General features: G+C 63.4%; 51 protein-coding genes, 4 tRNA genes and 1 riboswitch (1 of these 56 only partly in view). Of the genes, 35 read left to right on the top strand and 20 right to left on the bottom strand.

From position 1 onward, the window contains the following. Window positions 1–1,575 carry the 3' portion of a sigma-70 family RNA polymerase sigma factor gene (locus tag ABD283_RS02085; RefSeq protein ID WP_344223414.1) on the top strand. It extends 768 nt beyond the left edge of the window, so 1,575 of the gene's 2,343 nt are visible here — the last part of the coding sequence; its start codon lies beyond the left edge, outside the window; it ends in the stop codon at window positions 1,573–1,575. A 46-nt stretch (window positions 1,576–1,621) separates the two neighbouring features. Then, window positions 1,622–2,521 (top strand): zinc metalloprotease HtpX, encoded by a 900-nt coding sequence (gene htpX / locus ABD283_RS02090; RefSeq protein WP_344223415.1) that lies wholly within the window; start codon window positions 1,622–1,624, stop codon window positions 2,519–2,521. 80 nt (window positions 2,522–2,601) lie between these two features. Here htpX and ABD283_RS02095 read toward each other — a convergent pair whose 3' ends face one another. Then, entirely contained in the window at window positions 2,602–3,093 is a 492-nt protein-coding gene (locus tag ABD283_RS02095) for a YajQ family cyclic di-GMP-binding protein (protein ID WP_095796527.1), read from the bottom strand. Between the two features lie 207 nt (window positions 3,094–3,300). Between ABD283_RS02095 and ABD283_RS02100 the strand changes: the two genes are divergently transcribed. The 3 genes from ABD283_RS02100 (at window position 3,301) to trxA (ending at window position 4,298) form a co-directional block, all read left to right on the top strand. Next, on the top strand, window positions 3,301–3,621 hold the full coding sequence (locus ABD283_RS02100) for a hypothetical protein (protein WP_344223416.1): 321 nt from the start codon (window positions 3,301–3,303) through the stop codon (window positions 3,619–3,621). A 96-nt stretch (window positions 3,622–3,717) separates the two neighbouring features. Then, window positions 3,718–3,799, top strand: a tRNA-Tyr gene (locus ABD283_RS02105). Between the two features lie 118 nt (window positions 3,800–3,917). Continuing rightward, window positions 3,918–4,298, top strand: a complete 381-nt coding sequence (trxA, locus tag ABD283_RS02110; protein WP_344223417.1) for a thioredoxin — start codon at window positions 3,918–3,920, stop codon at window positions 4,296–4,298. A 123-nt stretch (window positions 4,299–4,421) separates the two neighbouring features. Here the strand turns inward: trxA and ABD283_RS02115 are convergent, their stop codons facing one another. Further along, the gene (locus ABD283_RS02115; protein ID WP_344223419.1) at window positions 4,422–5,135 is read right to left on the bottom strand and encodes a VIT1/CCC1 transporter family protein; all 714 of its coding nucleotides are present in this window, start codon (window positions 5,133–5,135) and stop codon (window positions 4,422–4,424) included. A 90-nt stretch (window positions 5,136–5,225) separates the two neighbouring features. Then, on the bottom strand, window positions 5,226–6,224 hold the full coding sequence (locus tag ABD283_RS02120; protein WP_344223420.1) for a DNA-3-methyladenine glycosylase family protein: 999 nt from the start codon (window positions 6,222–6,224) through the stop codon (window positions 5,226–5,228). A gap of 275 nt (window positions 6,225–6,499) precedes the next feature. On the opposite strand from ABD283_RS02120, the gene ABD283_RS02125 reads away from it, so the two are divergent. The 8 genes from ABD283_RS02125 (at window position 6,500) to ABD283_RS02160 (ending at window position 13,075) form a co-directional block, all read left to right on the top strand. Then, entirely contained in the window at window positions 6,500–7,978 is a 1,479-nt protein-coding gene (locus tag ABD283_RS02125) for a DUF2079 domain-containing protein (protein ID WP_344223421.1), read from the top strand. Between the two features lie 156 nt (window positions 7,979–8,134). After that, the gene (locus ABD283_RS02130; protein ID WP_344223422.1) at window positions 8,135–10,138 is read left to right on the top strand and encodes a DEAD/DEAH box helicase; all 2,004 of its coding nucleotides are present in this window, start codon (window positions 8,135–8,137) and stop codon (window positions 10,136–10,138) included. 116 nt (window positions 10,139–10,254) lie between these two features. Further along, window positions 10,255–10,326: transfer RNA gene (locus ABD283_RS02135), tRNA-Thr, on the top strand. Between the two features lie 55 nt (window positions 10,327–10,381). Then, a tRNA-Met gene (locus ABD283_RS02140) sits at window positions 10,382–10,455 on the top strand. Window positions 10,456–10,555: 100 nt separating this feature from the next. After that, window positions 10,556–11,005, top strand: a complete 450-nt coding sequence (locus tag ABD283_RS02145; protein ID WP_344223423.1) for an FAS1-like dehydratase domain-containing protein — start codon at window positions 10,556–10,558, stop codon at window positions 11,003–11,005. Next, window positions 11,005–11,481: a MaoC family dehydratase gene (locus ABD283_RS02150; RefSeq protein WP_344223424.1), complete on the top strand. Its 477-nt coding sequence runs from the start codon at window positions 11,005–11,007 to the stop codon at window positions 11,479–11,481. The genes ABD283_RS02145 and ABD283_RS02150 overlap by 1 nt, the downstream gene beginning before the upstream one ends. A 17-nt stretch (window positions 11,482–11,498) precedes the next feature. Then, complete coding sequence (locus tag ABD283_RS02155) at window positions 11,499–12,617, top strand: UDP-N-acetylmuramate dehydrogenase (protein WP_344223425.1); 1,119 nt, start codon at window positions 11,499–11,501, stop codon at window positions 12,615–12,617. A gap of 14 nt (window positions 12,618–12,631) precedes the next feature. Then, entirely contained in the window at window positions 12,632–13,075 is a 444-nt protein-coding gene (locus ABD283_RS02160; protein WP_344223426.1) for a PGPGW domain-containing protein, read from the top strand. Here the strand turns inward: ABD283_RS02160 and asd are convergent. The 7 genes from asd to ABD283_RS02195 all read right to left on the bottom strand — a co-directional run bounded on the left by asd (window position 13,050) and on the right by ABD283_RS02195 (window position 18,815). Beyond that, window positions 13,050–14,186 carry an aspartate-semialdehyde dehydrogenase gene (asd, locus tag ABD283_RS02165; RefSeq protein WP_344223427.1) on the bottom strand — a complete coding sequence of 379 codons (1,137 nt, stop codon included), beginning with the start codon at window positions 14,184–14,186 and terminating at the stop codon, window positions 13,050–13,052. The genes ABD283_RS02160 and asd overlap by 26 nt on opposite strands. A gap of 42 nt (window positions 14,187–14,228) precedes the next feature. After that, on the bottom strand, window positions 14,229–14,573 hold the full coding sequence (locus ABD283_RS02170; protein ID WP_344223428.1) for a GNAT family N-acetyltransferase: 345 nt from the start codon (window positions 14,571–14,573) through the stop codon (window positions 14,229–14,231). 85 nt (window positions 14,574–14,658) lie between these two features. Beyond that, window positions 14,659–15,231, bottom strand: a complete 573-nt coding sequence (locus ABD283_RS02175) for a dihydrofolate reductase (protein WP_344223429.1) — start codon at window positions 15,229–15,231, stop codon at window positions 14,659–14,661. After that, on the bottom strand, window positions 15,228–16,049 hold the full coding sequence (locus tag ABD283_RS02180; RefSeq protein ID WP_344223430.1) for a thymidylate synthase: 822 nt from the start codon (window positions 16,047–16,049) through the stop codon (window positions 15,228–15,230). Before ABD283_RS02180 ends, ABD283_RS02175 begins: the two co-directional genes overlap by 4 nt. A gap of 87 nt (window positions 16,050–16,136) precedes the next feature. Continuing rightward, window positions 16,137–17,084 (bottom strand): NUDIX hydrolase, encoded by a 948-nt coding sequence (locus tag ABD283_RS02185; protein WP_344223431.1) that lies wholly within the window; start codon window positions 17,082–17,084, stop codon window positions 16,137–16,139. 89 nt (window positions 17,085–17,173) lie between these two features. After that, complete coding sequence (gene mshD / locus ABD283_RS02190; protein ID WP_344223433.1) at window positions 17,174–18,097, bottom strand: mycothiol synthase; 924 nt, start codon at window positions 18,095–18,097, stop codon at window positions 17,174–17,176. Window positions 18,098–18,131: 34 nt separating this feature from the next. Next, complete coding sequence (locus ABD283_RS02195) at window positions 18,132–18,815, bottom strand: winged helix-turn-helix transcriptional regulator (RefSeq protein WP_344223434.1); 684 nt, start codon at window positions 18,813–18,815, stop codon at window positions 18,132–18,134. A 210-nt stretch (window positions 18,816–19,025) separates the two neighbouring features. Here ABD283_RS02195 and ABD283_RS02200 point away from each other — a divergent pair, with 210 nt between their 5' ends. From ABD283_RS02200 to ygfZ, 3 genes are all read left to right on the top strand, one after another. Further along, window positions 19,026–19,634 (top strand): hypothetical protein, encoded by a 609-nt coding sequence (locus ABD283_RS02200; RefSeq protein ID WP_344223435.1) that lies wholly within the window; start codon window positions 19,026–19,028, stop codon window positions 19,632–19,634. A 116-nt stretch (window positions 19,635–19,750) separates the two neighbouring features. Continuing rightward, complete coding sequence (locus tag ABD283_RS02205) at window positions 19,751–20,359, top strand: nitrobindin family protein (protein ID WP_344223436.1); 609 nt, start codon at window positions 19,751–19,753, stop codon at window positions 20,357–20,359. Then, window positions 20,356–21,561: a CAF17-like 4Fe-4S cluster assembly/insertion protein YgfZ gene (ygfZ, locus tag ABD283_RS02210; RefSeq protein WP_344223437.1), complete on the top strand. Its 1,206-nt coding sequence runs from the start codon at window positions 20,356–20,358 to the stop codon at window positions 21,559–21,561. Before ABD283_RS02205 ends, ygfZ begins: the two co-directional genes overlap by 4 nt. Window positions 21,562–21,707: 146 nt before the next feature. Here the strand turns inward: ygfZ and ABD283_RS02215 are convergent, their stop codons facing one another. After that, window positions 21,708–22,739 (bottom strand): 6-phosphofructokinase, encoded by a 1,032-nt coding sequence (locus ABD283_RS02215; RefSeq protein ID WP_344223438.1) that lies wholly within the window; start codon window positions 22,737–22,739, stop codon window positions 21,708–21,710. 183 nt (window positions 22,740–22,922) lie between these two features. Here ABD283_RS02215 and ppk2 point away from each other — a divergent pair, with 183 nt between their 5' ends. Further along, window positions 22,923–23,834 carry a polyphosphate kinase 2 gene (gene ppk2 / locus ABD283_RS02220; protein ID WP_344223439.1) on the top strand — a complete coding sequence of 304 codons (912 nt, stop codon included), beginning with the start codon at window positions 22,923–22,925 and terminating at the stop codon, window positions 23,832–23,834. Window positions 23,835–23,909: 75 nt separating this feature from the next. On the opposite strand, the gene ABD283_RS02225 is transcribed toward ppk2, so the two are convergent. After that, a complete protein-coding gene (locus ABD283_RS02225) occupies window positions 23,910–24,296 on the bottom strand; it encodes a hypothetical protein (RefSeq protein ID WP_344223440.1) in 387 nt (128 codons plus the stop codon). After that, window positions 24,297–25,505: a pyridoxal phosphate-dependent aminotransferase gene (locus ABD283_RS02230; protein ID WP_344223441.1), complete on the bottom strand. Its 1,209-nt coding sequence runs from the start codon at window positions 25,503–25,505 to the stop codon at window positions 24,297–24,299. Window positions 25,506–25,747: 242 nt separating this feature from the next. Between ABD283_RS02230 and ABD283_RS02235 the strand changes: the two genes are divergently transcribed. The 6 genes from ABD283_RS02235 to ABD283_RS02260 all read left to right on the top strand — a co-directional run bounded on the left by ABD283_RS02235 (window position 25,748) and on the right by ABD283_RS02260 (window position 29,752). Next, window positions 25,748–25,820, top strand: a tRNA-Trp gene (locus ABD283_RS02235). 61 nt (window positions 25,821–25,881) lie between these two features. After that, the gene (gene secE / locus ABD283_RS02240) at window positions 25,882–26,145 is read left to right on the top strand and encodes a preprotein translocase subunit SecE (protein ID WP_344223442.1); all 264 of its coding nucleotides are present in this window, start codon (window positions 25,882–25,884) and stop codon (window positions 26,143–26,145) included. A gap of 46 nt (window positions 26,146–26,191) precedes the next feature. Further along, on the top strand, window positions 26,192–27,031 hold the full coding sequence (gene nusG / locus ABD283_RS02245; RefSeq protein ID WP_344223443.1) for a transcription termination/antitermination protein NusG: 840 nt from the start codon (window positions 26,192–26,194) through the stop codon (window positions 27,029–27,031). 135 nt (window positions 27,032–27,166) lie between these two features. Continuing rightward, window positions 27,167–27,595, top strand: coding sequence for a 50S ribosomal protein L11 (gene rplK / locus ABD283_RS02250; protein ID WP_016995820.1), 429 nt, complete (start codon window positions 27,167–27,169; stop codon window positions 27,593–27,595). A gap of 90 nt (window positions 27,596–27,685) precedes the next feature. Then, a complete protein-coding gene (gene rplA / locus ABD283_RS02255) occupies window positions 27,686–28,396 on the top strand; it encodes a 50S ribosomal protein L1 (protein WP_344223444.1) in 711 nt (236 codons plus the stop codon). A gap of 201 nt (window positions 28,397–28,597) precedes the next feature. Continuing rightward, a complete protein-coding gene (locus ABD283_RS02260) occupies window positions 28,598–29,752 on the top strand; it encodes a GNAT family N-acetyltransferase (protein WP_344223445.1) in 1,155 nt (384 codons plus the stop codon). A gap of 59 nt (window positions 29,753–29,811) precedes the next feature. Here ABD283_RS02260 and ABD283_RS02265 read toward each other — a convergent pair whose 3' ends face one another. From ABD283_RS02265 to moaA, 3 genes are read right to left on the bottom strand one after another with little or no spacing between them, the layout of a single operon-like run. Next, complete coding sequence (locus ABD283_RS02265) at window positions 29,812–31,113, bottom strand: molybdopterin molybdotransferase MoeA (protein WP_344223446.1); 1,302 nt, start codon at window positions 31,111–31,113, stop codon at window positions 29,812–29,814. Further along, complete coding sequence (locus ABD283_RS02270) at window positions 31,106–31,369, bottom strand: MoaD/ThiS family protein (protein WP_344223447.1); 264 nt, start codon at window positions 31,367–31,369, stop codon at window positions 31,106–31,108. Before ABD283_RS02270 ends, ABD283_RS02265 begins: the two co-directional genes overlap by 8 nt. 7 nt (window positions 31,370–31,376) lie before the next feature. Then, window positions 31,377–32,453, bottom strand: a complete 1,077-nt coding sequence (moaA, locus tag ABD283_RS02275; protein WP_344223448.1) for a GTP 3',8-cyclase MoaA — start codon at window positions 32,451–32,453, stop codon at window positions 31,377–31,379. A 44-nt stretch (window positions 32,454–32,497) separates the two neighbouring features. On the opposite strand from moaA, the gene ABD283_RS02280 reads away from it, so the two are divergent. The 8 genes from ABD283_RS02280 to gcvT all read left to right on the top strand — a co-directional run bounded on the left by ABD283_RS02280 (window position 32,498) and on the right by gcvT (window position 42,084). After that, window positions 32,498–33,793: a molybdopterin molybdotransferase MoeA gene (locus ABD283_RS02280; RefSeq protein ID WP_344223449.1), complete on the top strand. Its 1,296-nt coding sequence runs from the start codon at window positions 32,498–32,500 to the stop codon at window positions 33,791–33,793. Further along, window positions 33,786–34,268: a cyclic pyranopterin monophosphate synthase MoaC gene (gene moaC, locus ABD283_RS02285; protein ID WP_344223450.1), complete on the top strand. Its 483-nt coding sequence runs from the start codon at window positions 33,786–33,788 to the stop codon at window positions 34,266–34,268. The genes ABD283_RS02280 and moaC overlap by 8 nt, the downstream gene beginning before the upstream one ends. Then, window positions 34,265–35,410, top strand: coding sequence for a molybdenum cofactor biosynthesis protein MoaE (locus tag ABD283_RS02290; protein WP_344223451.1), 1,146 nt, complete (start codon window positions 34,265–34,267; stop codon window positions 35,408–35,410). The genes moaC and ABD283_RS02290 overlap by 4 nt, the downstream gene beginning before the upstream one ends. Before the next feature lie 6 nt (window positions 35,411–35,416). After that, window positions 35,417–36,250 (top strand): formate dehydrogenase accessory sulfurtransferase FdhD, encoded by an 834-nt coding sequence (gene fdhD / locus ABD283_RS02295; RefSeq protein WP_344223452.1) that lies wholly within the window; start codon window positions 35,417–35,419, stop codon window positions 36,248–36,250. A 319-nt stretch (window positions 36,251–36,569) separates the two neighbouring features. Beyond that, the gene (gene rplJ, locus ABD283_RS02300; RefSeq protein WP_344223453.1) at window positions 36,570–37,103 is read left to right on the top strand and encodes a 50S ribosomal protein L10; all 534 of its coding nucleotides are present in this window, start codon (window positions 36,570–36,572) and stop codon (window positions 37,101–37,103) included. Window positions 37,104–37,229: 126 nt separating this feature from the next. Then, window positions 37,230–37,616, top strand: a complete 387-nt coding sequence (gene rplL / locus ABD283_RS02305; RefSeq protein WP_344223455.1) for a 50S ribosomal protein L7/L12 — start codon at window positions 37,230–37,232, stop codon at window positions 37,614–37,616. Between the two features lie 152 nt (window positions 37,617–37,768). Continuing rightward, a riboswitch (glycine riboswitch) is annotated at window positions 37,769–37,872 on the top strand. A gap of 169 nt (window positions 37,873–38,041) precedes the next feature. Next, window positions 38,042–40,939 (top strand): aminomethyl-transferring glycine dehydrogenase, encoded by a 2,898-nt coding sequence (gcvP, locus tag ABD283_RS02310; RefSeq protein ID WP_344223456.1) that lies wholly within the window; start codon window positions 38,042–38,044, stop codon window positions 40,937–40,939. After that, entirely contained in the window at window positions 40,939–42,084 is a 1,146-nt protein-coding gene (gcvT, locus tag ABD283_RS02315; RefSeq protein WP_344223457.1) for a glycine cleavage system aminomethyltransferase GcvT, read from the top strand. The genes gcvP and gcvT overlap by 1 nt, the downstream gene beginning before the upstream one ends. Before the next feature lie 197 nt (window positions 42,085–42,281). Here the strand turns inward: gcvT and ABD283_RS02320 are convergent, their stop codons facing one another. Both ABD283_RS02320 and ABD283_RS02325 read right to left on the bottom strand, forming a co-directional pair. Next, window positions 42,282–42,452 carry a CDGSH iron-sulfur domain-containing protein gene (locus ABD283_RS02320; protein ID WP_344223458.1) on the bottom strand — a complete coding sequence of 57 codons (171 nt, stop codon included), beginning with the start codon at window positions 42,450–42,452 and terminating at the stop codon, window positions 42,282–42,284. A gap of 212 nt (window positions 42,453–42,664) precedes the next feature. Further along, complete coding sequence (locus tag ABD283_RS02325; RefSeq protein WP_344223459.1) at window positions 42,665–43,666, bottom strand: iron-containing redox enzyme family protein; 1,002 nt, start codon at window positions 43,664–43,666, stop codon at window positions 42,665–42,667. A gap of 401 nt (window positions 43,667–44,067) precedes the next feature. On the opposite strand from ABD283_RS02325, the gene ctaD reads away from it, so the two are divergent. The 4 genes from ctaD (at window position 44,068) to ABD283_RS02345 (ending at window position 54,489) form a co-directional block, all read left to right on the top strand. Beyond that, complete coding sequence (gene ctaD, locus ABD283_RS02330) at window positions 44,068–45,792, top strand: aa3-type cytochrome oxidase subunit I (protein WP_344223460.1); 1,725 nt, start codon at window positions 44,068–44,070, stop codon at window positions 45,790–45,792. Between the two features lie 305 nt (window positions 45,793–46,097). Beyond that, window positions 46,098–49,607: a DNA-directed RNA polymerase subunit beta gene (rpoB, locus tag ABD283_RS02335; RefSeq protein WP_344223461.1), complete on the top strand. Its 3,510-nt coding sequence runs from the start codon at window positions 46,098–46,100 to the stop codon at window positions 49,605–49,607. A 61-nt stretch (window positions 49,608–49,668) separates the two neighbouring features. Continuing rightward, on the top strand, window positions 49,669–53,559 hold the full coding sequence (locus ABD283_RS02340) for a DNA-directed RNA polymerase subunit beta' (protein WP_344223462.1): 3,891 nt from the start codon (window positions 49,669–49,671) through the stop codon (window positions 53,557–53,559). A gap of 168 nt (window positions 53,560–53,727) precedes the next feature. After that, window positions 53,728–54,489 carry an IclR family transcriptional regulator gene (locus ABD283_RS02345; protein ID WP_344223463.1) on the top strand — a complete coding sequence of 254 codons (762 nt, stop codon included), beginning with the start codon at window positions 53,728–53,730 and terminating at the stop codon, window positions 54,487–54,489. 123 nt (window positions 54,490–54,612) lie between these two features. On the opposite strand, the gene ABD283_RS02350 is transcribed toward ABD283_RS02345, so the two are convergent. Together ABD283_RS02350 and ABD283_RS02355 are read right to left on the bottom strand one after the other, a co-directional pair. Continuing rightward, window positions 54,613–56,736, bottom strand: coding sequence for a heavy metal translocating P-type ATPase (locus tag ABD283_RS02350; protein WP_425552787.1), 2,124 nt, complete (start codon window positions 56,734–56,736; stop codon window positions 54,613–54,615). Window positions 56,737–56,771: 35 nt separating this feature from the next. Next, window positions 56,772–57,347, bottom strand: coding sequence for a YdhK family protein (locus ABD283_RS02355; RefSeq protein ID WP_095796570.1), 576 nt, complete (start codon window positions 57,345–57,347; stop codon window positions 56,772–56,774). Window positions 57,348–57,671 lie beyond the last annotated feature (324 nt).

The raw sequence follows: 57,671 nt of genomic DNA on the forward strand, positions 1-57,671 counted from the left end.
ATCCTGCCCATTCTGGCGGGCCTGCCGCTCTGGGGCGACGCTTCCGAGCGTTTGCTCGCCGCCCTCGGCACGGTCGGTGCTGGCGGGGCCGCCGGCGTCTCTGGTTTGGTGTCCGGGACGACGACGCCGCTCGGTGCCGGCGCAGAAGTCACCTCAGCTCCTGCTTCGGCTGGAGCGGCGTCTGTGGGCCCCGCGACGCCGGTGGCATCGACGGCCTCCTCAGGTACTACAGGTGCTGCCACGTCAGCGGCGTCGGCAACATCCGCGGGTACTGCGACGTCAGCGGCCTCAACGACGGCCGTTTCGTCTGCCGCAGGCGGGGTTCTGGCCGGTTCGGCCACCAAAGTCATCCTGGCCGCGGCCGGCGTGGCCGTGGCTGGGGCGGGCACCGCGGGAATCATCGCGGCGATCCAGCAGGATTCTTCCGAAGTAGAGAACACCCGGCAGGCGCAGCCGGCCACTGAAGACCCAGCCGGTTCTGAGCCTTTGGGAGACATCGGTGACCGGTTGGGTGCCGGTGGTGATTCTGCTGCCGATTTCAAGCCTGACCGGGCAAATGCTGCGGCCGGCGACACAGACGCGAGTGGCGAGAATTCATCGGGTTATTCCGCGGGCGGGAACCCTGCGGATGGTACTTCAGGCGGGACTGGCGCTCTACTGGGGCAGGTGTCGCCGAGCACTGATGGTCAGAACGTCAACGGCTCCGAACCTCGTGATGCGTTGTCGGGTAACGGAGCGCTCCTGCCGTACCTGTCCGACCGGAACTTACCGGCGGACAATCCCGGTAGAACCGATGCGCCAGCATCACGCGGGGCCCCTGACGTGCCCCAGCTCAATATCCCTTTGACACCCACATTGCCCGGACCCATTCTGCCCGTAGAGCCTCCGGCTCCTGAGGACTCCGGTCCCCGCAACGGACCGGGAACCGGCCTCGATGTTGACGGGGCAGATGGTGAGTTCCCGGAGGCGCCCGGAGCGGTTGAACCCTCTGGGCCGTCCTCGACACCCACCCCCGGGAACCCTGCTTCCGAAGAGCCGGGTAACGGGGAATCGGATTCGGAGGGCCCCGAACCCGGAGAGCCCGGTGCCGATAATCCCGGTGCTGATGATCCTGGCAGCCCAGGCAGGGACGACAACGACAATGACGACCCGGAAAACCCCAGAGACCCGGGCAATGGCAACAATGACCCTGAAGGCACCGGAAACACTGATCCTGGTGGCACGGGCAACACCAATCCTGGGGGCACCGGGAATACGAATCCTGACGAAACGGGGAACACCAATCCTGGGAACCAGCCCACTACCCCGGGTAGGGGAACACCGGTGACGCCGGGAGCGCCGTCGTCTCCCAATAATCCGCCCCTGGCTGGGCCGGGTACGGAACCCACTGGACCCGCGGTGGATCCCGACGCGGAACCACCCCAACCGGTGCCGGTGCCGGGCGAGGAAATTGGCGAGCGCGCGAATGACCTCATGGACGATTCCCAGCCGGTTACAGGTTGGTGGGGAACACTTCCGGAGGGATGGGTGTTGTCCGATTGGATAATTTTTATTCAGATCGTCATACGCCCCTAGATCCCACAGAAGTCGTGTGGTGGCGCGGCGCGGAGGAGAAGGTGGAATGCACAAGCATTACAACGGGCTGAAAACCGTGCTGCTCTTGGGTGGCATGTGGGCGGTACTGCTGGCGATTGGTGCCGTGATTGCTGGTGCTACGCGCAGCTCCGTGTTCATCGTGATTTTCGCGGTAATCGGCCTGATCGGCACGGCGTACAGCTACTGGAACTCCGACAAACTGGCCATCCGTTCCATGCGAGCCATTCAGGTGACGCCACAGCAGGCTCCCACCATGTACCGGATCGTGCATGAACTCTCGCAGCGTGCGGGGCAGCCCATGCCGCGTCTGTACATCGCGCCGACCATGAGCCCCAATGCCTTCGCCACCGGGCGTAACCCCGAGAACGCGGCAGTGTGCTGTACCGAGGGCATCCTGCAGATCCTTGATGAGCGAGAGCTCCGAGGGGTGCTGGGCCACGAGCTGATGCACGTGTACAACCGGGACATCTTGACGTCCTCCGTTGCTGCAGCTGTTGCCGGGCTCATCACTTCAGCTGCCCAGTTCCTACAGTTCGCGGCCATTTTCGGTGGTCGCGGTGGGGACCGTAACGGAAACCCGTTGGTGGCCCTGCTCATGGCGTTCTTGGCACCGGTGGCAGCCATGGTCATTCAGATGGCCATCTCCCGAACCAGGGAATACGACGCTGACCAGGACGGCGCTCAGCTCACCGGTGACCCGTTGGCGCTGGCGTCCGCACTGCGGAAGATCGAGGGTGGCGCCTCGCACCGACCCATGAACCCCAACGATCAGAAGGTGGTCAATACGTCGCACCTGATGATCGCCAACCCGTTCCGCGGTGGCGGGCTCAAGAGCATGTTCCGTACGCACCCCTCAACCGATGACCGTGTGGCTCGCTTGGAGAACATGGCGCGTAGCGGCGGTTTCTACGGACCCCGTAACTGACGCCTTAGTAAGCCAGCAGTACGTTGCACATGGAGAGGCCGTGACCCATTCGTGGGTCACGGCCTCTCTGCTGCGTGATGTCAGCGGTAGTTGACGAACTGAAGATCAACCTCCAGCTCTGAGCCCTTGAGTAGGGCAATGACATCCTGCAGATCGTCGCGGGACTTGGATGAGACGCGCAGCTCATCACCCTGGATGGTGGCCTTCACACCCTTGGGGCCTTCGTCGCGGATGAGCTTGGTGATCTTTTTCGCCTGGTCCTGGGCGATGCCCTCCTTGATGGTGGACTCGATGCGGTATTCCTTGCCGGACGCATAGGGTTCGCCGTCATCCAAGGACTTCAAGGAGATACCGCGCTTGACCAGCTTTGACTGGAAGACATCCAGAACGGCTTGAGCGCGTTCTTCGGAGTTGGCCTTGATCAAGATCTTTTCACCGGAGAAATCGATCTCGGCCCCCACGCCGCGGAAATCGTAGCGCTGGGACACCTCCTTCTGGGCCTGGTTGAGCGCGTTGGAGACCTCCTGCTTGTCTACCTTGCTGACCACGTCGAACGAAGATTCTGAAGCCACGATGTTCCTTTCACTGCGTTTTGGAGGCGTGCTGGTAACTCTTGACGACCAGCCTAGTGGTCGGCGCCCGTCGAGGTTGTTATCAACTTGTCATCGGGAGCACAGGCGGATCTCAGGACCGCGGGCGAGGATGAGTGCATGACTCAGATCGACAGCAGCCGTTCTGCTTCTTCCCATCATTCTTCCTTGTCAGGACGCGTTCTACCCATGAAAAAGCAGTCGCGTATCCGAGTGCCCGGCGTCAAAGCCTCCAAGTCTGTACTCCGCCGGGGCAGTAGTGCCCTGGCAGGAACTGCGCTTGCCGCAGGCTTGATCGTTGGTGGCTCCGGAGCCGCTCAAGCTCAGCCACCGCGCGCGCTCATGACGCCGCCCGCGATCCAGCCCGGGTCGATGACCGGTCAGGGCGTGGCGGTTCAACGTCGCTTGGACGGTATCCGGCAGGATCTGGACCGCGCCGTCGCCGTGGGTGATGTGACTCGAGAACAGGCTGATGCATTTGTTGCCAAGCTCGTTCGGCACATGGACTGACAGGCCCGATTTTGGTGACGAGGACATCCCTGTGTAATGTTGAGGTGCTCCCGCTCGCGGGGGCACCTCATTGCTCATCCAGGTGAGTGATGCCGCGGCAGATTACCCGAGCGGCCAAAGGGGGCTGACTGTAAATCAGCTGGCTATGCCTACGGGGGTTCGAATCCCTCATCTGCCACGAAAAAAATCCCGGACCGGATGGTCCGGGATTTTTCATGTTCGCGGCCAACGCGTGGAGTCTTGTGCCAGCAGTGAACGCTCTGGGGTTGAAACTCCCGGCACTTTAGGCTGGATCCATGGCTACTGTAGACATCACCCAAGACACTCTGGGCCAGACCATTTCCGACAATGACATTGTCCTGCTGGACTGGTGGGCGGACTGGTGCGGCCCCTGCAAGCAGTTTGCTCCGACCTACGAGGCCGCATCCGAGAAGCACTCCGACATCGTGTTCGGCAAGGTGGACACTGAGGATCAGCAGGGATTGGCTGCCGCTGCGCAGATTTCTTCCATTCCCACTCTCATGGCTTTCCGTGAGGGCATTCTGGTGTTTTCTCAGCCCGGTGCTATGCCGGAGAACGCTCTGGACCAGGTCATTGACGCAGTCAAGGGCTTGGACATGGAAGAGGTTCGTGCCGAGGTCGAGAAGCAGGCCGCCGAAGGCGAGCAGGCCAACTGACCCAGTTCAAGACTTAACAGCTCAGGGGCGTTCTCCACATGGAGAACGCCCCTGAGGCATTTAAGCGGGTGACCGTCAGGCCACGTTTCGTCCGCACGGGAAACCCTGCAGTCCCAAACCTGCTCAGACAGCCGTCACACCGAGCAATGAACCGATGAGGAACGTGGCGCCAAGGGCGAGTGTACCGCCAATGACCACCCGGGCGCCGGCGCGGCCCACGTGCGGGGTGCCACCTAGCCTGGCGCCTAAAGTGCCCGTGATTGCTAGGGCCGCAAGCACGGCCACGAATGTGACGGGGATTCGCCATTCCGGCGGGGGTAACAAGATGGCCAGCATGGGCAGGATCGAACCGAGTAGGAAAGCCAGTGCGGAGGCCCACGCGGCGGCCCATGGGCTCGGGATGTCCTCCGGGTCGATGCCCAATTCGGCGTCGAGGTGCGCGAGAAGTGCGTTTCGCTCGGTGAGTTCGACAGCCACTTGCCTCGCGGTCTCGGGGGAGAGCCCGCGCGAGCGATAGATGTCAGTCAGCTCTTGAAGCTCCGCCTCCGGCATTTCTTGAAGTTCGCGTTTCTCTTTGGCGATCAGCGCCTCTTGCGAGTCTTTCTGGCTGGATACGGATACGTATTCACCCAGAGCCATGGACAGCGCTCCGCCAATCACTGCGGCGGAACCGGCCACGAGAATCGGCCAGGAACTGGCGGTTGCCCCGGCAACGCCAACCACAGTTGCTGCCACCGACACGATGCCGTCGTTGGCGCCCAGTACTCCGGCACGGAGTTTATTGAGTTTCTCTCCGTACTTGTCGTTGTGGGGCTCGGCAAGGACATGTTCGCTCATACTCCAAGCATGCTCCGGCCCATGGGATTTAGCTAGCTAGGTTAACCAATCCTCAGTTGCCCCTTGCAGTCCTGGAACTCGCGAGAACTCTTAATGCCAGCGGTGATCCGCGGGTGACAAGCGCGGCCCGAATGACGGTTTGCGGTGACCGCTCGCCTTGATCAAACGCACCACGCGCTGGCGGTGCCCCCGCCACGGTTCCAGGAGCTCTTCCATGCGTTGATCCGACCCCGGAGCGCCGTCGAAGAACCAACACACATAATCGGCCAGGTGGTAGTCGCGCACGCTGATGCCGTCCGGGTCCGCATGAGTGCACTGGGTGATTTCCGCTGCGGTCCACACACCGATGCCGTTGAAGGTTTGCAGCTTTGCGCGCACGACCGCGGGGTCCTGGATCAGTCCCAACCGTTCCACCGCGCTCGAACGATGAATGACTCTCATGATGGTCGCGGAACGGTGCGGATCGACGCTCGCTCGGTGCCACTGCCATGAGGGGACTCTCCGCCATTGTTCCGGGGAAGGTGGCACATACATCCCGGTGGGTGCCGGCCCCGGCGCGGTTTCACCCGCCAGCCGGACCAGGTAACGATAAGCGCGGATGGCCTCGATGGCAGTGACGCGTTGCTCGATCACGGCAATTACCGCTCGATCGGTCACGGCCCCGGTGGCCGGGAGACGGAGCCCGGGGTGACGGCGCCGTGCTTGTCGCAATCGCTCGGGAAGCAGGGCATATGCGGAAGATTCCTCGAACGTGGTCCAATCATCCGCGGCACCGCACCAGTACGGAGCGCGGGAGATCCACTCGGGCGCGCCAGGACCCCACGCATCAACCACGATGTCCCGTTCCAAGGCCGTTGCGGCGGTTCCACCCGGAGATCGGGTGAATCGAGCGGACACGGCCAGGCCCCGATGTCTGGTTGTGATCCACACGCACTCGGGGGAGATGACCCTCAGTGTGGGGTCGTTCGTGCCGCGACCGAGCACTGCCAGGGTCTGCCCCAGGTGAACGGGCCCGCTCGGGGTCCATCGGAGCCGAACGGGCTCCGCCGTGGACTGCTGCGCGGGAGCAGCGGGGACTTGCAGGATCATGCTCGTCATCATTCCACGGGCCTAGGACACGCATAAGCGACCTATCCCACGTGTGGATCGACGCCCGCCTCAGACTTGTGGGCCTCGAAAATTTCCTCTCGTTTACATGTTCATCTGCGTGTGGGAGGGCTGGGATATCCTGCCCTCGACCACTACTCACGTGAGGAAAATCCGTGTCCACTTTGCCCGCGCGCGCCACAGTCACCAGAGGTGGACTGTGGGCTCGGGCGAGCGGAAAAAGGAACTTTCTGCGCTGGGCGCCCTGTGTGACCGCTGTGGCCTTCACACTTCTCTACACCGTCTTCTCGCTCACTCAGTGGTACCGCTGGGACGTGCCATCGTGGGACAACGCGATCTTCACCCAGCTGCTGCAGTCCTACTCTGCCGGCCAACCGCCCGTGGTGAACATCAAGGGGCACGGATTCAATCTGCTCGGCGATCACTTCCACCCGTTACTAGCGGTGTTGGCACCCGTTTACTGGCTGTTTCCCTCCGCCCTGACGTTGCTGATCATCCAAGATGTGCTGTTGGGGATATCGGTGGGCATCGTCACCTGGTGTGCCGCTCGTGCGCTCAGCCCAGCGCCCGCGGCGGCGATCGGAGTGGCCTACGGTCTCAGCTTCGGTTTGCAGGGTGCGGTGGCGGTGCAGTTCCACGAGATTTCGCTTGCCGTGCCCCTTCTGGCCCTCAGCATGTGTGCCCTGAGGGAGCGGCGCTGGCTCGCGGCCGCCATGTGGGGCGCTCCGGTTGCCCTGATCAAAGAGGACCTGGGGATGACGGTTGCGGCCCTCGGTGCAGTGATGTTCGCGCACGCATTCAGGCCCGCGGCGCGAGTGTCACGGCGGTTGCTGAATCGCGTGTATGAACCGGTGGCCGGCCCTGAGCCGGGGGCGCAAGCGGCGTCGTCGGCGGGAGAATTCAGCACCGCGCTGAGCCGGACGGCGCAGCAACCGGCCGTGCTGGGAGCTCTCCTGATGCTGTGGGGTGTGGGGCTTAGCCTGCTCGCTGTGTGGGTTGTTCTTCCCGGGCTCAACCCCAACGATTCCTTCGCCTACGCGGACAAATTGGACGTCGCCGGAATCCTGCGCGACCCGGCCGGAGCGGTGATCTCCTTGTTCGTACCGGAGCAAAAGCTTGGCACCTGGCTGTTGACGCTTGTGGCCGGGGCGATCATTGCGGTGCGCTCGCCGTTAGTGCTGATCGCCCTGCCCACGTTGGCCTGGCGCATGCTCTCGCCCAATCATGGCTACTGGGGTTCGGGCTGGCACTACAACGCGGTGATCATGCCCATCATCTTCATCGCCCTGGTCGACGCCGTGGTGAGACTTCGCGCCTCCGGTGGAGGCACTGGTCTGCGCAATGTGCTCGCCAAGAGTGGGCCTTTGGCGGCCTTGGTTGCTGCCTTGGTGGTCGCCACCCAGCAGCCTCTCGCTCAACTCGTGACGGGTGAGGCCTGGCGTGAAGATCCGAGGGCCGGCGTCAAACACGCCACTGTCCAAGCGGTTCCTGAAGGCGCCTCGGTGGCCACTGACCTCACACTGATCAATGGGCTGGTGTCCCGAGCGGACGTGCACTGGGTCGGTAATCCCGGGGATCCCGCCCCCGAGTACGTGGTGGTCGACCGAGAGGGCGGAACGTGGGGAGAAGACCCGCCGCAGGATGTCGCCGCATACGCGGAGGAGCTGTACGAAGAGAGATACGTCACGGTACGTGACGAGGCGAACATCATTCTGGTGGAACGCGAGTCTCCGTAACGCGGAGATGTGCGCTAGACTGGGGCGTTATCATTCCGGTTTTTATGTCCTCATTAAATCGTTTCGCCGTAGCAGGCATGTCGATCAGAGGCACACGCGGTAGGACCGCACGCGCCGGTGTCAATCATTTCCACCCCACCGAAGCGAGGTTCGCCCATGCCTACTGAATCCACCCCTGAAACTGCTGCAGAGCTTGAAACGCCCACCACTACCGAGGCTCCCCAGGTCGCTGAAAGCGCTCCCGAGCCCGCCGAATCCAAGCCCGACACCCCCACTTTCGCCGAACTCGGTGTAGACGGCCGCATCCTCGCAGCCCTCGATGATGTGGGATACGAGTACCCTTCGCCCATTCAGGCAGCCACCATTCCCGCATTGCTGAGCGGTCGCGACGTGGTGGGCCTGGCCCAGACCGGTACCGGTAAAACCGCGGCTTTCGCGGTTCCTGCGTTGTCCAAGCTGGCGGAACTGTCCGACCTGCACGGCCCGCAGCGCTCCACCCGCGTGCTGGTGCTGGCCCCCACCCGTGAGCTCGCGCTCCAGGTGGCCGAGGCCTTCGGTTCCTACGCAACGCACCTGGACGATTTCACCGTGCTGCCCGTTTACGGCGGCTCATCCTACGGCCCGCAGCTGGCCGGCCTGCGCCGCGGCGCTCAGGTTGTGGTGGGTACCCCCGGTCGCGTGATCGATCACCTGAGCAAGGGATCCCTCAAGCTCGATGACATCGCGTACGTGGTGTTGGACGAGGCCGACGAGATGCTCCGTATGGGCTTCTCCGAGGACGTCGAGAAGATCCTCGGCCAGACCCCGGTCGAGAAGCAGGTCGCCCTGTTCTCCGCCACCATGCCCAAGGCCATCCGCCGGATCGCTCAGCAGTACCTGCGCGACCCCAAGGAAATCACGGTTAAGGCCAAGACCACCACGGGTACCAATACTCGTCAGCGCTTCATGCAGGTCATGGGCCCGCACAAGCTCGACGCCATGACCCGTGTGCTCGAGGTCGAGGACTACGACGGCGTGATCGTCTTCGTCCGTACCAAGGCCGCCACGGAGGAAATCGCCGACAAGCTCAAGGCCCGCGGTTACACCGCCGCCGCGATCAACGGTGACATCCCGCAGAACCTGCGTGAGCGCACCGTGGATTCGCTGCGTGACGGCAAGGTGGACATCCTGGTCGCTACCGACGTCGCGGCCCGCGGCCTGGACGTCGAGCGCATCTCCCTGGTCGTCAACTACGACATTCCCCACGACACCGAGTCCTACGTGCACCGCATCGGCCGTACCGGCCGCGCGGGCCGCAAGGGCGAGGCCATCCTCTTCATGACCCCGCGGGAGAAGTACCTGCTGCGCGCCATCGAGAAGGCCACGCGTCAGCCGGTGGAGCAGATGCGTATGCCGTCCGTGGAGGACGTCAACCGCACCCGCAAGGAGAACTTCGCGAACCAGATCGCGGAGACCATCGAGACCGAGGATCTCTCCTTCTTCCGTGAGCTCGTGGAGCAGTACGAGAACGAGCACGACGTTGACGCTGCGGAGATCGCCGCAGCGCTCGCCGTGATCGCCCAGGCCGGTCGCCCGTTCCTGGCCGAAGAGCTTCCCGAACTGCCACAGCGTAAGCGTGACCGTGATCGTCGCGAGGGTTCTGACGGGCCCCGTAGCGGCGGTGGGCGTCGCGGCGGTCCCGAGGCCGGTATGCGCACCTACAAGCTGGCTGTTGGTCACCGTGATCGCGTGGCCCCCGGTGCCATCGTGGGCGCACTGACCCATGAGGGCGGTTTGAACGGTTCGCAGATCGGCGCGATCGATATCCACCCCAACTTCACGTTGGTGGGTCTGTCCGAGAACTTGCCCGCGGGCACCATGGACAAGCTGTCCAATACCCGCATCAACGGCTCCCCGATCCGCATCCAGGAGGATCGCGGACCCGGCGGTGGCGGCGGATCTCGCGGCGGTTCCCGTGAGGGTGGCCGGTTCCGCGACCGTGACGGTGACCGCGGTGGTCGTTTCGACCGCGGTGGCCGTTCGGATCGCGGTGGCGACCGTGGTGGGGACCGTGGCGGCTTCCGCGGCGGCGACCGCTCCCGCGGCGGTGGCTCCTCGTACCAGGACCGCCCGCGCAAGAAGGGCTTCCCCAAGGGCAACGGCGGCTTTCGCGACCGCTGATAACCCCTGTTGACCGCCCGGTTCAGGGCGGTCAACATCCCGCGGATACTCTGCGGATTCGGTGAGTTCACCTCGTTTTTGCAACTCGCCAAAATGCTGTTAGAGTTTTCCGCGTTGCCCCGATAGCTCAGTGGTAGAGCGCCATCTTGGTAAGATGGAGGTCCCGGGATCGATTCCCGGTCGGGGCTCTCATGTTGAGGGCCTGCGGCTTGTGCAAACGAGCCGCAGGTTCGTTCATGAAATGGCGGTGTAGCTCAGCTGGTTAGAGCGCACGACTCATAATCGTGAGGTCGACGGATCGAGCCCGTCCACCGCTACTTCCAAGGCGTCGTTCCACACGGAACGGCGTCTTTTTCTATGCCGTGACGATCCTCCCAGTAGGCTGAGGGAAATTCTTCCGACCGACCGAGGAGAGCCATGGCCATTTCAGAAGAGGTGGTGGGCCGGACATATCCGGCCGCACCCGTCTACCAGGTGTCCCGAGAGAAGATTCGTGAGTTCGCGTCTGCGGTCAAGGCCACGGACAGCGTCCACTTCGACGTTGAGGCTGCCCAGGCCGCTGGCTACGACGACCTCGTGGCCCCGCCCACCTTCGCGATCATCGTGTCCCAACGTGCCGACGCCGCTCTGATCCAGGATCCGAGCGCGGGTATCGACTTCTCGCGCGTGGTCCACACCGAGCAGCGCTTCACTCACCATCGCCCCATCGTGGCCGGAGATGAACTCCTCGCAGCCGTCACAGTGGACCAGGTCCGTCCGCTGGGCTCCGGGGCCATGATCACCTCTCGCGTGGAAATCACCACGCTCGGGGGAGAGCAGGTAGCAACCACCACGTCGTCGCTGTTGGTACGCGGGGAGGATCAGTAATGAACATCGCATTCGACCAGCTCGAAAAAGGTCAGTCCATCGGTGAGCGCACCGTGCCGGTGTCCCGCGCGGACCTCGTGAAGTACGCCGGTGCCTCCGGGGACTTCAACCCGATCCACTGGAACCAGGATTTCGCCCAGAACGTGGGGCTTCCCAACGTGATCGCTCACGGCATGTTCACCATGGGTGCGGCCGTGGGGCTGGTGACCGAGTGGGCCGGTGACGCGGGCGCCGTCGTCGACTATCAAACGCGTTTCACCAAGCCCGTGGTCGTGCCCAACCGGTTTGACGGTGAGGTGGAGCCGAGCACGGAACTGTCCGTGAGTGGTGCGATCGGCGTGGTGGACGAAGAGGCCCGCACTGTGCGCGTGGACCTCACCGTGACCGCGCCAGATCTGGCCGAGGAGGGCGCGGATCCTTCGGAGGTCAAAGCGCTCAAGGTCTTGGTCAAAGCCCAGGTTGTTGTGAAGTTCTAGCACTAGAGTTAACCATCATGAACGCACCCCGATTGGCCGATCTGACCACCACTGCGGTGGGAGGCCCCGCGACCCGTTACGTCAAGGCGGAAACCGAAGATCAACTGGTCGAGGCGGTGGCCCAAGCTGATCGGGCAGGGGAGCCGGTCCTGGTCGTGGGTGGCGGTTCCAACATCTTGGCCTCGGACAGCCGCTTCGAGGGAACGGTGGTGCACGTTGCCACCCAGGGCATTGCCGTGATTGACGAGAACGCAGCCCAGGGAACGCTGGTGGAGGTTCAGGCCGGGCACTCGTGGGATCACACAGTGCTGTGGAGCGTGGAACAGGGGCTGGCCGGCTTGGAAACCCTTTCGGGCATTCCTGGCACCACCGGGGCCACTCCGGTGCAGAACGTGGGCGCGTACGGCACCGAGGTCTCACAGACCATCGAGAGCGTGCGCACGTGGGACCGGCAGTCCGGTGAGCATCGAACCTTCACCATCGCTGAGCTGGAGTTCTCCTACCGGGATTCCGTCCTCAAACGCAGCATGGAACATGGCTCACCGCGCTACGTGGTGCTCTCCGTGGCATTCCGCTTGCTCCCGCAGGACGTGGGGCTGCCGGTGCGTTACGGACAGCTGGCTGCCGCGCTGGGAGTTGAGATCGGTGAGTGCGCCCCTCTGGACACTGTGCGTGACACCGTACTGCGGTTGCGCGCGTCCAAGGGCATGGTGCTCAACCCGGAGGACCGGGACACCTACAGCACCGGTTCGTTCTTCACCAACCCCATCGTGGATGATCCCGCCCGATTGGAGAGCATCCCGGACGATGCCCCGCGCTATCCCGTGCTCGATGCCTCGGGGCAAGAAATCCCCGGGTCCACCAAGCTCTCCGCAGCATGGCTCATCGATCATTCCGGGTTCGCGAAGGGGTTCGGATTGCCCGGTTCCCGCAATCAGCAACTCGACCTGGACGGTGAATCCGTGGCGAACGGCCGTGCCGCGCTCTCGACCAAGCACACACTGGCGATGACCAATCGCGGCGGAGCATCATCCGAGGATCTTGCAGCACTGGCTCGCACCGTGCGCGACGGCGTGGAGCGCGTGTACGGCGTGCGTCTGGTTCCCGAGCCGGTCCTGGTGGGGCTGAATCTATAGGTGCTAGCGACACGATGAGCTCCGAACTTCACGAGGAGATCCGTCGCGGCGAAGAAGGCGGGCGCATCCACCGGGCCGTCCTTCGTGTCCGGGCGTTCTCCAACCGCCACCCCGCACTCCGCGTCCTTCACAAGGGCGTGGTTACTGTCCTGGGCGGGGTGTTCGTGCTCCTGGGCATCATCATGTTGGTGACGCCGGGGCCGGGATGGCTCGCTATTTTCCTGGGTATCGGGCTGTGGAGCACCGAGTTCGCGTGGGCCCATCGTCTCAACCAACGCGTCAAGCGCCTTGCCCTCAATGCCTGGCGCTGGTGGTCCAACATCGTGTCTGAATGGCGTCTTCGTCGCGCCCGCGACAAACCTCATCACCTAGTCCAAGGGCCGCGACACTTACGTGCCACGGCCCCGGATTCGAACGAGAACTCAACGGGAACTACAGGGTTCCGGTCACGATCTTGAGCATGCGGCGCAGGGGCTCTGCGGCACCCCACAGCAGCTGATCTCCCACGGTGAAGGCGGAGATGTACTCCGGCCCCATGGAGAGCTTGCGAATACGGCCCACGGGGATGTCCAACGAACCGGAGGCTGCCACGGGGGTCAATTCCTCCATGCTGGCTTCCTTGGTGTTCGGGATGACCTTGGCCCACTGGTTCTCGGCGTCGATGATCCGCTCGATCTCCGCGACCGGGATGTCTTCGCGCAGCTTGATGGTAAGCGCCTGGGAGTGGCTGCGCATCGCGGCGATGCGCACGCACAGACCGTCAACGGGGATGAGGTCCTCGCCGGAGCGGCCCAGGATCTTATTGGTTTCGGCCTCGGCCTTCCACTCCTCGCGGGACTGGCCGTTGCCCAGATCGGCGTCGATCCAGGGGATCAACGAACCGGACAGCGGAACACCGAACTGCGAGGCGTCCAATTCGCCGGAACGCTGCTTGGCGAGCACCGCGCGATCGATCTCGAGGATGGCGGAGGCGGGGTCGACGAGCTGATCCGACACCGAATTGTGGATGTCGCCGAACTGCTGAATGACCTCGCGCATGTGGCGGGCGCCGCCGCCGGATGCTGCCTGGTAGGTCATGGACGTGGTCCACTCCACCAGGTTGTTGTTGAACAGCCCGCCCAGGCCCATGAGCATGCACGAGACGGTGCAGTTGCCGCCGGTGAAGTTCTTGACACCGCGTGCCAGGCCGGCGTCGATCACGTCGCGGTTGACCGGGTCCAGCGGGATGATGGAGGACTCGTTCATGCGCAGGGTGGACGCGGCGTCGATCCAGATGCCGTCCCAGCCGGCGTCACGCAACTTGGAGTGAACGGCCTTGGTGTAGTCGCCGCCCTGCGCGGTCACCAAGATGGGCAGTGCGGACAGCGCCTCAATGTCGTAGGCGTCCTTCAGCGTTCCGGTGTCACCCAGACCGTCAATGGTGGGTGCGGTACCCCCGGCGTTGGAGGTGGAGAAGAACACGGGATCGAGGCTTGCGAAATCGTTCTCGGCGCGCAGACGGTCCATCAGAACGGAACCGACCATGCCGCGCCAGCCGATGAAGCCTACGGCTGAAAGTTGTGAAGTCATGCCGCCCAGTCTATCGACCGACAAATAGGGCGCGAATCACGGTTACTCCTGGTTGCGCGGGTCCGGCGTATCGGCCACCAGGTCCTGGTATTGGGGGAACCGCTGCAGGTAGTCGAGCACGTAAGTGCAGGTGGGGCGGATCTTCACACCCTGCTCGCGGAACTGGTCGAAGACGAAAGTCACCAGGGTGCGCGCGTAGCCCTGGCGTCCGAACGCCTCAGCCACAATGGTGTGCTGCACGTCCACAGTTTCGTCCTCAAGGATCTCAACACCCAGGAAGCCGATGAACTGCTGGTCGTCCCACAGCTCATAACGACCGAGGTCGGGGTTGGCGCGCAGGTCGAGCGTGGGGCTCTCGTGGATGCTCGGTGTGGGGCCAGTGGTCACGGCAACTCAATCCTCCAAGGTTGATGTGGTCAAGATCACGCTATCGCATGTACTTGGGCCGCCGCGCATCGAGTCGCGCGAAGACTCACGACCGTGTGTATTCGTCCACGCGAAAACGAGGACCCTTGCTGGACTCGGCCCAGTCGGCCAGCTCGCGACGCTGCCACGAATCATCCAGCCGCGGCGCCACGGTGTCCCCGTCCACGGCCAGATCCACGGTGGTCACGAACGCTCGAGTGAGCGGCAGAGTCTCGTGTGCGAGGGCATCGGCCCAGATACGGGTCCCGCCAATGGCCCAGATGTCACCGTCCGGTTCGGCGAGTAACGATCGGGCCAGGTCCAGGGCTTCCGCGTACGACGCCGCCGTCCACACGTTCTCCTGGTCGCTCGCCACGGTTTCCGGGCGGCTGGTCACCACGATGTTCGGCCTGGCCGGGAGCGGGCGGAATTTCGGTGGGAAGGACTCCCACGTGCGCCGTCCCATGATGACGGGGTTTCCCGTGGTCGTGATGGAGAAGAACCGCAGGTCCTCGGGCACGTGCCAGGGAATGGTGCCGTCCTTGCCGATCACACCCTGGGGGCTCTGGGCCCAAATGGCTCCCACGGTGGGCCCATCCTGGTTCCAAGCGGGGCGAGAACTGGAGTCTGGTGCACTCATACGGCCACCGGCGCCTTGATCCCGGGGTGGTGCTGATAATTGACCAGCTCGAAGTCCTCGAATTCGTAGTCGAAGATGGACTCCGGCTTACGCAGGATCTTCAACTGCGGATACGGGTACGGCTCGCGTGCCAGCTGCTTGGTGACCTGTTCCACGTGGTTGTTGTAAATGTGGCAGTCACCGCCCGTCCAGATGAATTCACCGGGGACCAAGTCGCACTGCTGGGCCACCATCATGGTGAGAAGAGCGTAGGAAGCAATGTTGAACGGCACCCCCAGGAACAGGTCCGCCGAACGCTGGTACAGCTGACAGCTGAGCGCATCCGGGCCGTCTTCGCGGGGCTGAACGTAGAACTGGAACAGGGCGTGGCACGGCGGCAACGCCATGTTCTCAACCTCAGCAGGGTTCCACGCAGTCACGATATGGCGCCGCGAATGTGGTGACGTCTTGATGGAGTCCACCACGCGGGCGATCTGGTCAATGGTCTCACCGTGGCCGGCCGGCCAGCTGCGCCACTGCACTCCGTAGACCGGGCCCAGGTCACCGTTCTCATCCGCCCATTCGTCCCAGATGCTCACTCCGCGTTCCTGCAGCCAGCGCACGTTGGAAGAGCCGGACAGGAACCACAACAGTTCCAGCGCGAGAGATTTGAAGTGCACGCGTTTGGTGGTCAGCAGCGGGAAGGACTCGGACAGGTCGTAGCGGATCTGGCGCCCGAACACGGACCGTGTACCCGTACCGGTGCGATCGGACTTGAGTGCGCCCTCGGCCATGACCTCGGCCAGGAGATCTTCGTAGGGCGTGGGAATGACAGACATGGTTTCCTTCGTGCTGAACGCGGCGCCGGGGGACGGAACCGAACCCGGGTGGCCGTGTTGAGAGCCGGTGGCGGTGTTCTGTGCGGGTCAGTCGTCGAACGGGGTGATGATTTCACAACTGACGGCGCGGTCTTTTTTGTTCCGTGGCATCTGCAGCACCACCATTTCGCCGGGGGACAGATACGGATCCGAGTCCGGCAATTCGTCGCTCAGCGAGCCGGGCATGTGGCGGGACAATACCTTGAAGGCCGTGGGTAGTACCGGCCGGTGCGTGCACAGCACCACGGGATGTTCGGTGTCGAAGAGTTGCTCGACAATGGCCGCAGCCTTCTTGGGTGAGCGCTTGTGGGCGGCTTCGGTCAGCTGGGAGCGTTCTTTGACCTTGGCGTTGTACTTCTTGGCGAACGGGATCACGGTGGACATGCAGCGCAACCACGGAGACGTGATGACCCTGCGAGGCTGCCATGCGGTCAGCAAACGCGTGACGGCCAATGCCTGTCGCTTGCCGGTGGCGGCCAGTGGCCGCTCGCCTTCCGCGCGCTGCCACGAGGAACGGGGCTTGGCCTTGGCATGGCGCACGATGATCACGGGCCGGGTAGCCAAACTGCCGTGGCGGTGCAACCGAACCAGCTCGTCGAGAGGTTCGCGGTCATCGGCATTGGTCAACATCTTGTGTGCTTGATCAGTGGATACCCACCGGAGTTCGTCCACTTCACCGTGATCAGGTTTAGCTTTCACAGTGGAGGAGATCTCGGCGGCCCAGTACTTCACCAGCTTTGACTGTCCCTTGACCTGGTAACGGATGGACGGCAGCGGTACTCCCAGCCGAACGGACAGGCCAACTTCTTCTTGCAGCTCACGGACTGCGGTTTCCGGAAGGGTCTCACCGTTGTCCTGCTTGCCCTTGGGCCAGGACCAGTCGTCGTAACGCGGTCGGTGAATGACCAGCACTTGCAGTTCGCCTGCGCTGAGACGCCAGCACAAACAGCCTGCGGCGTAGATGTCGATCTTCCCGGAGGCATTACTTTTCGCCATGACCCGCTCTCTGTCTGAAGGACGAGGTAGCGCACGCGTAACACCCCGTGGGGTGGAGCGGCGCCTCTGAAGATGCTACCGGTGATCCGCTATCCGTTGATCTCGCCTCGGAACATCACGTCCAGGTGCCAGCGTTCGAAACCGAGCTTTTCGTACAGTGCCATGGCAGCGGTGTTGTCCCCGTCCACGTAGAGCATCACGTGCTCCAGGTCCTGCTCTGCAAGGTAGTTGATGCCCGCGGCTGTCAGAGCTTTGCCGAGCCCCTTGCCTTGCTGTTCCGGGGAGATGCCCACCGCGTAGACCTCGCCCATTGCGGGCGAGCCGTCCGAAGCCGGGTGAATCTTGGTCCAGTGGAAACCCTGGATGTCCTGCGGGTCATCCGTCCGCACGGCCAACAGGAACCCGGGCGCGTCGAACCACCCCTCGGCCTCCCTCTGGCGTAGATCGTCCAGAGTCATTTTTCCTTGCTCCGGGTGATCGGAGAAGGCCTGGGAGTTGACCTTCAACCACCCGTTCTCGTCGCGATCCACCTCGAACGGCCGGATCTCCAGACCCTCCGCCAGGTCCAAGGGAAGGGGGAGGTCGGAGGCTCCGTGCAGCGGCCGCTTCAAACGGTAGAGGTCTCGCACGGCACTCAATCCGTAGGTTTCCGCGAGTCGCTGGGCCCCAGGATGATTGCCGTGCGCCCATGCCTCCACGGTGCCCTCGACCTGACCGCGCACTTCTCGGGCGATTGCGGTGCCAATTCCAGCGCCGCGATGGTCTGGGTCGACCACCAGCTCAACCGTGAAGGTCGAGGCCTGGTCCGGATCGGGATTGATGACAGCAATCCCCACGAGTGCGTCGCCATCGGTCGCGGTGACCGAGCGAAGCCCCGCCTTGGCAGCCCGCACATCCACGAGCGTCTGGTCCGAGAAAGGTGGATCGCCGTCGGCGCGAGCAGCTCGCTGAGCCAACTCCGTCAGGGCTGCGGAATGAGCTATTCCGTCCTGGCTGAGAATGGTCACTGGCATGACATACCTCCACTGTGAGCGGTTGTTCGGCGTGTCAGGACTCGCTGTCCCGACCCGCCGTGAAGCTGTACCCCACGTTACGCACCGTGGTGATCAGGTGCTCATGATCGGCCCCCAATTTCGCGCGCAGCCTTCGGATATGGACATCTACCGTGCGCGTTCCGCCGTAGTAGTCGTAGCCCCACACTTCGGAGAGCAATTGAGCCCGGGTGTATACCCTCCCCACGTTCTGCGCCAGAAACTTGAGCAGTTCGAATTCCTTGTAGGTGAGGTTGAGGGGAGTACCACCGATCTTCACGGTGTACGAGCCGTCATCGATGGTCACATTGCCGGCGCGGATCAGTGTCTCGTCCTCGGAGTCCTCGACAGTTCTGGAGCTCGCCAAACGCAGCCTCGCCTCGACTTCCGCGGGTCCTGCGTCGGACAAGACCACGTCCGTGACACACCACGACGCCGCCACGGCCGCCATTCCGCCCTCGGTCAAGACCATCAGCACGGGAAGGGAAGTGTCCCGGGCGGCCAGAGTCTGAGCGGTGTTGCGGGCGGCCACGAGGTTGGCGGTGCCGTCCAGAACCACCACATCCGGTCGTTGTACACGTCTGAGTGAACCGGGGGAGCTGAGGGGTACCACTTCCACCTCGTGCGACAGCAGTTCCAGGCCGGGCAGGACACTGGAGAGCGCGTTGGTTTTATCGCTGAGCAGCACAATTTGAAGCACGGATCATCCCGGTGATGGTGAGGGGAGCCCCCGCAGGAGTTCTCCGGCGGCTGTGATTCACATTATAAATAGTCGGCAGGCCCATGAGCTTTCGACGCGGCGGTGGACCGTGGGGCCGGTTCACGGCCGCGCGGTAACCGGCTACCAGGGGAAGGGCGGTTAGGGTGAAGACAGAAAGCTTTCCCTTATGACCGCGCGCGAAGGACACCCATGAGATACGCAAGGATCATCGGCGCAGCCGTCCTATCGCTAATTCTCGCGCTCGTAGCCAGTGTGTTGGGCGGCTGGCTTCCGTTGATCGTGTCCGTGGCCATGGCAGTGGTTATCGCGGTGGGCTGGCCAGCGGCCACGGGAATCAACGCGCGGCGTAGACACAACGTGATCATCGCGGCGGCCGGCGTGATCGCCTGCTCACTCGTGACCTTTGTTCCGGACCAGCAACTGATCTGGTTGCCGGCGGTGGTGGGAGTGGCTTTCATGGCCGTGTGCGTGGCCGAACTGGTGCGCGGTGAAGGCGCCAAGGGCCGCCTCGAGTCCACCTTGGCATCCGTGACAGGAGTGCTGGCCGCGGTCAGTGCCTCGGGCTGGATCGGCCTGGGGCACGTGGAGGAACTGTACGGACTGGGAACCTGGGTCACCGTGGCGGGTGTGGGCCTGCCGCTGGCTCTGATCATTGGCGTGGTGGGTGTGCGAATCATCTCCGCAGCCCCGGCCACCCCCCAACGGCGAGGACTGCTGACACTGGGCGTAACACCCGTTGCATTACTCGGCGTGGCAGCGCTTTTCGCCGGACGGGTCCTGGGCTCCGTGGTAGCTTAGAGCCATGCTTGCACTCGAAATCTTTTACCTCGTCCTGTTGGTTCTGGCCGGTCTCGCAATCGGCGGTATTGCTCTGAAGGTCATCACCGGCCTCTTCAAGGGCCAGCTCTAAATCCATGCCCGTAGAGATCCCCACCAATCTCACTCCGGAGCTCGTGCCGTTTGCATGGCTCCTGGGAACCTGGGAGGGTGACGGCTTCGTCGGTTACGGAGACGCCGAACAGCGCGCGTTCCGGCAGCGGGTCACGTTCGAGCAGCACGGTCTGCCGTACGTGGTGTACCGGGCCCAGACCACGCTCCTCAATGAAGAGGGCGAACCCCAACGCGAAGCCACTTACGAACAGGGCTTCTGGGAACTGGCTCGTCCCCGTGAAGAGGGGGACCTCGGTCCTGGAATGTTGCCTCCGGATCCCGTTCCGGTACTGAAGACCGCTGAGGACGTTGAGGCGCTCCGCAATGCGGATGGCGGCTTCGACATTTCTGTGTCCATGCTGCACCCCGGCGGAATCGCCGAACTGTACCTGGGTCAAATCAAGGGCCCTCGCGTTGATTTGGCCACCGACGCCGTGATGCGTGCCCAGGGTTCCAAGGAATACGCCTCGGGAACCAGGCTCTACGGACTGGTCAATGGGAATCTCATGTGGGCCTGGGACATGGCCGCCAACGGTCAGGAACTGGCCACGCACGCCTCCGCTGAACTGAAAAAGGTTGATTCGCAACAGTGACTTCCGCTGAATCCTCGTACCGATCCATTCTTCTCTCGCGCCCCGGCGCGGTAGAAGCAGAAGGCCTGGACGAGGGGGTGGCAGGCCACTACGGCGATCCCGTTCCCGAGCAGCGCGCATTGGCGCGTGGCACCGGATACGTGGATCAGTCCCAGCGCGGCGTGATCACCGTGACCGGCGCAGACCGTCTCACGTGGCTCACCACGCTGTCGTCCCAGGTGCTCACGGGGCTCAAGCCCGGGCAGAGCACCGAAACAATGTTCCTCAGTATCCAGGGCAGGGTCGAGTTCGCTCCCCATGCCGTGGATGACGGAACCACCACGTGGCTCATCGCCGAATCGCAGGAAGCGCCCGGGCTGGCCGCGTGGCTCGACTCCATGCGTTTCGCCCTGCGTGTCGAGGTCGCGGACGTCAGCGACCAGTGGGCGATTATCGCGGCCACCAAGGATCTGAGCTCGGAACTGTCGGCCGCATCGGAAGGTGCACGGGCGGCGTCGTCCCCCGTGGCCGTCTGGCGCGATCCCTGGCCCGAAATTTCTCCCGGCGGCTACGCCTACAGCATGGAACCGGAACATCCCGGCCTGGAGCGTCCGTGGTTCGAGCACGTGATCCCCATGGCAGATCTGGACTCCGCGGCGGCGGCTCTGGACGAACAAGGATTTACGCCGGCGGGATCTTGGGCCGCTGAGGCTTTGCGCATTGCCGCGTGGCGGCCGCGCTGGGGTGCGGAGACGGACGTCAAGACGATTCCCCATGAACTCGACTGGATGCGCACCGCGGTGCACCTCTCCAAGGGCTGCTACAAGGGTCAGGAAACCGTGGCCCGCGTGCACAATCTGGGGCACCCGCCGCGCCGACTCACCTTCCTGGACCTGGACGGTTCCCAGCACACGCTGCCGGCAGCCGGAGCGGAAGTCTTCCTCAACGACAAGAAGGTCGGGCACGTGACCTCCGCACGGTTACATCACGAGGCCGGCCCCATTGCGCTGGCGGTGCTCAAGCGGAACGTGGATCCTAGGGCAGACCTGCTCGTGCGTGACACCGTGGCGGAGAATTCGGAGCAAGAAGGCACCGATAACAATGGCGCGGTCGAGCAATGGGCTGCTGCACAGACCGTGGTGGTCCAACCTGACGCCGGTTCGGTGGTGGGGCGACCCAAGGACCTCATGCGGGGCCCGCGCGACGGCGGGATGCGCCTTTAAAATTTGACGGGGACAGAAGTGCGGCGGATCAGGAAGCTTCCTGATCCGCCGCACTTCGTAGTGAGCGTCGTTCGTGGCCGAGTGAGGATGCGCGGACGCGCGCTCGATCGCATCGCGTCCCCGCGCCCGCCGACGCCGTGGAGCGGCTACCGGCCGAACAACACCTTGGCCTCTTCGTAACGCTCCCGAGGGACCGTCTTGAGTCCGTCGAGGGCCTCGCTGAAGTCCACGCGAACCACGTCCGTGCCACGCAGGGCACACATTTTGCCCCACTCGTGATCGGCGGCCATGCTCGCGGCTGCCATGCCCAGGCGGGTAGCGAGCACGCGGTCGAAACCGGTCGGTGCGCCACCGCGCTGGATGTGGCCGAGCGTGGTGTTACGGGTCTCGATACCCGTGATTTCCTCGATCTGCTGGGTCACGAAGTCACCAGCGCCACCCAGGCGAGGCCGGCCGGAGGCTTCCTGCCCCTTACCCGCGATCGCCTCGTCGTAGCCCTCGGGAATGAATCCCTCGGCCACGACCACCAGCGGTGAACGGCCGCGGTCGTAGACCTCCTTGGCCCACTCGGAGACCTGCTCCATGGACTCGCGGTGCTCCGGAATGAGAATGGCGTGCGCACCCGCCGCCATGCCGGAGTGCAGTGCAATCCAGCCCACGTGGCGGCCCATGACCTCGGCCACCATGCACCGGTGGTGGGATTCGCCGGTGGTACGCAACCTGTCCATGGCGTCGGTAGCGATGGATACCGCGGTGTCGAAACCGAACGTGTAGTCCGTGGCCTTCAAATCGTTGTCAATGGTCTTGGGAACTCCCACCACGGGAAGTCCCGCGTCCGCAAGCCGTTTGGCGCCCGCCAGAGTGCCCTCGCCACCGATGGCTACGATGGCGTCGATGTTGTTGGCCTCCAGCACCTTGGCGATGTTCTCCGGCCCGCCGTTGGGGCCGTCGAACGGGTTGGTGCGAGAGGTGCCCAGGATGGTGCCACCCTGGCGCGCCAGTCCGCGAACGCTTTGGCGGGGGAGCTCCATGATGTCGCCTTCGACCACACCGCGCCAGCCGTCACGGAAACCCACGAACTCGTGGTCGTAGGACTTGATTCCGTGCAGGACAGCACCGCGGATCACGGCGTTCAGTCCGGGGCAGTCTCCACCGCTCGTCATTAGGCCAATTCTCATGCGTGCTTCAGCGCTCCTCGGTGATCGAGTATCGAACCTTCCCCCGCCAGTCTAGTGAGTCCGGGTTGCTGCGGTTGAAGGCCGGTACCGCGCCGTGTTCAACAGTCGTTAACCGCGCCAACTAGGATTGATTTGGAGACGTACACAGGGTGCCGTTCGCGGCACAGGCCACTAGGAGGACACATGAGCCCGCAGCAAGAACCGGCACGGGAGAACCTCCGCGAGTTCATCGACAAACTTGTGGAACAGGGGTACACGGTTCGTGACGGGCAGTCCCCGGACCCGGACCTCATCGATCCTGGTGGAAGCGCCGTGGAGACGTGGCGCGAGGGCTACCCGTACGACGAGCGCATGTCCCGCGAGGATTACGAACTCGAGAAGTATCAACTTCAGATCGAGCTGCTCAAATTCCAGTACTGGGGCCAGGACAACGATCTCAAGCACGTGATCGTGTTCGAGGGGCGCGATGCAGCCGGCAAGGGCGGCACCATCAAACGTTTCACCGAGCACCTCAATCCGCGTGCCGCCCGTACCGTTGCGCTGAACAAGCCCTCCGATCGTGAACAGGGGCAGTGGTATTTCCAGCGCTACATCCAGCACCTGCCCACCAACGGCGAAATCGTGCTGTTCGACCGCTCCTGGTACAACCGTGCCAACGTTGAGCGCGTCATGGGTTTCTGCACGGATGAGGAATACGAGAGCTTCATGGAGCAGGCTCCCACGTTCGAGCAGATGCTCGTTGATGCGGGGATTCACCTCACCAAGTTCTGGTTCTCGGTGACCCAGCACGAACAGCGCACCCGTTTCGCGATCCGTCAGATCGACCCCGTGCGTCGCTGGAAGCTCTCGCCCATGGACCTCGCGTCGCTGGATCGCTGGGAGGATTACACCGTGGCCAAGGAGGAAACTTTCCGCCGCACGGACACGGATCACGCCCCGTGGATCACCATCAAGTCCAATGACAAGAAGCGAGCTCGGCTCAATGCCATGCGCTACTTCCTCAACCAGTTCGACTACGAGGACAAGGACACCTCGGTGGTGTACCCGCCGGATCCGTTGATCGTCCGCCGCGGTCGTGACGCAGTGGACGACTGACGGTTCAGACCCGGCCGACATAAATATGGACCCGCACCAACGTGGTGCGGGTCCATATTTTTTCGTTGCGCTGCGTCAGGCGATCTCGTTGAGCTCTTCCTCGGCGCGGGCAAAGTTGTGGCGGTCCACCAGGAACCACGAGGCCGCCGAGTTCACGGCCGCCACGGTGAGCACGGAGGGCCACGCCCCGATCTTCTTGGCCAACGGGTGGGACAGCCCGAAGCCCGCCAGGTACAGCACACTCAGGCCCGCGGTGGTGGCGGGCCCGGCGGACTTGTACCAGGTGCGTCCGGCCATCACGCCGTCTGCCAGGAGAGCCACGCCGCCGAGAGCTCGGATTTTGGTCAGGCGGGCCACGGCGTAACCGCCGATCAAGCCGCTGGCCACCACGGCAGAGCTGGGCATCTCCACGGGGGAGGGCAGCCGTTGGTCCACGTAGTGCAGGGTTTCCTTGAGGTTCATCTACTTCGCTCCCAGTACTTTCTGTAGGCGGGACAGTCCCTCGGCGAGATCGTCGTCTCCCAAGGCGTAGGACAGGCGCAGGTAGCCGGACGGGCCAAATGCTTCACCCGGCACCACGGCCACCTCGGCCCGCTCTAGGATCATTTCGGCGAGTTCGGCGCTGGTCTGCGGTGTGACGCCGTCGAACTCCCTGCCCAGCAGCGCGGTCACGTCAGGGTAGGCGTAGAACGCGCCGGTGGGGGTGGGACAGACCACGCCGTCGATGGCGTTGAGCCCGTCCACGATGGCACGACGACGGCGATCGAAGGCCTCGCGCATGTCGCTCACCTGATCCATGGGCCCGTTCAGGGCGGCCAAGGCCGCACGCTGGGCCACGTTGTTCACGTTGGAGCTCAGGTGTGACTGCAAGTTGGCAGCGGCCTTGATGATGTCCTTGGGGGCGACCATCCACCCCACGCGCCAACCGGTCATGGCGTAGGTCTTGGCCACGCCGTTGAGCAGGATCAAATTCTCGTGAAGATCGGGGGCGGCCTGGGCGATCGAGGTGAATTCCACACCGTCGTAGGTCAGGTGCTGGTAGATTTCGTCGCTGATCACGAAGATGCCCTTGGAAGCAGCCCACTCGCCCACCGCCTTGGTCTCTTCGGCGCTGTACACCGAACCCGTGGGGTTGGACGGTGAGCAGAAGAGAAGGGCTTTGGTGTTCTCCGTGTAGGCGGCCTCGAGCTGATCCGGAGTGACCTTGTAGTCCTGGTCAGCCCCGGCGAAAACCTCGATGGGGTGACCACCGGCCAGGCGGATGGCCTCGGGGTAGGTGGTCCAGTAGGGAGCGGGCAGCAGGACGTCGTCGCCCTCGTCCACCACTGTCTGGAATGCCTCGTACACCGCTTGCTTGCCACCGTTGGTGACCAGCACCTGGGATGGTTCTACGCTCCAGCCGCAATCGCGAGCGGTGGCGTCGGCAATTGCCTGACGCAGCTCGGGGAGGCCGGCGGCCGGAGAATATCGGAAGTTCTTGGGGTCCTTGAGGGCCTCGGCCGCCGCCTCGACAATGTAGTCAGGGGTCGAGAAGTCGGGTTCACCCGCGCCAAAGCCGATGACGGGCCGCCCCTCGGCCTTGAGCGCCTTGGCCTTGGCATCCACCGCGAGGGTCGCGGACTCGGCGATTGCGCCGATCTTGCGGGAAATTCGCTGCTGAGCTGGGGGCATGGTGGTCAACTCTCCTCGGTTCTGTGACGGCGTCCGCCCTGACTGCGCAGCCAGTAGGCGCTCACCTTCAGTTTAGGCGTGCCCACGCGTGCTTTGCACAGAGCTGGCCGTGCGCGTACCATTGATTGTTGGTGCGTTTACTTTCGCACGCCTGGATTCGGAGTCTGGTCCGGACCCAACGGGCGAAGGTGGTAAGCTCATGCACCGTGTTCGTGGTCTTGTGTGAACAAGCCGCAAACTGAAGGGCAGTGGCGCAATTGGTAGCGCAGCGGTCTCCAAAACCGCAGGTTGCAGGTTCGAGTCCTGTCTGCCCTGCTTCAGACCTACAACGGCACCTAAACCACCGCCGGGAACCAATCCACGCAGGGGAGAGCCGATGTCGCACACCGTTACCGGAGAAACCTCGGACCAACCCGCTGGATCAAATCAGCAGCGGGGCTTTTTTGGTCGCATCTGGTTGTTCATTCGACAGGTCATCGGCGAGCTCAAGAAGGTCGTTGCACCCTCGCGCCGCGAACTCGTCAATTTCGTACTGGTTGTGCTGGTCTTCGTGGCCTTCATGATGTTGCTGATCTCCCTTTTGGACCTGGGCTTCGGCCAGGTAGCCATCTGGGTGTTCGGCAACGGCGACCAGGTCTAAGACCACACCACATCTTCTAGCCGTCCATAGAAAGCAGGAATCTCCAGTGACCGACCACGAGCTCGAAAACGAAGCCGCTGAGGCAGTGCAGCCCGAGTCCGCATCCGCGGATGCTGCGCAGTCAGAGGCTGCCGAGAGCGTGTCCGCCACTTCCGATGAGGCTGAGCAGGCCCCGGCTGAGAACGAGACCGCTGACACCGAGCAGCCCGAGTCCGCGGACACGGACGAGACTGCCGAGGCGCAGGACGCCGAGGACGAGGTGGACCCCGTCGAGGAGTTCAAGGCCAAGCTGCGTCGTCAAGAAGGCGACTGGTTCGTGATTCACACCTACGCCGGTTACGAGAACCGCGTGAAGACCAACCTCGAGACCCGCATCCAGTCCCTCAACATGGAAGAGGACATCTTCCAGATCGAGGTTCCCATGGAGGAGGTCGTGGAGATCAAGAACGCTCAGCGCAAGACCGTGCGACGCGTTCGTATCCCCGGCTACGTGCTGGTCCGTATGAACCTCACCGACGCTTCCTGGGGCGCCGTCCGCCACACGCCGGGTGTTACCGGATTCGTGGGTCAGGACGCCTACAACCCCGTGCCGCTGCGCATGGACGAAGTGTTCGAGATGCTGGCACCCGTGTTCGAGACCCCGGAGAAGGCCAAGGGCCTGTCCGAGACCTCCGGTGGCGGTGCTGCTTCCGGCGCTGCAGAGCCCGCGATCACCGTGGACTTCGAGGTCGGCGAGTCCGTGATCGTCAAGGAAGGCCCGTTCGAGACCCTTCCCGCCACGATTTCCGAGATCAAGGTGGAATCCCAGCAGCTCGTGGTGCTGGTGTCCATCTTCGAGCGTGAAACCCCGGTCACCCTGGGCTTCCACCAGGTCTCGAAGATCTGATCTCACCCCTAGTTTTCGGACACCCCCGGATGAGCTTTGGTCCGGGGCGTTTCCGTTCGGTCACCGCGCCACGGTGACCACCCGCCGTCGTACGCTCCTGTGCGGCGGTACGCACAGCAAGCAAAGGACCATCACATGGCTCCCAAGAAGAAGGTCGCAGGCCTGATCAAGCTGCAGATCCAGGCAGGTGCCGCTAACCCGGCTCCTCCCGTGGGTCCCGCACTCGGTCAGCACGGCGTCAACATCATGGAATTCTGCAAGGCCTACAACGCGGCCACGGAATCCCAGCGCGGCAACATCGTGCCGGTGGAAATCACCGTGTACGAAGACCGTTCGTTCACTTTCATCACCAAGACCCCGCCGGCTGCTCAGCTGATCAAGAAGGCCGCAGGCGTTGCCAAGGGCTCCGGTGTGCCCCACACCAACAAGGTCGGCAAGATCACCATGGACCAGGTCCGTGAAATTGCCGAGACCAAGAAGGAAGACCTCAACGCCAACGATGTCGAGGCTGCTGCCAAGATCATCGCCGGCACTGCCCGTTCCATGGGCATCGAGGTTGCCTGAGCGCTCTAGCTAGCTCTCAGTACCAGACATTTCCCCGTGGCAGGGCCGAGCGCGGTCCGCAGACCACAACTGCACAAGGAGAACAAGCAGATGGCAAAGCGCAGCAAGGCATACCAGGCGGCTGCCGCCAAGATCGAAGAGGGCAAGTTCTACGCCCCCGCCGAGGCAGTCGCCCTGGCCAAGGAATTGGCCGAAGGCAGCAAGTCCGACCCGACCGTTGAGGTCGCCATGCGTTTGGGTGTTGACCCCCGCAAGGCTGACCAGATGGTTCGCGGCACCGTGAACCTGCCGCACGGCACCGGTAAGACCGCCCGCGTGGTCGTCTTCGCAACCGGTGACAAGGCTGCCGCTGCTGAAGCAGCCGGCGCCGACTACGTTGGTTCCGACGACCTGATCGCCAAGGTTCAGGACGGCTGGGTGGACTTCGACGCCGCCGTGGCCACCCCGGACATGATGGGCAAGGTCGGTCGTCTGGGTAAGGTGCTGGGTCCTCGTAACCTGATGCCGAACCCCAAGACCGGCACCGTGACCATGGACGTGGCCAAGGCTGTTGGCGACATCAAGGGCGGCAAGATCGACTTTCGTGTCGACAAGCACTCCAACTTGCACTTCATCATCGGCAAGGCGTCTTTCGACACCCAGAAGCTGGCCGAGAACTACGGCGCTGCTCTGGAAGAGGTGCTTCGTTTGAAGCCGTCCGCTTCCAAGGGCCGTTACATCACCAAGGCCACCGTGGCCACCACGTTCGGCCCGGGCGTCCCCGTGGACCCGAACGCCACCGAGGTGACCAGCGAGGCATGATCCTCGTTCGTGCCCGCTGAGGCACGGTTGATGCTATGAGACGGAAGGGCTCGGACCACTTGTGGCCGGGCCCTCCTGTCTTGCCCGAAGCCGCAGCGGTAAACTAAACAGTGAACTTGCTATTCCTATCGGCGGCAACGGTGCATGATCGATAGTGGGCAGGTCCGTTCCGAACAGCTCGGAACGCGGAAGGAGTTCCCCGTGAGTCAGACATCAGCGCTTGCCATTGAGCTGATGCGTATCCCTGACGGTTTTGATCAGGCGGCGCAGGAGCAGTTGGGCCAGGTGGCGGCCCTGGTGCAGTCCTCGAGGCAATACGTGTGGGGTACCGCGGAGCTCAGTAATGATGCGCACGATATTTTTCGGGATCTCAAGGACCCCTACGAGCGCGTCAACATCCTCTGTGCCTATATGGATGGTCGCTTGGTCGGCCGCGCGGAGGTTCGTATGCCGCTTATCTCCGAGACCGATATCGCGCAGATCGTGGTGGACGTGGATCCGGATGAGCTGTCCGAGGGGATTGGGCGCTCTTTGCTGTCCGCCGCGGAGCAGCTTGCCTACGGTGAGTCCCGGCGCGTGATCCGTCTGGTCACCGAACACCCGGCGTCCGAGCTGAAGGCTCCCGCGGGGCCCGGCGACGGTAGCGTCATGGGTGGCGAGACCAGCGGCGTGGGTGTCCAGTGGATCGACGCCGCGGACGGTTCCGGCAAACTGCCCGCGAGCCACCGGCAGACACGCTTTGCAGAACACGCCGGCTATGAACTTCAGACCGTGAGCAGTTTTGCGCTCTTGGACGTGCCGTTGCCACAGGAACGCGTCGAGTCGATCGAGCGTTCGCTGGAAGAGGTTCCGTTCACCGAGCGCTACGCGTTGCACACGTGGGTGGACTCGGCGCCGGAAGAACTGTTGGAGCCGCTTGCCCGATTGCACGCCAGGCTGCCCAGCGATTCCTTCGTCAAGCCCATCGTGAGTGATCCTGACCCGTGGGATGCTGAGCGCGTTCGTCGTACGGAGCGTCTCCGCGAGGAAGACGGCGATCGGTCCCTCATGGCCGTGGCCGAGGACCGGGAGAATGGCGAACTCGTGGGGATGACTGAACTCATTCTGGCGCAGCACCGACCCACGTTGGCACTCCAGGACGAAACCCTGGTGATCCGCGAGCATCGCGGGCGTCGGTTGGGAATGCGTTTGAAAATGGCCAATCTGAAGCAGCTCACCGAGGTGCAGCCGGAAGTCGAGACTGTTTACTCATGGACCCACACGGGCAACGACCGGATGAATTGGGTCAACGCGCAACTGGGTTTCCAGGACGCAGGTCAGTCCGCTGTCTGGCTGCGGGACTTCAGGGCCAACTGACCCTAGTTCCGAAGGGAGAGTCTGCCGGCAGAGATCTGACCCGGCCCGACGAGCGCGGGCTATGGGTTGTCCGTCACCAAGTCAGGTTTACCGGCAACGGGTTTCCAGGGCAGGGCCAGGGCTTCTGCACGCGCACCGGCGACCAGACCTTCGACCGGCACGCTCAGTAGTGCGTCTGCGCGGGACAGGCCGCGCAGCATGTTGGCACCGATGTCCCGGCACGGTGACCACGCGCCGTCGGCGTGCTGGAAGGCCGGCACCAACCGTTCGCGGCGCGCCCCCTGGATGTCGTGGGCGATCCGCACTGCGTGCGAGGTGGGTGCCGGCTGGCCCAGCATGCCCCGTAGGAATGGCACGGCCAACACTGTCAGTGCGGTAAAAGCCGCGAGGGGGTTACCGGGCAGGGCGAGGATCGCGGTGCCCGCAGGGTGAGCGGCGAATAACGTGGGATGGCCGGGCTGCAGATCCAACTCATCGATAATGGGTGTTGCGTGACGTTCCAGGTGTGCTCGCACGTGATCGGCGCGGGAGCGAGCAGTGCCGCCGGTGGTCACGATGAAGGGCACACCTTCTGCCACCGCACGTTCGACGGCCGCCGCGAAGGCGTCAGCCTCATCGGGTATGCGATGCACTGAATCCTGATCCACCCGCGCGCCCAAACCGGCAAGGATGGGTGGCAGAGACGGTGAAAACGCATCACGCACGAACCCGGGGGCCGGGATTCCCGATCCCTGTACCTCTGACCCCGTGAGCAGGAGTCGGACGGCGGGGGCCGGAACTATCGGCAGCTCGTCCACCCCGGCTACAGCCGCGAACGCAACGTCCGCTGGGCTCAACACGGTTCCGGCGGTCAGAATCGTCTCACCGGAGCCACACTCGGTGCCTGCGGGCCGGGCATGCCGACCTTCGAGTTCAGAATGCGGACGGGATCGGTCGAAGCGCAATTCCGCGCCGGAACGCAGGGCGTACTCGTCCCGGATGATGGTGTCGGATCCCGTGGGGATGACACCGCCGGTCACCACCGGCACCGCCTCGCCCCGGGCCAATTCGAGGTCTGCAGTGGAAGCGGCATCGTGCAGAGACGTGTCTGCGGTAACCACCCGCCACGGGCCGGGCCCGCGCACCGCGTAACCATCCATGGCACTGGACGCGTAGTGGGGCACGGGACACAGGGCGTGGACGTCGCGGGCCAGTGTGGCGCCCACGGCGTCACTGAGCGAAACGGAGGTTTCTTCGGATCGTGCAGCGGCCAGGGCTGCCCCTAGATCGTAGGCGAGCTGCTGCGCCTGTCCGCGGCGCGCATGGCGGGCCGGCGTCAGACTGTTCCACCAGTAGGGGTGGGCCGTGAGGGCCTCAGCCACCGGCAAAAGGCGGCAGGACATCCACCGTTGCGGCGGGGGCGATCGTGGATTCCGGGTCCTTATGGGCCACGCCATTGACCAGCCAGGAACATTGGGGCAGCACCTGCGCCAGCGTCTTCTCACCCTCGGGAGCCACGGGGTGCAGGTTGGTGAGTACTTGTTGAAGCTCCGAACGGGTCATGGTCGTGTCCGCGGAGACGTCTTCCTGCTCGGTGCCTGCGGACGCGGCGGCGGCCGCGAAATAACGAACGAGCACTGCTCTGTCAGCCTCCAATGGCGCTCATGCTGCGGTCGGGTTGGACGTAATCCTCGGAGTCGAGACCCGTGTGATCCATGCCGTGGGCTCGGGGTTTCACCCACATGGCGGCCCGCCAGCGCTGGGCGATGTCCTGGTCCGTGGCGTCCGAACGCAGGAGCTGCATCAGGTCCGTCTCGTGGTGGGAGAACAGGCACGAGCGCACTCTGCCCTCCGCAGTGATGCGGGTGCGCGTGCAGTCCGCGCAGAACGGTTCGGTGACAGAAGCGATGATGCCCACCGTGCCGAGCACCTCAGTGCCGCCGCGTTCGCGCACGAGCATCTTTTCGGCCGGTGCACCGTTGCGCGGGTCCAGGTCCGCACTGAGATCGAAGTGTTCGGAGAGGTGTTCGCGGATCTCCGCGGCGGTCACCATGTTGGTGCGGGTCCAGCCGTGATCTGCGTCGAGCGGCATCTGCTCGATGAAGCGCAGTGAACAGTCATGCACGAGAGCCCAGCGCAGTAGTTCTGGTGCTTCACGGTCGTTGACTCCGCGCATCAAGACGGCATTGAGCTTCACCGGGGACAGACCTGCCTCCTGTGCCGCGGCCACGCCCGCAAGGGCATCGCTGAGTTTGTTGCGGCGCGCGAGCTGCTTGTACGTCTCGGCGCACAGGGTGTCCAGGGAGACATTGACGCGAGTCATCCCTGCAGCCACGAGACCCTCAGCGCGTTGGGCCAGACCGATCCCGTTGGTCGTCATGGAAACCGGGAAGTCCGGTAGCGCTTTGGTCACTGCGGCCACGATCTCTTCGAGATCGGGGCGAATCAGTGGTTCGCCTCCGGTGAGCCGCAGTTCCTTGACGCCGAATTCCTCCGCGGCAATACGCGTAAGCCGCACGATTTCTTCCGTGGTCATCAGGGAGGACTTGGACAGCCAGTCCATTCCCTCCGCGGGCATGCAGTAGGTACACCGCAGATTACATTTATCCGTGATGGAGATGCGCAGGTCCGTGGCCACGCGCCCAAACCGATCCACCAGGGGCCCCTGATCGGGCACGCCCTTGGTCGGTAGCGCTTGTGGAATACCGAGGAATACGGACATGGGCCCAGTCTAAGGCGTCTGTCCAGCCCCCTTAGAGTAGGGACATGAGCCGCAGTATCGAAGAGCACGCAGCGTCAGTTCGGGCCACGATCGCCCGCGGGTACGACGCCGCCACGGCTCGTCTCGAGCTTCCGCTGGCCCGCGCGCGCGGGGCCGTTCTAGCGCGCGATCTGTTGGCCCCGATTTCGCTGCCTCCCTTCACGAATTCGCAAATGGACGGGTTTGCCGTGCGCACAGCGGATCTTCGTGCAACGGGGGACGAGGCATTCACGCTGCCGGTTTCGGCAACGCAGGCTGCCGGGGCCCCACCGACCACTCTCGCCCCGGGTACCGCCGTGGCTGTCATGACCGGCGCTGCCCTGCCCGCAGGTGCCGATGCGGTGGTCCCCGTGGAGCGGGTGAGTCCCTCTTCCTTCGACACCGATCGCATCACCATCACGAGGGAGAGCGCGGCCGGCGTGCTCCCCGGAACATACGTGCGAGCGCAGGGTAGCGACGTCGAACGGGGGTCTGTCGCTCTGTCCGCGGGTACCGTCCTGGGCGCTGCAGCGCTGGGGGCGTGCGCCGCACTCGGTCTGGACGGCGCAGCCACGGTGAGTGTGCGTCAAGGCCCCTCGGTTCTGGTGGTCACCGGTGGCGATGAAGTACTCACGGCCGGGCAGCCGCTGAAACCGGGAGCCATTTACGACGCCAATGGGCCTCTGCTCGAATCGTGGCTCGAGGAAGCGGGCGCTTCCGCAGTGACCACACTCAGCGTCACGGATGCCCCGGATGAATTCTCACGGCGACTGAGAGCGGCCGTGGACGGTGAAGCTCCACACTTGATCGTGACGAGCGGGGGGATCAGCGCCGGTGCCTTCGAGGTGGTGCGATTGACCTTGGAACGTGAAGCGCAGATGTGGTTCGGTCACGTGGCCATGCAGCCGGGCGGACCTCAGGGCTGCGGCCACTACCGGGGCGTGCCGGTGGTCTGTTTACCCGGGAACCCGGTCAGCAGCTGGGTGTCGTGCGAGATGTTCCTGCGACCGGCGCTCGCCCAGGTGTGGGGGTCCTGCGTTCCACCACGCTGGGCCTCCGCGGTCCTCACCGACCCGGTGCGTGGCCTGACCGGCCGCAGCCAGCTGCGGCGTGGCCTGCTTGAAGCGGGCGACGACGCCGCTCGGGAACCTGCGGTGCGCTGCGTCGGGGGAGCGTCGTCGCACCTGCTGATGTCAGCCGCACGCGCTAGCGTGTTGCTTCGGATCCCCGCGGGAGATCAGGAGTTCCCGGCGGGGACACGCGTGGACATTCTGCCCGTCAGCGGCGGGACGATCATCGGACAGGAGACGGCCAATGAGTGACAACCAAGACCGGTTGACGCATGTGCGCGAGGACGGCACGGCGCACATGGTGGATGTGAGCGAGAAAGCCGTGACCTCCCGGGAAGCCACGGCAGTGGCGGAAGTCATCACCCGAGCGGACGTGGTGGAGCTCCTGTCCAGTGGCGATCTTCCCAAGGGAGATGCCCTGGCCGTGGCACGAATTGCGGGCATCATGGCCGCCAAACGCACCCCCGACCTGATTCCGCTGTGCCACCCGTTGCCGCTGTCCAAGGTCACGGTGGATCTGGTCCCGGGACAGGACCGGGTGCACATCAGCGCCACGGTCAAGACCCGAGGGGTCACCGGTGTCGAAATGGAAGCGTTGACGGCCGCCAGCGTTGCGGGTCTCACGCTGTACGACATGATCAAGGCCGTGGACAAAGCAGCCCGGATCACGGGTGTGCAGGTCGTGGCCAAGTCCGGCGGCAAGAGCGGCGATTGGAGTAGACAGTGATTGAGACGCGCGCGGCCAAGGACCACGGATCGCACCGGGACGAATCTCACGGACTGCACCTGAGAGGCCGCCGCGCCGTGGTGATGATCGTGTCGTCATCGGCCGCACGCGGCGAGGCCCAAGACCTGTGCGGTCCCGTTCTGCACGAATGGCTGACCGGGTTGGGCCTCACCGTGGACCCCGTTCGGGTGATCCCGGATGGTCCGCAGGTCGAGGAAACCCTGCGGGAACTCACGGAACGAACACCGCAGGCCGAACGCCCCAGATTTATTGTGACCAGCGGTGGCACCGGTTTGAACTCGGATGACATCACCCCGGAGACAACCGCGCGAATCCTGGAGCGTGAATCACCGGGAATCATGCATGCCCTGTGGGCCACGGGGCTCGAGAAGACTCCTACCGCGGTGATGAGCCGCGGCGTGGCCGGGCACACGGGCATGACCTTCGTCGTGAATCTGCCCGGTTCAAAGGGGGGTGTGAAGGACGGTATCTCGGTACTCGAACCGTTGCTGGACCACATCAGCGCCCAGCTGGAAGACGTACACGGGCACGGTGAGGTTCGCGGTGCGGAGGCTGAACGGGGAGCCGGTCGCGGAGTTGACCAAGTGACCACCAGCACGGTCGACGCCGGAACAAACCGGGGAACCGGAGAGGGAGCCCTTGGGGGAGCCGAGCGCACACCGGACGGCGACACTGAACGTGCGCCCTCGGCGTCGTCGTGCGTGCTGCATGCCCGGGTGACTCAGGAGCGCTTGGACCCGGCGCGTGCCCAGGCGGCCGTGATGGCGGCCGATTGTGGTGCCGTGGTGGGCTTCAGCGGCGTGATTCGAGATCACGACGGCGGCCGATCGGGCGTCACCGGACTCGAATACAGTGCTCACCCTGATGCGAATGCCGTGATCGCGGCGGTCGCGGAGGAAATCGTCGAGGAGTATCCGGGGGTGCGGATCTGGACCGAGCACCGGATCGGAGCCCTGAGGGTGGGCGACAGCGCCCTGGAAGCGGCGGTGGCCTCGGCTCACCGCAAGGAAGCCTTTGCCGCGTGCGACGCGCTGGTGGATCGCATCAAATTGCGTGTGCCCATTTGGAAACGCCAGACCTACACGGACGGAACCCACTCCTGGGTCGGGCTGGACGGATAACTCCACATGGTCAGCAGAATAGTGGTCCCGACTCGGGTGCGGAGGCTGTCGGCGGACGGTGAGGAATTCACCGGCCCGGACAAGCTCGCGGGCGAAGAACCCCTGGAGATCCGGATCAACGGCGAACAGTTCACCGTGACCATGAGGACTCCCGGACACGATTTCGAGCTGGTCCCCGGATACCTACTGAGTGAAGCCGTGGTCCAGCAGATGGAGCACATTGCGGGGATGGACTACAGCTCCGGGGTGGATCAGGACGGGCACCGTACCTACAACGTGATTGATGTGAGACTTGCCCCGGGTGCGCGGGGCCCCAAGAAGGGCACCACACGTAACGTCTACACCTCATCATCGTGCGGCGTGTGCGGGACCTCTTCCATGGAAGAAATCGTCAAGCCCAGTTCGTACCCGCTGCCGCCGGTGCGTCCGGTCATGAGGGCGCAGCGCCTTGTGCAGTTGCCCGATGAACTGCGCGAGCAGCAGAGAGTCTTCGATGCGACCGGCGGGGTCCACGCTGCGGGATTGTTCCTGGACTCATCAGCCGAGCCGCTCGTGGTCCGGGAGGACGTGGGGCGTCATAACGCAGTGGACAAAGTCATCGGCTGGGCCATGCACCAGGACCGGCTTCCGCTCAACGACTGCGTGCTGCAGGTATCCGCGCGTGCCTCGTTCGAACTGGTCAGCAAGGCAGCGATGGCCGGCATCCCGGTGCTCTCGGCAGTCAGCGCACCCTCGGCGCTCGCGGTGAAGCACGGCCGTGAGCACGGTGTGACCGTGGTGGGTTTCAACCGCCGGGGAACGTGCAACGTGTACACGCACCCGGAACGAATCACGGAGTAGCCAAGCGCCGCGCCATGAGAAAGATCGGCGGCCAGGCGGGTGCGCCCACGATTTGGCACGGTTCAAATCCTTCGGGTACATTAGTGCGTACCTAAGACCGCCGGTCATCACGCATGCGCGAGCACGCGGGATCGAAGAGTTCTCCGGAGACGGAGAGCGGCCAGCGCAGGTGAACCAGCACGAATCTTTTCAACAGCGTCTCGCGGTGTGAACCGTTTGCGTTGTGCATCAGGTCGAGCCCCGGGCATCTGCGCGGGGCTTTTTTGTGTTCCGACTCGGACCACGAGAATCCGGCATACACAAGCAAGGAAGGAGCACCATGGCGAATCCTGAAAAGGCTGCCGCGGTTGCGGAGTTGAAGGAATACTTCTCCAACTCGCACGCTGCCGTCCTGACGGAGTACCGCGGGCTCACCGTGGCTCAGCTGAAGACGCTGCGCCGCACGCTCGGTGAGAACGCTGAATACGCCGTGGTGAAGAACACGCTGACCGCAATTGCGGCCAAGGAAGTCGGCATCGACGCGTTCGAGGGCCAGCTCAACGGCCCCTCGGCTATCGCGTTCATCTCGGGTGACCCTGTCGAAGCTGCCAAGAGCTTGCGTGACTTCGCCAAGGACAACCCGGAGCTGATCGTCAAGGGCGGTTACCTTGACGGTGTCGCAATGGACGAAGCGGAGATCAAGAAGCTTGCGGACCTCGAGTCCCGCGAGGTTCTGCTGGCCAAGGTTGCAGGCGCTGCCAAGGCGTCGCTGTCCAAGGCCGCATCGCTGTTCCAGGCCCCGCTGTCCAAGACCGTGCGCACCGCGGAAGCGCTGCGCGCCAAGGTCGAGGAACAGGGCGAGAACGCCGCCTGATCCCTCACGGGATCCCCTGGGTTTCGGGTTCCGGCTCCGGCCGGGAAAACCCGTGTTCTATCACCACGCAAAACCTCGTCGGTGCCCGCGCGTATCGACAACCACGTAAAAGAAGGAGCCAACACCATGGCTAAGCTGACCACCGAAGAATTGATCGAGGCTTTCAAGGAGCTCTCCCTCATCGAGCTGTCCGAGTTCGTCAAGGCCTTCGAGGAGACCTTCGACGTTACCGCTGCTGCCCCCGTGGCCGTGGCCGGTGGCGCTCCCGCAGCCGGCGGCGAAGCTGCTGCTGAGGAAGAGAAGACCGAGTTCGACGTCGTTCTGGAATCCGCTGGCGACAAGAAGATCCAGGTCATCAAGGAAGTTCGTGCCCTGACCTCCCTGGGCCTGAAAGAAGCCAAGGACCTCGTGGACGGCGCTCCCAAGCCCGTTCTGGAAGGTGCCAACAAGGAGACCGCCGACAAGGCCAAGGAATCCCTCGAGGCTGCCGGCGCTACCGTCACCCTCAAGTAATTCCCTGCGCTTCGAGCGCACATTCTCCTGCGTATCGTGACCCGAAAGGGTTGGCTGTCGCGAGAATATCTTGCAGAGCCCCGCATCGAATTTGATGCGGGGCTCTGTGCTGTCCGGGGTTGTGCGAAACTAGGACTGACCATCTTGGCCGTCACAGTGCGGCGGGAGAGCATGGCGGGTGTGCTTGCACCGCGTCATCGCCGAAGGAGCAAACCCTCCCCGGGAATCTCTCAGGCACCCGTACCGCCGCACCAGGCCACTCTGAAGAGCTCATTCGTGGCCTCGTGCCACGGAGAAGCACCGACGGGGCAGGCGGATGTGTACGAACTTGGTGCGCACCCGCGAAATCTCTCAGGTTGACGTACAGAGCGGGGAGGACCTCACCGGGACTTAGCACGCCCTCAAGTAACCCAGGAGACCCTCTCATGTCTTTCCTGCCCCGCCACATCGGCCCCGGCGCCGATGACGTCACCACCATGCTCAGCGCCGTGGGCGTGGACAGCCTCGATCAGTTGATCGACCGGGCCGTCCCCGAGAGCATCCGATTCCGCGACATCCTGGACCTGCCTGCGCCCCTCGACGAGACTGAAGCGCTGGCGGCCATCCGAAGGATCGCGGGCAAGAACACCGTGATGCGCCAAATGATCGGTCAGGGGTACTTCGATACCGTGACCCCCGCCGCGATCCGCCGCAACATCCTGGAAAACCCGGGTTTCTACACCTCCTACACTCCTTACCAGCCGGAGATTTCGCAGGGCCGCCTGGAACTGCTTTTGACCTTCCAGAACGCCGTGATCGACCTGACCGGCATGGAGGTCGCCAACGCCTCGCTGCTGGACGAGTCCTCCGCCGTGGCCGAGGCCGTCCTGATGATGCGTCGCGCCAACCGCAAGTCCCGTAGCGCCCGCGTGATCGTGGACAGTCGTTCGCTGCCGCAGACACTCGCGATTCTCACCGGCCGTACTCGCGCCGCCGGCATCGAGCTGGTCATCGCAGATCTGAGCGCCGACGACGCCGCGGCCACCTTGGCCTCGGACGGGGACTTCTTCGGGGTGGTCGTCGCGCAGATCGGCGCGGACGGTGATGTCATCGACCCCACTTCCGTGATTGAGGCCGCCCACGAGGCCGGCGCGCTTGCCACCGTGAGCACCGACCTGCTGGCCCTGACCACGCTGCAGAGCCCTGGTTCGGCAGGAGCCGATGTTGCCGTGGGTTCCGCCCAGCGCTTTGGTGTGCCCCTGTTCTACGGAGGCCCGCACGCTGCCTTCATGGCCTCGCGCAAGGGCACGGAACGTTCGATGCCCGGTCGCATCGTGGGCGTGTCCACGGATTCCTCCGGAGCTCCGGCCTACCGCTTGGCCTTACAGACCCGCGAACAGCACATCCGTCGTGAAAAGGCGACTTCGAACATCTGTACCGCCCAGGCGTTGCTTGCCATTGTGGCCGCCGCATATGCGGTGTACCACGGCCCCGCCAAGTTGCGTGAACTCGCTGAGCGACTGCACGGACTGGCCACGGTCTTTGCCGAGGGGCTTCGTGAGCGCGGAATCTCGGTGACTCACGAGCGGTTCTTCGACACCGTGACCTTCTCGGTCGAGGGCAAAGCGGATGCGATCTTGGCTGCCGCCGCCGAACGCGGCATCAACCTGCGCCGCGTGGACCAGGACACCGTGGGCGTGAGTTTCGGCGAGTCCCACACCGGTGAGGACGTCGAGGACGTGCTGGCGGCGGTGTCCGAGGCATGCAACATCGGAGAGAACGTGGAGCCCAGCTCCGACCTCCTGGACGGAGTTCCGGAAGAGTGGCACCGCACGGACGAGTACATGACTCACCCGGTGTTCCACACCCACCGCTCGGAGACCTCCCTTATGCGTTGGCTGCGTCAGCTGGCAGACAAGGACCTGGCGCTGGACCGCACCATGATCCCGCTGGGCTCGTGCACCATGAAGCTCAACGCCGCAGCTGAGATGGAACCCATTTCGTGGCCCGAGTTCGCCAATATCCACCCGCTGGCCCCGCAGAACCAGGCACAGGGATGGCAGGAACTGATCGAGCAGCTCGAGGGCTGGCTCGCGGAAATCACCGGTTACGCCGCGGTGTCCGTGCAGCCCAACGCGGGTTCGCAGGGTGAGCTGGCCGGTTTGCTGGCTATCCGCCGCTACCAGGTGGACCGCGGGGAAACCCAGCGGAAAACCATCCTGATTCCCTCCTCTGCCCACGGCACCAATGCGGCGTCGGCAGTGCTGGCGGATCTGAAGGTCGTGGTGGTAGCTACCGCCGCGGACGGGTTGATCGATCACGAGGACCTCAAGGCCAAGATTGAATCCGTGGGTGATGAACTCGCGGGCATCATGGTCACGTATCCCTCGACCCACGGTGTGTACGACACTGATATTTCCATGGTCTGCGAAGCCGTCCACGAGGCAGGCGGTCAGGTCTACGTGGATGGTGCCAACCTCAATGCGCTGATGGGTCTGGCCCGTCCGGGCAAGTTCGGCGGAGACGTCTCCCACCTGAACCTGCACAAGACCTTCTGCATCCCGCACGGCGGTGGTGGACCCGGCGTGGGCCCCGTGGCCGTGGCCGAGCACCTGGTGCCGTACCTGCCGGGTAACGCGGTGGAGGCCAAGCTCGATGAGCGCGGCGCGGGCTTCCCCGTGTCGCAGGCCCCCTTCGGCTCGGCCGGTGTTCTGCCGATCACCTGGATGTACATCGCCATGACTGGCGCGGAGGGCCTCACCGAGTCCACCCGCACGGCCGTGCTGAGCGCCAACTACATTTCCCGCTCGCTCTCGGACGTGTTCCCCACGCTGTACTCCGGCGACGGCGGTCTGGTCGCCCACGAGTGCATCCTGGACCTGCGTCCCATGACCAAGGCGTCCGGGGTCACCGCGGAGGACGTGTGCAAGCGTCTGGTCGACTTCGGTTTCCACGCACCCACCCTGGCCTTCCCTGTCGCGGGCACGCTCATGGTGGAACCCACCGAGTCCGAGTCCCTGGAAGAGCTGGACCGTTTCATCGAGGCCATGCGCACCATCCATGCAGAGATGCAGGAGATCGCGGACGGCAAGGTTGAACTCGCCGATTCTGTGGTGCGCAACGCCCCGCACACCGCACAGGTGCTCACCGCCGACGAGTGGGACCGTTCGTACCCGCGCTCGCAGGCGGCGTACCCGGTGCCCTCGCTGCGTCGCGTGAAGTACTGGTCCCCCGTGGGCCGTGTGGACAACGCCGCGGGCGACCGCAACCTGGTGTGCTCGTGCCCGCCGATTGAGGCGTTCGACGCCGCCTACGCCGCCGCTGCCGCGGGGGAGGAGAACTGATGAGCGAGAAGAAAACTGCCCTGCACGCCGCGCATGAAGAACTGGGTGCCCGGTTCACCGACTTCGGTGGCTGGTCCATGCCGGTGCGTTACGCCAGCGATACCGCAGAGCACCACGCGGTGCGCCGCGGTGCTGGAATCTTCGATCTCTCCCACATGGGAGAGGTGGAGGTCTCCGGTCCCCAGGTCGGCGCATTCCTGGATTTCGCTCTGGTGGGAGTGCTGTCCGCGGTCTCCGTGGGCCGTGCCAAATACTCGGTGATCGTGGACGCGGATGGTCGAGTGCTCGATGACCTGATCACGTATCGGCTCGCGGACGACCGCTACCTGGTGGTCCCCAATGCGGGTAATCAGGAAGTGGTCGTGGGGGAGCTGACGGCTCGTGCCGAAGGGTTCGACGTCGCTGTGACTGACCAGGGTGCCGAAACGTCCTTGATCGCCGTGCAGGGGCCCCGGGCCTTGGAGGTGCTCAAGGCCACGGAATTGGACCCGAGCGACGTCGTCGAAAATCTCAAGTACTACGCCGCAGCACCTGCGCGGTGCGCTGGAGTGGACGTTCTGGCTGCGCGCACCGGGTACACCGGCGAGGACGGTTTTGAGCTGTACTGCAGCAATCAGGATGCCCCGGCGTTGTGGGCCGCGCTGCTGGACACAGCGGGGGAGCTGTCCTCGGAAGACGCTCCCGTGTCCGCCGCCGGACTGGCTGCGCGCGACTCCCTGCGCCTCGAGGCAGGTATGCCGCTGTACGGGCACGAGCTGTCCACGGAGATCACCCCCGCCGAAGCAGGTTTGGGCAAACTCGTAGAAATCGCGCTGCGCAAGAAGGGCGAAGCAGGCACTGACACAGTGGGCCGCGAGGCCCTCGCCGCAGTGGTCGAGTCTTCGCCCGAGCGCACCTTGGTGGGGCTGGAAGGTCTGGGCCGCAAACCGATCCGCGCTGACTACACCGTGGTCTCCGGTGGGGAGACCGTGGGCGTGGTGACCAGCGGTCTGCCCTCGCCCACGCTGGGCAAGCCCATTGCCATGGCGTTGGTGGCCGCGGACGCTCTGGACCGCATCGCCGATGGTGACGTGAGTGTTCAGGACGCCCGCGGCCGCGAGATCGAAGTCCAGCAGACCGAGATGCCGTTCTACAAACGCGGCTGACCCGCGCTCCAGACGCAGTGTTCAGCGCAGGCTGAACCGACTCCGGGCCGGGTACCTCGATCGAGGTACCCGGCCCGGAGTGTTTTTCGGATTCGAGGTTGTACGTCAGGGTCTGAACAATTCACTTGCCAGTGCTCACTGGCCACTTCTCGCTGGCAGGTGGTCAGGAGAGGGCCCCGGAGTTCAGCCCCGGGTGGTCAGTCCCTGTCCTTCCGGGGCATGAAGGCCCGTACCTTGGCCAGTTTGTGGGAGCCATCGCAGTGCGGGGCGATGCTGGTCATCCCGCAGCGGCACAGGGCAATGACGTTGCGCTCGGGAGGTAGCGGTTCCGCTCCGGGGTCCGAGGCCAGCAGGAAATCTCCGCGCACCAACAGGGGGCCCCTGGGGCACACAGTGATCACCGGTGATTCCGCAGAGCCGGGTACTGACCGGGGTTCCGCAGCAACACGGTCCGTCAACGGCTCTGTGTCATCCCGGAGATCTTTCCGAGCGCTGGGCAGTGGCTGCTCCCGCGGGTTAGGGCGACGGGCGCCCTCCGCCTCATGGGGGGAGTGCGTCATGTCATCGGGCAGGTCCGAGCTCATGTGCGGGGTTCCGGGGTGAGCAGCGGCGACCGGCCCGACATCCAGGCCTCGAGCATGTGGTCACCGGCGCGTCCGTCCACGTAGAGGCATGCGGCGGCCCCGAAGAAAATGTCCTCCGTCAGCTGCGGTTCGTCGTCAACCAGGCTGCCCACGAGGTCCCGCGCGGCCAACTGTTCGTGCACGGCGTCGGCCTCGACATGCTCGTCGAAGTACCACGTGACGTCGGGGCCGTACCCGCGTTTGCGGAAGGCATTGCCGTAGTGCTTATTGGGGATCGTCGAGGTCATCTCGAACGCGGATAGGTGGCCCACATTGGCGCCGCGCAAACGACGGTGCAGGCCGAACATGCTGATGAGATTGGTTGAGGCCAGAGTGGAGGCTGGAACCAGGTCGAGGTAGGCGTCCGGGGCGTCGTTCAGGCCGAAGTTGCGCATCGTTCGAGCGAAGATCTCCGAGTGAACCTTGTCCGGGCGGCCGCCACCGTACTCGTCAGCCTGGATTTCCACCATTGCTGCCTTGGCGCGCCCCTGGAGCTTCGGAATGGACCACGTGTGCGGGTCCGCTTCGCGCAGCGTGTAGATAGAGCGCTGAATCAGGAACTCCCGCAGCAGGTCTTCGGTGGCGTTCTTGGCCAACCACATGGCCGTGCTCGGCTTGGCTGCGGGCTGGGTCATCTCGAACATCGCTTCCGCGGCGTCCTCACCGTTGCGGGGGAGCGGGGACGGCAGCTCGACCTCGGCGCGTAATTGTGTCTCGAACCGTTCCTCGATCAGGGTGCGAATCCGGATCAGATCCGGGTTCCACTCCCACTCGCCACGCACGAACTCCGCCGGGCCGTAGTGCAACAGGTACATCAGGAACAGAGTGAGCTGAAGATCTTCGTCTGTGAGGATGTCCTCGCACTCGGCCAACGCCCGATCAACGGCCGTGGCTAATTCGGCAACGAGATCACGGGGATCGTTGTCGCGTATCAAAAGGGAAATCAACGCGGAACTCACCGCTCCTCGGGAAGCCGGAGCAGCGGTTCTTTCCTTGACTGTGGTCACCGATCTCAACTTTCTTCTAACGCAGCGTGCAGGCCCGTCTCCGGTGGATGATCAAGGTGTCACTCTGCTCGTGACGCTGCAGGGGATGAGCCGTCACCACTATAAGGCGGCTTAGCGAGACAGATGCTCTCAGTCGCTGATGACGGCCTGGGAAGACGGTGAACTCGCCTGAATGGCGGCTCGGGAGACATCTAATTAACGCACTAAGAATTAAAGCAACAAGAAACTAGTCAGTAGGCATACCATTTCTGCTGACCTCGGCGTAGCGTGTTATGACACGGGCCCCTTACCGGTAATCCGCGCCGGGGGGAGTAGCTCCTGAACCAGAGCAGCACGCTCGGTGAGGACAGGTTATGGCCATCCACGAATACACGGCGACCGAACGCCGCAGCCGCACCGAAGTAGCGGTAATACCGCGCAACAAGGGGCGAATCATCGTCGGTTGGCTGACGTCGACCGATCACAAGACCATCGGATACATGTACCTGATCGCGTCGTTCGCGTTCTTCTGCGTGGGCGGCGTCATGGCGTTGCTGATCCGTGTCGAACTCTTCGACCCCGGTCTGCAGATCCTGGAGACCAAAGAGCAGTACAACCAGCTGTTCACCATGCATGGCACGCTCATGCTGCTGATGTTCGGCACTCCGCTGTTCATCGGTTTTGCCAACGTATTGGTGCCGATTCAACTTGGTTCCCCTGATGTTGCGTTTCCGCGCTTGAATGCGTTGGCGTTCTGGTTCTTCCTGTTCGGGTCCCTGGTCGCCATGGCCGGTTTCGTGACCCCGCAGGGCGCGGCGTCCTTCGGGTGGTTCGCCTACGCGCCCCTCAACAACACCACGTTCAGTCCGGGGGTCGGGGGAGATCTCTGGCTGTTCGGACTCGCTCTGCAGGGGTTCGGCACCATTCTGGGTGGCGTCAACTTCATCACCACCATTCTGTGCATGCGTGCTCCGGGCATGACCATGTGGCGCATGCCCATCTTCACGTGGAACATCCTGCTGACCTCGATGCTCGTGATTATGGCGTTCCCGCCGCTGGCTGCAGCGCTTTTCGCACTGGGCATGGACCGGCGCATGGGCGGTCACATCTTCGATCCGGAGAACGGTGGCGCCATCTTGTGGCAGCACCTGTTCTGGTTCTTCGGCCACCCGGAGGTCTACATCATCGCCCTGCCGTTCTTCGGTATCGTGTCCGAGATCATTCCAGTCTTCGCCAGAAAACCGATCTTCGGTTACAAGGGCCTGGTCTTTGCGACCATTGCGATTGCCGCGTTGTCCATCACGGTGTGGGCGCACCACATGTTCGTCACGGGAGCGGTGGCGCTGAGTTTCTTCGCGTTCATGTCCATGATGATTGCGGTGCCCACCGGCGTGAAGTTCTTCAACTGGATCGGCACCATGTGGCAGGGGTCCGTGACTTTCGAGACGCCCATGCTGTGGGCGCTCGGGTTTCTCTTCACCTTCCTCTTCGGCGGGCTCACGGGAATCATCCTGGCTATCCCCGCCCTGAACTTCAATGTGTCCGACACCTACTTCGTGGTGGCGCACTTCCACTACGTGGTCTTCGGCACTGTGGTGTTCTCCATGTTCGCGGGTTTCTACTTCTGGTGGCCCAAGTTCACCGGCAAGATGCTCAACGAACGGTTGGGCAAAATCCACTTCTGGATGCTGTTCATCGGGTTCCACATGACGTTCCTCATTCAGCACTGGCTGGGCGTGAACGGTATGCCCCGCCGGTACGCGGACTACATGCCGGAGGACGGCTTCACGTGGATGAATCAGCTGTCCACCGGTGGCGCCATGCTCCTCGGGCTGTCCATGATCCCGTTCTTCTGGAACGTGTACATCACGAGCCGGCACGCCAAGAAGGTCGAGGTTGATGACCCCTGGGGGTTCGGCTGCTCCCTGGAATGGGCTACGTCCTGCCCGCCTCCGCGGCACAACTTTGCCTCCCTACCCCGCATTCGCTCCGAGCGACCGGCACTTGATCTTCACCATCCGGAGCTGGCAGCTTTCGCAAGTCAACAGTTCGACGCGGGGAAACCGGTGTCCGGGGGTGCTGGAAGGCGGGGCAGCTGAGCGTCGGACCCGACGCACCAATCCGAGACAGGGGCGTCGTACTGGGAAGTTTCGAACGGGAAGGTGGGATGTAAAACTGTAGGGGCGGGGTATCTTACGACGAGTTGTCCCGTCCGTCCACTAAGGGTGTGGACAACGTCCAAAAAAAGTCCTAGACTGATAGCTTGCGTTGTCCCTTATACATGCGTGCCTTCATATAGCGGTGGGCGCCACTGGGGCGTGTTGCGCGAACAGCCAGCACCGGCCCCCAATTCTCATCTCGGGAACCTCGCGAATTCACTGCATGTCTGTGGAAGGATCACATCTTGGTCGCCTCGAGCACCGATTCGAACGTCACCGCCAATCACCCCACGAGCGATAACATTCCTCGCCGAATTTCTTTCGCAAAGATCCACGAGCCGCTAGACGTCCCCAACCTGCTTGCACTTCAGACGGACAGCTTTGACCGTCTGGTGGGTAACGAGCGTTGGCAGGCCCGCCTGGCGCAGGCCCAGGAGACCGGCGAAACCGGCGTGGCCACCACGTCCGGTCTGTCCGACATCTTCGAAGAGATCTCCCCCATCGAGGACTTCCAGGGCACCATGTCCCTGTCGTTCTCCGAGCCGGAGTTCTACGACCCCAAATACACCATGGACGAGTGCAAGGACCGCGACGCCACCTATTCGGCGCCGTTGTACGTCAAGGCCGAGTTCATGAACAACACCACCGGTGAGATCAAGCAGCAGACCGTGTTCATGGGTGATTTCCCGCTCATGACCGAAAAGGGAACCTTTGTCATCAATGGTTCCGAGCGCGTGGTTGTCTCCCAGCTGGTGCGTTCCCCCGGTGCATACTTCGAGAAGGGCCAGGACCGCACCTCGGACAAGGACATCTTCTCCGCGAAGATCATCCCGTCCCGCGGCGCCTGGTTCGAGCTCGAAATCGATAAGCGCGACCAGGTGGGCGTCCGTCTGGACCGCAAGCGCAAGCAGTCCGTGACCGTGCTGCTCAAGGCGCTGGGCTGGACCGAGTCCAAGATTCTCGAAGAGTTCGGCGAGTACGACTCGATCCGCGCCACCCTTGAGAAGGACGCGACCGAGACCCGCGAAGAAGCCTTGCTGGACATCTACCGCAAGCTGCGTCCGGGCGAGCCGCCCACGGTTGATGCTGCTCAGTCCCTGCTGGACAACATGTACTTCAACCCCAAGCGCTACGATCTGGCCAAGGTGGGTCGTTACAAGATCAACCGCAAGCTGGGCCTGGACAAGTCCTTCACGGACGCCGATGCTTCGGTGCTTTCGGTCGAGGACATCGTGGCCATGATCCGTTACCTGGTCACGCTGCACGCCGGTGGTTCCACCATGCAGGGTGTTCGCGACGGTGAGCCGCGCGAGATCCACGTGGACGTGGACGACATCGACCATTTCGGTAACCGTCGTATCCGTGCGGTGGGCGAGCTGATCGAGAACCAGATCCGCACGGGCCTGTCCCGTATGGAGCGCGTGGTTCGCGAGCGGATGACCACTCAGGACGTCGAGGCCATCACGCCTCAGACCCTGATCAACATCCGCCCCGTGGTCGCCGCCATCAAGGAGTTCTTCGGAACCTCCCAGTTGTCGCAGTTCATGGACCAGAACAACCCGCTGGCCGGTCTGACGCACAAGCGTCGTCTTTCCGCGCTGGGCCCGGGTGGTCTGTCCCGTGACCGCGCAGGCATGGAAGTCCGAGACGTGCACCCCTCGCACTACGGCCGTATGTGCCCGATTGAAACCCCTGAAGGTTCCAACATCGGTCTGATCGGTTCGTTGGCGACCTACGCGCGCATCAACCCGTTCGGCTTCATCGAGACTCCTTACCGCAAGGTGGTCAACGGTGTGGTCACGGACGAGGTCAGCTACCTGACCGCGGACGACGAGCGCGGCGTCACCATTGCGCAGGCCAACGCACCCCTGACCGGCGACGGTCACTTCGCCGAGGAAGCTGTGCTGGCACGTGCCGCAGACGGCTCCGGTGAAGCCGTGCTGGTCGAGCCCACTGATGTCGAGTTCATGGACGTGTCCCCGCGCCAGATGGTGTCGGTGGCTACCGCCCTGATCCCGTACCTCGAGCACGACGACGCCAACCGTGCGTTGATGGGTGCCAACATGCAGCGTCAGGCTGTGCCGCTGTTGGTCTCGGAAGCGCCGCTGGTCGGTACCGGTATGGAGCGCTACGCCGCAATGGATGCCGGCGACTCCGTCCTGGCTATCAAGCCCGGCGTGGTCGAGGAGGTCTCCGCCGATCAGGTGAAGGTCCTCAACGACGACGGCACCACCAAGATCTACCCCATCAACAAGTTCGTCCGGTCCAACCCGGGTAACACCTACAACCAGCGCGTGATCGTGTCTGAGGGCGAGCGGATCGAAGACCGTTCGGTCATCGCCGACGGCCCCTCGACCGATCAGGGCGAGCTGGCACTGGGTAAGAACCTGCTGGTTGCCTACATGTCCTGGGAAGGCCTCAACTACGAGGATGCGATCATCCTCTCCCAGCGCATGGTCTCCGAGGACGTCCTGACCTCGATTCACATCGAGGAGCACGAGATCGATGCCCGCGACACCAAGCTCGGTGCCGAGGAAATCACCCGTGACATCCCCAATGTGTCCGAGGAAGTGCTCTCCGCACTGGACGAACGCGGCATCATCCACATCGGTGCCGAGGTTCAGGCCGGTGACATCCTGGTGGGCAAGGTGACCCCCAAGGGTGAAACCGAGTTGACCCCGGAAGAGCGTTTGCTGCGCGCCATCTTCGGTGAAAAGTCCCGCGAAGTGCGTGACACCTCGCTGAAGGTGCCCCACGGCGAGTCCGGCACCGTGATCGGCGTCCGCGTATTCGACCGCGACGACGAGGACGATGACCTGCCCGCCGGCGTGAACCAGGTGGTTCGCGTGTACGTGGCCCAGAAGCGCAAGATCACCGACGGTGACAAGCTTGCGGGCCGTCACGGTAACAAGGGCGTGATCTCCAAGATCCTGCCCATGGAGGACATGCCGTTCCTCGCGGACGGTACCCCCGTTGACGTGATCCTGAACCCGCTGGGTGTGCCAGGCCGTATGAACCTGGGTCAGGTGCTCGAGGTTCACACCGGTTGGCTCGCCAAGCAAGGCTGGAACATCGAAGGTAACCCCGAGTGGTTGGACCGCCTGTCCAACTTCCCCAAGAGCTCCGGCCCCACCAACGTGGCAACCCCGGTGTTCGACGGCGCTCGCGAGGACGAGATCTTCGACCTGCTCGATCACACCAACCCGACCCGCGACGGCGATCGTCTGATCGACCGCAGCGGTAAGGCCCGGTTGTTCGACGGCCGTTCCGGCCAGCCGTTCCCGGACCCCGTGTCCGTTGGTTACCAGTACATCTTGAAGTTGCACCACTTGGTCGACGACAAGATTCACGCCCGTTCCACCGGCCCGTACTCCATGATCACCCAGCAGCCGCTGGGCGGTAAGGCACAGTTCGGTGGTCAGCGCTTCGGTGAGATGGAGGTGTGGGCGCTGGAAGCTTATGGTGCCGCTTACACCCTTCAGGAACTGCTCACCGTGAAGTCCGATGACGTCCACGGTCGCGTGAAGGTGTACGAAGCCATCGTCAAGGGCGAGAACATCCCGGAACCGGGTGTGCCCGAATCCTTCAAGGTGCTCATCAAGGAAATGCAGTCCCTGTGCCTGAACGTCGAGGTTCTCTCGGCGGACGGTAACGCAGTGGAGATGCGTGACTCCGAAGATGACAGCTTCCGTGCAGCCGACGAGCTCGGCATTGACCTTTCGCACTCCGAGCCCAGCTCGGTCGAAGAGGTCTGATTCCCACTCGTAACCGGTAAGCACGAATAACTTCAGGATTTAGAAAGAGGGACAGGACCTTATGTCCAACGATTCTTCACTGGGCCTTATGCGCATTGGCCTGGCCACCGCCGACCAGATTCGCAGCTGGTCGTACGGCGAGGTCAAGAAGCCCGAGACCATCAACTACCGCACGCTCAAGCCCGAGAAGGACGGCTTGTTCTGTGAAAAGATCTTCGGCCCTACCCGGGACTGGGAGTGCTACTGCGGTAAGTACAAGCGCGTCCGTTACAAGGGCATCATCTGTGAGCGTTGCGGTGTCGAGGTAACTCGCGCCAAGGTGCGTCGTGAGCGGATGGGCCACATCGAGCTGGCCGCTTCCGTGACCCACATCTGGTACTTCAAGGGCGTTCCTTCGCGCTTGGGCTACCTGCTGGACCTGGCACCGAAGGACCTCGAAAAGGTCATCTACTTCGCTGCCTACATGATCACCTCCGTGGATGAGCAGGCTCGTCACGACGACCTGCCCAACCTGCAGGCTGCCATCGACCGCGAGAAGAAGCAGATGGAGGACACCCGCGATTCGGACATCGCCGCAATCGCTCGTGACCTCGAGACTGAACTCGCCCGCGTCGAGGAAGAGGGCGGCAAGGCGGCCGAGAAGCGCAAGCTGCGTGACTCCGCTGATCGCCAGATGGCCAACGTGCGTAAGCGCGCTGACCGCGAGATCGATCACATCGAAAAGGTCTGGGACCGCTTCAAGAACCTCAAGGTCAACGACCTCGAGGGTGACGAGGCCCTGTACCGCCAGATGGTCGACCGCTACGGCATGTACTTCGAAGGTTCCATGGGTGCCGAGGCGATCAAGAAGCGCCTCGAATCCTTCGACCTGAACGCCGAGGCGGAATCCCTCCGGGAAACCATCGCCACGGGTAAGGGCCAGCGTAAGACTCGCGCCCTGAAGCGTCTCAAGGTTGTCAACGCGTTCCTCACCACGGATAACTCCCCGCTGGGTATGGTCCTGGATGCCGTTCCGGTGATCCCGCCGGAGCTGCGTCCCATGGTCCAGCTCGACGGTGGCCGTTTCGCCACCTCGGATCTGAACGACCTGTACCGTCGCGTGATCAACCGCAACAACCGCTTGAAGCGTCTGCTGGATCTGGGTGCGCCCGAGATCATCGTGAACAACGAGAAGCGCATGCTCCAGGAAGCTGTTGACTCGCTGTTCGACAACGGCCGCCGTGGCCGCCCCGTCACCGGACCGGGCAACCGCGCGCTCAAGTCGCTGTCTGACATGCTCAAGGGCAAGCAGGGTCGTTTCCGTCAGAACCTGTTGGGTAAGCGTGTGGACTACTCGGGCCGTTCGGTCATCGTGGTGGGTCCGCAGCTCAAGCTGCACCAGTGTGGTCTGCCCAAGCAGATGGCGTTGGAGCTGTTCAAGCCCTTCGTTATGAAGCGTCTGGTCGACCTCAACCACGCCCAGAACATCAAGTCTGCCAAGCGCATGGTTGAGCGTTACCGCCCGCAGGTGTGGGACGTCCTCGAAGAGGTCATCACCGAGCACCCGGTTCTGTTGAACCGTGCTCCCACCCTGCACCGCCTGGGTATTCAGGCGTTCGAGCCGCAGCTGGTCGAAGGTAAGGCCATTCAGCTGCACCCGCTCGTGTGTGGTGCGTTCAACGCCGACTTCGACGGTGACCAGATGGCGGTGCACCTGCCGCTGTCCCCGGAGGCACAGGCCGAGGCTCGCGTGCTGATGTTGTCCTCGAACAACATCCTCAAGCCCTCGGACGGTAAGCCGATCGCCCTGCCTTCGCAGGACATGATCATCGGTCTGTACCACCTGACCACCGTTCGTGACGGCTGGGCCGGTGAGGGCAACAGCTACTCGTCCATCGCCGAAGCCATCATGGCCTACGACTCCGGTGATCTGCACTTGAACTCCAAGTGCAAGATCGAGCTGGAGAACTTCGTGCCGTACGCCGGCTGGGAGGCCCCCGAAGGTTGGGAACCCGGCCAGCCCGCCGTCGTCGAGACCACCCTGGGTCGCGTGCTCTTCAACGAGACGCTGCCTGAGGACTACCCGTGGGACGAGAACGTTGCCGACAAGAAGCACCTGTCTTCTCTGGTCAACGACCTTGCCGAGCGTTACCCCATGACCCAGGTGGCTCACACCTTGGATCTGCTCAAGGACGCCGGTTTCCACTGGGCATCCCGTTCGGGTGTGACCGTGGCGATCTCGGACATCGCGACCCCGCCGGAGAAGCCCGCCATTATGGAGGGCTACGAAGCGCAGGCCGCGAAGATCCAGGGCCAGTACGACAAGGGTCTGATCGATGACGACGAGCGTCGTTCCGAGCTGATCGACATCTGGTCCAAGGCAACCGACGAGGTCGCCGAGGCCATGCGCAACAACCTGACCGCGAGTAACACCATCAACCGCATGGTGTCCTCGGGCGCACGTGGTAACTGGATGCAGGTTCGTCAGATCGCGGGTATCCGTGGTCTGGTGGCCAACCCCAAGGGCGAGATCATGCCCCGTCCGATCAAGTCCTCCTACCGTGAGGGCCTGTCGGTTCTGGAGTACTTCATCGCGACCCACGGTGCTCGTAAGGGCCTGGCCGATACCGCACTGCGTACCGCCAACTCGGGTTACCTGACCCGTCGTCTGGTGGACGTCTCCCAGGACGTCATTGTTCGCGAAGCGGATTGCCAGACCAGCCGTGGCCTGGTGCTGCCCGTGTCGGAGATCGATGAGTCCGGCGTGCGTTCCCTGCACGAGGACGTCGAGAACACCGTGCACGGTCGTGTGCTGTCCACCGACGTGGTGGATGCCAACGGCGAGATCGTGGCCGAGGCCGGGCAGGACATGTCCGATGCGTTGATCAACAAGCTGTTCACCGCCGGTATCGACGAGGTTCGCGTGCGCTCCGTGCTCACCTGTGAGTCCGCCGTGGGTGTGTGCGCATCTTGCTACGGTCGCTCCCTGGCCACCAACCAGTTGGTGGACATCGGCGAGGCCGTGGGCATCGTGGCCGCGCAGTCGATTGGTGAGCCCGGTACCCAGCTGACCATGCGTACCTTCCACACCGGTGGTGTCGCCTCCTCGGACGGTGATATCACCCAGGGTCTGCCCCGTATTCAGGAGCTCTTCGAGGCCCGTACCCCCAAGGGTGTCGCCCCGATCTCCGAGGTGGCCGGCCGCGTACGCATCGAGGACACGGACAAGTCCCTCAAGATCGTCATTGTTCCGGACAACGGCGACGAGGAATTTGCCTACCCGGTGCTGCGTCGCGCCAAGCTGCTCGTGCACGACGGCGATTCCGTGGTCGTGGGCCAGCAGCTCGTGACCGGTGCGGTTGACCCCAAGGAGGTGCTGCGTATCCGCGGTCCCCGTGAGGCTCAGAAGCACCTGGTGGACGAGGTCCAGGGTGTGTACCGCTCCCAGGGTGTGGGCATTCACGACAAGCACGTGGAAGTCATCGTCCGTCAGATGCTGCGCCGCGTGACCATCATCGAATCCGGCGACACTCCGTTGCTGCCGGGTGAGCTGGTGGACAGCGTGCGCTTCCTCGAGGCCAACCGCGGTGCGGTGGCCGAGGGCAAGCGTCCCGCAGCGGGTCGTCCGGAGCTCATGGGTATCACCAAGGCTTCACTGGCAACCGACTCGTGGCTGTCTGCCGCATCCTTCCAGGAAACCACTCGCGTTCTGACGCAGGCGGCCATGGAAGGTAAGTCGGATCCGCTGCTGGGTCTGAAGGAGAACGTGATCATCGGTAAGCTCATCCCGGCCGGCACCGGCCTGGCACGTTACAACAACGTGGATGTTGAGCCCACCGAGGAAGCCAAGGCTTCCATGTTCACCGATCCTTCCGCGTTCGCTGACTTCAGCTACGCCGAGGAGAACTCGGGTGCGTTGGGTTCGGAGTTCCAGGCCATCCCGTTGGATGACTACGACTTCGGCACCAACTGATCACACGGGGCGGTAGCTGAGCTGCCGTAGTCCGTACGACCGAAGGCCGGTCCCCAAGGATGTGGGGGCCGGCCTTCGGCGTTGTCCGGGAGACTACGCTGGGTACAGGTAATTCTGGTGGTGGTACTGGCACGGGCAGGGCCCGCTTTGGCGGGGCAGGAGGGCGACATGGCGAATTCGACGTCGGGTGATTCGGTTCTCGCTCGCGTGGAACGGATTCTGGCGGCGTTCGGTTCAGAGACCCCGGTGTTGCAGCTCAAGGACATCGCCAGTTCTGCTCAGCTCCCCACGTCCACTGCACACCGTTTATTGACAGATATGAAGCAGATCGGCTGGATCGAGTCCGCCCGCGGGCAGGGCTATCGGGTGGGGACCCGGTTGTGGGAGCTGGCCTCCCGGGCCGCATTGGCAGAGGACCTGGCGTCGGTTGCCATCCCGTTCATGTCGGACGTCCACGCGGTGCTTCGACAGCACGTTCACGTGGGAGTCGTGGAAGGCGACGACGTTCTGTTCGCCGAGCGGATCCTCGGCAAGAAGTCGGATGTGCCGCTGCGCTCGAACGTGGCGGGCAGGTTACCCCTGCACCAATCGGCGGCGGGGCTGGTGCTGATGTCCCAATACTCGGAGTCTTTCGTCACGGAATATTGCCAGCGGGTGCGCGACGACAGTTTTCCCGAGGGGATTCCTACGGATCGTCTGATGACTGACCTGCGCCGTTTCGCGCAACGCGGTTATGCCCTGCAACGCGGTCGAATTGACCAGGAAACCGGTGGTATCTCGGTGCCGGTACGGGTGCCACAGTGGCACCGCCCGGTGGCGCTGGGCGTGGTCATTGCGCTCGAGGATATGGGCCCGGCAGAAGTGCCCGGCGTCGTGCAAACGTTAAGGGTTGCCTCGCACGGAATCTCCCGTGCCATGGGCGCACTGTAACAACTGTCAAAGGTTGTCCTTTGTAGCAGAAACCTTTGCCGCGTCCTGGATGAATGTCTGTGCGTCCACAGCCGCCGCATATTGAGCGGACGTGAGGGAAGGGCCCGAAGCCCGACCTCATGTCTACCGGCTGTGGAGCATGTGATCAGTGCTAACTTCCGGGGCCAGGTTGAGACGGCGCAGTAATTGAGCATTGAGTGCCACGACGACTGTCGATGCGGACATGAGGATTGCGCCGATGCTCATGGGCAGAACGAACCCGATCGGAGCCAGGATGCCCGCGGCGAGAGGTACGGAGATCAAGTTGTACCCGGCAGCCCACCAGAGGTTTTGCTTCATCTTCCGAAAGCTCGCACGCGAAAGTTCTAACACCGAGAGCACCGAACGGGGGTCGGAGCTAGCCAGGATGACTCCGGCCGATCCGATGGCGACATCCGTGCCCGCGCCGATGGCGATGCCGACGTCGGCCTGGGCCAGCGCAGGAGCATCGTTGACTCCGTCGCCGACCATCGCAACCTTGCGGCCCTCGCCTTGGAGCTCCGCGACCTTCATGGCTTTGTCCTCGGGGTGCACGCCGGCGAAGACACGGTTGATACCAAGCTCGTCGGCAACCGCTTGAGCCACGGCCTCTGCATCGCCGGTGATCATGACGACCTGAACGCCCTGAGCGTGGAGAGCGTCAACGGCGTCGCGTGACTCGGTGCGGATTGCGTCGGCGAGACGCAAAGCACCGATCACCTGACCGTCGGAAATGACGTGGAGGATGATCGCACCCTCATTTCGCCATTGCGCTGAGATGGGTAACTCCTTGAAGGAGCGCTGCTCAAGAAGGTACGGGCCCCCAACTTCGATGACCATGTTGTCGACGGTGGCCCTAACCCCGATGGCGGGGGAGGACGTGAAGTTCCTGGCTCGAGGTGGTTCCAGACCGCGTTGCTGGGCTGCATGGGTAATGGCACGAGCGAGGGGGTGTTCACTGTCGGACTCGGCCGCTGCCGCTAAGGCAAGCACCGTGTCCTCGGTATGTACGCCGACAGTATCGACGGCGGTGACCGTAGGTTCGCCCTTGGTCAGTGTGCCGGTTTTGTCGAAGAGGACTGCATCAACGGTGCGCGTAGACTCCAATGCGAGCCTGTCTTTGATGAGCACTCCGCCGCGGGCGGCGCGTTCGGTAGCGATGGATACTACCAGCGGTATTGCGAGGCCAAGGGCATGGGGGCAGGCGATGACCAGGACCGTAATGGTGCGCACGACGGCTTCGTCAGGGAGACCTATTAGGGACCACACGAGCGCCGTAATTACGGCAGCGCTGAGGGCGAACCAGAACAACCATCCGGCGGCGGTATCGGCGATCCGCTGGGCACGGGAGGAGGACGCCTGAGCATCGGTCACAAGCCTCTGGATGCCTGCCAAGGCAGTATCTTCGCCGGTGGCGGTTACCTCGATCCGCAGCCCCGAGTCTGTGGAGATAGTGCCGGCGACCACGTGACCACCGACCCCTCGGCTGACGGTCCTGGACTCGCCGGTGACCATCGATTCGTCCATGGACGCGGACCCGTCGATGATCTTTCCGTCAGCTGGCACAGAGGCACCCGGACGGACAATCACGATATCTCCGACAGCAAGGGCTGTGGGCGCGACTTTCACGACTCCGTCGCCCTCAATCTTCTCGGCTTCATCGGGGATGAGCGCCGCGAGAGAGTCAAGGGCCGAGGTGGTCTGGGCTAGGGAGCGCATTTCTATCCAGTGGCCCAGAAGCATGATGACCACTAGTAGTGCGAGTTCCCACCAGAAATTGAGTTCATGACTAAGCCACTGCAGACTTGCGCCCCAAGAGGCGAGGAAGGCTACGGTGATGGCCAAAGCGATGAGCAGCATCATGCCGGGTTTGCGAGATCGGATCTCGCTGAACCCGCCAGTGAGGAACGGCCATCCACCCCAGAAGTACATGACCGTGCCCAGGACCGGGGAAACCCACCGCACCCAATCGGCATCTGGGAGTGTGTAGCCGATGAGCTGGGCAAACATGTCATTGAATCCCACGACGGGAATCGCGAGGACGAGCATGATCCAGAACAACCGCCGAAACTGTCCGACATGATCACCGTGCCCGCCTTGACCTGCGTGGCCATGACCACCGTGCTCCATGGGTGCACCCCGCTCCCCGTGTACAGAGTGGTCGTGGTGGCCCGCATATTCGTGGGGGGTAGCCTCGGTTGCCCCGTGGTGGGTGTGCTGATTGTTCATGGTCTGTCCATTCCTCGATGCCCGGTTCCTGTTGGCTAGGAGTCGGGCTGCATCTCGCTTTCGACAACCCACTTGTGGTTCGTCATTTCCATCCCGTCGGCTTCGTAGTCAACGACGTAGACGGTCTCGTCGGTTGAAAACGCGATCGTTGCTATTGCTCCGTTCATACCTTCCATATGATCGGCAGCTACCTTGACGTCGGTGCCATCGGCCAGGCGCTCGTTACCCGCGTCTTCAAGCTCTTCCTGAACGACCCATTTGTGATCGGTGACGGGGTCTCCACCCTCGGTGGGCGTGTAGTCGATCGCGTACGTGTACGTGTTGTATGCGCCGACCACGGTCGCGCTGGCACCGTTCATACCTTCCATGTGATCGGCTGTGAGGGTTACCTCGGTATCCACGGGATATTCCGGGTCGGTGGCTGCTGTCATGCCCTCGGGCACGGGGCCGCCGTCCATTGGGTGATCCATGCCGCCATGCCCCGCGTGCGCGTTGTCACTCTGGGAAGCCGACGATGCTGGCTCTTCGTTGGCTGAATTCGAACAACCGGTGAACGCGATTGCTCCGGTGAGCGTCACAGTGGCTATGAGGGTGCGCGTGCGCTTGTTCATCTGAAGCTCCTTGTCTGACGGGGTGAACTGGAGAGACGTGGGATTCTTGCAGGCTATTGAGTACCCATCGACGGATATCGAAGTTGATGGCCACCCGTGTGGCTCTTCTGAAGAGCTTGGTTTCAGGATATACCCGTGGGGGGTATGGGGCAAGGCTGTTTGCCTCGTTCTTCAGAGTCCAGCACATGTCAGCACTGGGTCTGTGGTGTTGTCTCGGGTGCGCACACGGGTCTGCCAAGGGGGGTCCACGGTCAAGCGGGCGAGTGCATGGAGTCAAAGGGGTTGGCGCGGGTTCAGGGTCGATGGAAACTGCTCCGGTCGGAA

Origin of the sequence: Kocuria atrinae, from assembly GCF_039531425.1 — a bacterium.
In the GTDB taxonomy this organism is placed as follows: Bacteria; Actinomycetota; Actinomycetes; order Actinomycetales; family Micrococcaceae; genus Kocuria; species Kocuria atrinae.

Coding starts and splice junctions, on each gene's coding strand:
- rplJ (WP_344223453.1), top strand. CDS start 36,570: ATGGCGAATCCTGAAAAGGCTGCCGCGGTTGCGGAGTTGAAGGAATAC.
- mshD (WP_344223433.1), bottom strand. CDS start 18,097: ATGCCAGTGACCATTCTCAGCCAGGACGGAATAGCTCATTCCGCAGCC.
- ABD283_RS02230 (WP_344223441.1), bottom strand. CDS start 25,505: ATGCCCCCAGCTCAGCAGCGAATTTCCCGCAAGATCGGCGCAATCGCC.
- ABD283_RS02100 (WP_344223416.1), top strand. CDS start 3,301: ATGAAAAAGCAGTCGCGTATCCGAGTGCCCGGCGTCAAAGCCTCCAAG.
- ABD283_RS02115 (WP_344223419.1), bottom strand. CDS start 5,135: ATGAGCGAACATGTCCTTGCCGAGCCCCACAACGACAAGTACGGAGAG.
- ABD283_RS02355 (WP_095796570.1), bottom strand. CDS start 57,347: ATGAACAAGCGCACGCGCACCCTCATAGCCACTGTGACGCTCACCGGA.
- ABD283_RS02120 (WP_344223420.1), bottom strand. CDS start 6,224: ATGATCCTGCAAGTCCCCGCTGCTCCCGCGCAGCAGTCCACGGCGGAG.
- rplK (WP_016995820.1), top strand. CDS start 27,167: ATGGCTCCCAAGAAGAAGGTCGCAGGCCTGATCAAGCTGCAGATCCAG.
- ABD283_RS02150 (WP_344223424.1), top strand. CDS start 11,005: ATGAACATCGCATTCGACCAGCTCGAAAAAGGTCAGTCCATCGGTGAG.
- asd (WP_344223427.1), bottom strand. CDS start 14,186: ATGACTTCACAACTTTCAGCCGTAGGCTTCATCGGCTGGCGCGGCATG.
- fdhD (WP_344223452.1), top strand. CDS start 35,417: ATGGTCAGCAGAATAGTGGTCCCGACTCGGGTGCGGAGGCTGTCGGCG.
- ABD283_RS02280 (WP_344223449.1), top strand. CDS start 32,498: ATGAGCCGCAGTATCGAAGAGCACGCAGCGTCAGTTCGGGCCACGATC.
- ABD283_RS02205 (WP_344223436.1), top strand. CDS start 19,751: ATGCCCGTAGAGATCCCCACCAATCTCACTCCGGAGCTCGTGCCGTTT.
- ppk2 (WP_344223439.1), top strand. CDS start 22,923: ATGAGCCCGCAGCAAGAACCGGCACGGGAGAACCTCCGCGAGTTCATC.
- ctaD (WP_344223460.1), top strand. CDS start 44,068: ATGGCCATCCACGAATACACGGCGACCGAACGCCGCAGCCGCACCGAA.
- ABD283_RS02155 (WP_344223425.1), top strand. CDS start 11,499: ATGAACGCACCCCGATTGGCCGATCTGACCACCACTGCGGTGGGAGGC.
- ABD283_RS02175 (WP_344223429.1), bottom strand. CDS start 15,231: ATGAGTGCACCAGACTCCAGTTCTCGCCCCGCTTGGAACCAGGATGGG.
- ABD283_RS02200 (WP_344223435.1), top strand. CDS start 19,026: ATGAGATACGCAAGGATCATCGGCGCAGCCGTCCTATCGCTAATTCTC.
- ABD283_RS02340 (WP_344223462.1), top strand. CDS start 49,669: ATGTCCAACGATTCTTCACTGGGCCTTATGCGCATTGGCCTGGCCACC.
- gcvP (WP_344223456.1), top strand. CDS start 38,042: ATGTCTTTCCTGCCCCGCCACATCGGCCCCGGCGCCGATGACGTCACC.
- ABD283_RS02130 (WP_344223422.1), top strand. CDS start 8,135: ATGCCTACTGAATCCACCCCTGAAACTGCTGCAGAGCTTGAAACGCCC.
- moaA (WP_344223448.1), bottom strand. CDS start 32,453: ATGTCCGTATTCCTCGGTATTCCACAAGCGCTACCGACCAAGGGCGTG.
- ABD283_RS02145 (WP_344223423.1), top strand. CDS start 10,556: ATGGCCATTTCAGAAGAGGTGGTGGGCCGGACATATCCGGCCGCACCC.
- htpX (WP_344223415.1), top strand. CDS start 1,622: ATGCACAAGCATTACAACGGGCTGAAAACCGTGCTGCTCTTGGGTGGC.
- gcvT (WP_344223457.1), top strand. CDS start 40,939: ATGAGCGAGAAGAAAACTGCCCTGCACGCCGCGCATGAAGAACTGGGT.
- ABD283_RS02215 (WP_344223438.1), bottom strand. CDS start 22,739: ATGAGAATTGGCCTAATGACGAGCGGTGGAGACTGCCCCGGACTGAAC.
- secE (WP_344223442.1), top strand. CDS start 25,882: ATGTCGCACACCGTTACCGGAGAAACCTCGGACCAACCCGCTGGATCA.
- rplL (WP_344223455.1), top strand. CDS start 37,230: ATGGCTAAGCTGACCACCGAAGAATTGATCGAGGCTTTCAAGGAGCTC.
- ABD283_RS02180 (WP_344223430.1), bottom strand. CDS start 16,049: ATGTCTGTCATTCCCACGCCCTACGAAGATCTCCTGGCCGAGGTCATG.
- rplA (WP_344223444.1), top strand. CDS start 27,686: ATGGCAAAGCGCAGCAAGGCATACCAGGCGGCTGCCGCCAAGATCGAA.
- ABD283_RS02225 (WP_344223440.1), bottom strand. CDS start 24,296: ATGAACCTCAAGGAAACCCTGCACTACGTGGACCAACGGCTGCCCTCC.
- ABD283_RS02350 (WP_425552787.1), bottom strand. CDS start 56,736: ATGAACAATCAGCACACCCACCACGGGGCAACCGAGGCTACCCCCCAC.
- ABD283_RS02185 (WP_344223431.1), bottom strand. CDS start 17,084: ATGGCGAAAAGTAATGCCTCCGGGAAGATCGACATCTACGCCGCAGGC.
- trxA (WP_344223417.1), top strand. CDS start 3,918: ATGGCTACTGTAGACATCACCCAAGACACTCTGGGCCAGACCATTTCC.
- ABD283_RS02345 (WP_344223463.1), top strand. CDS start 53,728: ATGGCGAATTCGACGTCGGGTGATTCGGTTCTCGCTCGCGTGGAACGG.
- ABD283_RS02160 (WP_344223426.1), top strand. CDS start 12,632: ATGAGCTCCGAACTTCACGAGGAGATCCGTCGCGGCGAAGAAGGCGGG.
- moaC (WP_344223450.1), top strand. CDS start 33,786: ATGAGTGACAACCAAGACCGGTTGACGCATGTGCGCGAGGACGGCACG.